The following is a 48273-nucleotide window of genomic DNA, read 5'->3' on the forward strand; positions in this document are numbered from 1 at the left end:
CACGCGCGGCGCGCTGCAGGGCGGTCTCACCCGAGCCGTAGACGACGTCGAGGACCACGGGACGTCGCGTGCCCTCCCACACCTCGGGGAAGGAGCCCAGGCCCGGCACCGACGCTGGCGGCACGGTGCTGACGACGGCGTCGACGTCAGCCGCCGTGGCCCACTCCCCCAGGTGGACGACCTCGACGGCCAGCCCGGCCTCCCGGGCCTGCGCGAGGGTCTCGGAGCGGACCCGGTCGCGCACCATGAACACGACCCGTCCGCCGGGCGCCGACACCGCAGCGATCGCGGCGCGCGCGGTGGCACCCGAACCGACGACGAGCACGCTCGACGGGTCGGTGCACCCGGCGACGCGCAGCGCCATCGTGATGCCGTGGACGTCGGTGTTGTGCGCGATCCAGCCCGGCGACCCGTCGGGGTCGCGGACGAGGGTGTTGGCCGCGCCCGTCACCGCGGCGACCGTCGTCACCCTGGTGGCCGCCCGGAACGCCACCTCCTTGAGGGGCATCGTCAGGGACAGACCGGCCCACGTCGCGTCGAGTCCGGCGAGGGCGGCGGCGAAGCCGGCCTCGTCGACCTCCCGGCGGTCGTAGGACCAGTCGTGCAGGCCCAGCGCCGCATACGCCGCCCGGTGCAGCACGGGCGAGAGCGAGTGCCCGATCGGGCTGCCCCACACCGCGCAGTGCCGGGCGACGTCGCGCCCCTCGTTCAGCACTTGCCCTTGTTGTCGGTGCACCACTTCTGGAACTGCGCCACGTTGCGCTGGTGCTCCTCGTAGGTGGCGGCGAACTTCGTCTCCCCCGTGTCGAGGTCGACCGTCACGAAGTAGAGCCACGGCCCGGCCACGGGTCCGGCGGCGGCCTCGAGGGCGCTCTCTCCCGGGTTGGAGATCGGGCCGGGCGGCAGACCGGTGAAGCGTCGCGTGTTGTAGGGGTTGTCGCTGTCGAGCATCTCCTGCGTGGGGACACCGCGCTTCTTGAAGATGTAGTTGACCGTCGAGTCGAACCCGAGCGACATCTTGGCCGCGAGCCGGTTCTCGACGACGCGGGCGACCTTGGACCGGTCCGCCTGGTTCTTGGCCTCGCCTTCGACGAGGCTCGCCACCGTGACGACGCGCTCCATCCGGTCGGGCGTGATGCCGAGGGCGTCGAGGCGCTTGGTCGACTCCGCGACCATCTGCTTGAGCTGGTCGAGCGCGGTCGCCGTGGGCCCGAACTCGTAGCTCGCCGGGAAGAGGTAGCCCTCGAGGTTGCCCTTGGCCGACGGGGGCAGGCCGAGCTCGTCGACCTTCTTGGCGGCCGCGACGTACTGCGCCACCGGGATGCCCGACGACTTCGACAGCTTGGCGTAGATCTCGCTCGCCCAGAGACCCTCGGGGATGGTGACGCGGGTGATCATACGGTTCTTGGGGTCGACGAGGATCGCGAGGGCGTCGGACGCCTTCATCTGCTTCTTCATCTCGTAGACGCCCGGCTGGATGCCGGCGCTCTTCGGGTCGTTGTTGGCGGCCTCGATGAAGGCCTTGCTCGACTTGACGACGTCCTGGTCGGCCAGGGTCTTGGCGATCGCGCTGCCGCCCGCACCCTGGTCGACGGTCACCCGGATCTCGCCCGTACCCGGGCCCGGGTAGTCGTTGGACTCGAGGAAGCCCTCGACGACCGGCTTGAGGGCCTTGTAGGCGACGGCGACGCCGCCGCCGATGACGGCGAGCGCGAGCACGATCACGACGAGGCGGCGGAAGACCGACGGCTTGCCCTTCGGCGCACCACCTGACGCGCCCTTGCCGGCCCGGCGGTTGCCGCGCTTGCGGGCCGCGAGCTCCTGCTCGCGCAGCTCGCGTCGGCTCATCGGCGGCGCCGCGTGCGTCTCCTCGACGTGCTCGAGGGTCTCTTCGTGGTCGCCGAAGATGGATGACTCGAGATGGTCCTTCATCGACGACGTTCCTTCTTCCGTTTGCCCCCCGGCGTGACGGTCTCCCCGGGCGGCCTGCCCGACAGCGCCTCGGTGTCGAGGGCCGACTGCAGGATGAGCACCGCAGCAGCCTGGTCGACGACGGCCCGTTGCCCCCGACCCGGGACGCCGCTGTCGCGTAGTCTGCGGTGCGCGTCCACGGTGGTCAAGCGTTCATCGACCATCCGCACCTCCACCGTACCCAGACGGGCCGCGAGCCGACCGGCATAGTCGCGCGCGATGCGCGCCGCCTCGCCCTCCTGGCCCGACAGCAGGCGCGGCAGCCCGACGACGACCTCGATCGCCTCGAGCTCCTTCGTCAGGGCCACGATGGCGTCGACGTCGCTGTCGGTCTCGGCATCCCGCGCCAGGGTGCGCACCGGATGGGCGAGCACCCCGGAGGCGTCCGACGCCGCGACGCCGACGCGGGCATTGCCCACGTCGACGCCGACGCGGGCCCCTGGACGGGCGCGGGGATCCGACAAGTCAGTCGCCTCGGTTGCGGAGCTGGTCCTCGACGGAGCCGAGGGCCACCGAGACGCGCGACGCGTCGGTGCCGCCGCCCTGGGCGAGGTCGTCCTTGCCGCCGCCACCGCCGCCGAGCGCCTGCGCGGCGACCTTGACGAAGGCGCCGGCCTTGAGTCCGATCTCGCGGGCGCGTTCGTTCGTCGCAACGATGACGACCGGGCGGCCGGCGGCCACGGAGGCCATCGACACGAGCACGGGACGGTCGTTGCCGAGGCGGCCGCGCACGTCGGTGACGAGCTTGCGCAGGTCGTCGCCGGTGACGCCGTCGCCCGCGTCGTGGCTGACGAACGTGACGCCGGAGATGTCGCGCGCCGACTGGACGAGCCCGGACGCCGCCCCGAGCACCTGGCTCTGACGCACCGCCGCGATCTCCTTCTCGGCGTCGCGCAGCCGGCCGAGGATGGTCGCGATGCGGTCGGGCAGCTCGTCGCGCCGCACTCCGAGCGTGTCGGTCAGCTGGCTGACGATCGTCGCCTCGCGGGCGAGGTGGGAGTACGCGTCGGCACCCACGAGCGCCTCGACGCGCCTCACGCCCGACCCGATCGAGCTCTCGCCGAGCAGCTTGACGACCCCGATCTGGCCGACGCGTGGCGTGTGCGTGCCGACGCACAGCTCACGGGACCACTCGCCGATCGACACGACGCGGACCCGCTCGCCGTACTTCTCGCCGAAGAGCGCCATGGCGCCGAGCTTCTTCGCGGCGTCGATGGCCATGACGTCCGCCGTGACGGGCAGGTCGTCGAGCAGCACGGCGTTGATCCGCGCCTCGATCTCGCCCATGGCCGCGGCGGGGACGGCCTGGAGCGACTTGAAGTCGAAGCGCAGCCGGCCCGGGGAGTTCTCGGAACCCGCCTGCGTGGCCGTGTCGCCGAGCTCGTCGCGCAGCGCCTGGTGGACCATGTGGGTCGCGGTGTGTGCGCGGGAGATCGACCGGCGGCGCACGACGTCGACCTCGGCCTCGGCGTCCTCGCCGACGCCCGCCTCGCCCTCGAGCACCGTCGCGCGGTGCACGACGAGACCGGTGATGGGGCGCTGGACGTCGGTGACCTCGATGAGGGCCCCGCTCGCGAGGCGGATGTGGCCGTGGTCGGCCTGCTGGCCACCGGACTCCGCGTAGAGCGGCGTGCGGTCGAGCACGATCTCGACCTCGTCACCGGGACCGATGCGGTCGACGACGACGCCGTCGCGGATCAGGCCCCGGATACGCGTGTCGGTCTGCGTCTGGTCGTAGCCGGTGAACTCGACGTCGCGGCCGAGGGTGTCGGACAGCTGCCGGTAGACGCTCGTGTCTCCGTGCGCCGACTTCTTGGCCCTGGCGTCGGCCTTCGCGCGGTCCCGCTGCTCGCCCATGAGCCGGCGGAAGCCGGGCTCGTCGACCTGCAGACCCTGCTCCGCGGCCATCTCGAGCGTCAGGTCGATCGGGAAGCCGTACGTGTCGTGCAGCGCGAACGCCTCGGCGCCGCCGAGGGTCGTGGCACCCGAGGACTTGGCCCGCGCCACCGCCGTGTCGAGGATCGTCGTGCCCGAGCTCAGCGTGCGTCGGAAGGCGTCCTCCTCGGCGTACGCGACCTGGCTGATCCGGTGGAAGTCGGTCTCGAGCTCCGGGTAGGAGGTCTTCATCCGCTCCATGCTGACCGGGAGCAGCTGCTCGAGCGTCGGTGCGTCGACGCCGAGCAGACGCATCGAGCGGACCGCGCGCCGCAGGAGGCGGCGCAGCACGTAGCCGCGGCCCTCGTTGCCCGGGGTGACGCCGTCTCCGATGAGCATGAGCGAGCTGCGCACGTGGTCGGCGACGACGCGGAAGCGCACGTCGTCCTCGTGGTCCGAGCCGTAGCGGCGACCGGTCAGGTCCTCCGCCGCCGCGATGACGGGGAAGACCTCGTCGGTCTCGTAGATGTTGTCGACGCCCTGGAGCAGGAAGGCGACGCGCTCGAGGCCCATGCCGGTGTCGATGTTGCGCTTGGGCAGCTCGCCCGCGATGTCGAAGTCCTCCTTCGACCGGACGTTCTCGAGCTCGTACTGCATGAAGACGAGGTTCCAGAACTCGAGGTAGCGGTCGCCCGCCTCCCAGTCGCCGTCGGCGCCGAACTCGCGGCCTCGGTCGAGCAGGATCTCCGAGCAGGGACCGCCGGGACCGGCCACGCCCATGTTCCAGTAGTTGTCCTTGCGCCCGAGGCGCACGATGCGGTCGTCGGACAGGCCCGCGATCTTCTTCCATAGCGAGATCGCCTCGGCGTCCTCGTGGTAGACGGACGCGTAGAGGTCCTTCTCCTCGAAGCCCAGGCCACCCTCGGCCTGGCTGCGCGTGATGAGCTCCCACGCGAGCTCGATGGCGCCTTCCTTGAAGTAGTCGCCGAAGCTGAAGTTGCCGTTCATCTGGAAGAACGTGCCGTGGCGGGTCGTCTTGCCGACCTCCTCGATGTCGAGGGTGCGCACGCACTTCTGCACGCTCGTCGCGCGCGAGAACTGCGGGGTCTCCTGACCGAGGAAGTACGGCTTGAACGGGACCATGCCGGCGTTGACGAACAGCAGGTTCGGGTCCTCGTGCACGAGCGGGGCGCTCGGCACGACGGTGTGGCCGCGGCTGCCGAAGTACGAGAGCCAGCGACGCCTGATCTCAGCGGTTTCCATGATGAGTCCTTGGGGTCGACACGTGTGGTCTGCGGGAGGCCCGTCGCAGGTGGTGACGGGCAGGCGGGGCGGGGTCAGCCCGGCGCCTCACTGGCGCGCGGCTGACCCCCGGGGGGCTCGCCTCGCCGGCTGCAGGCCACCGCACCGGGCGTGCCTCGGTCCCTGGTGGGCCACGTTCATCGTCCTTCGGTCGTCGGCGCACGCTCACGCCGAGGTGGTTCAACCCTAACGGACCGCGTGAGACTCGTCCCACCGCCGTTGACCGGGTATGCCGCTGGGCCGGCTCCCCCGTGCGGGAACCGGCCCAGCGGCATACGTCGTGCGTCCTCGCCCCCGGCACTCAGGCCGAGTGCTCGACCTCGGCGACGAGGTCGGTCTTGACCTCCGGGAAGTGGCAGGCCTGCAGGTGCACGCCGCCCTCGCGGAAGGTGCGCGTCGCCAGGTCGGCCGTGGCCGAGACGAGCGGCGGCTCCTGCTGGGCGCAGATGTCCTGCGCCTTCCAGCAGCGCGTGCGGAAACGGCAGCCGCTCGGCGGGTCGATCGGGCTCGGCACGTCGCCGACCAGGCGGATGCGCTCCTTGGGGGCGATGCCGCGGGCGACGTTGATGTCGGGCGCCGCCGAGAGCAGGGCCTGGGTGTACGGGTGCTCGGGGGCCTCGTAGATCTTCTTCTTGTCGCCGTACTCGACGATCTTGCCGAGGTACATCACCGCGACCTGGTCGCAGAAGTGGCGCACGACGCCGAGGTCGTGGGCGACGAAGATGAACGCGAGGTCGAGCTCGTTGCGCAGCTTGGCGAGCAGGTTCATCACCTGCGCCTGGATCGACACGTCGAGAGCCGAGACCGGCTCGTCGGCGATGATCAGCTTCGGCTCGACCGCGAGGGCGCGGGCGATGCCGATGCGCTGGCGCTGGCCTCCGGAGAACTCCGAGGGGTAGCGGTTGATGTGCTCCGGGTTGAGGCCGACGAGCTGGAGCAGCTCCTGCACGCGGGCCTTCTCCTTGCCCTTGTGCAGGCCGTGCACGCGCAGCGGCGTGCTGAGGATCGCCCCGACCGTCTGCCTCGGGTTCAGCGAGGAGTACGGGTCCTGGAAGATCATCTGCACGTTGCGGCGGATGTCGCGCAGCTCGTGCTCCTTGAGGTGCGTGATGTCACGCCCCTCGAACTCGACGGTGCCGCCGGTGGGCTCGTCGAGCCGCGTCACGAGCCGCGACGTCGTCGACTTGCCGCAGCCGGACTCGCCCACGAGTCCGAGGGTCTGGCCCTCGTTGACCGTGAAGCTGATGCCGTCGACGGCCTTGACCGTCGCCTTGACCATGCGCAGGCCCTGGACCTCGCGGAACGGGAAGTAGCGCTGGAGGTCGGTGACCCTGAGCAGCGTCTTGTCGCTCATCGGACTCCCTCGTCGTTCTGCAGCGTGGCCACGGGGTCGGCCAGGTGGCAGCGGATCTCACGGTTGGACAGGCCCGGCGTCGGCCGCCACTCCGGCAGCACGGTCCAGCAGGCATCCCCCTCGACCTGCGTCTTGAACTCGCAGCGCGGGTGGAAGGAGCAGCCCGACGGCAGGTTGAGCAGGCTGGGCGGCGTGCCCTTGATCGCCTTGAGCTCCTCGAGGTCCTCCGAGTGCGAGGGCAGCGACTGGAGCAGGCCGTAGGTGTACGGGTGCGACGGCTGGGCCAGCACCTCCTTGGCGCTGCCCTTCTCGACGCCACGGCCGGCGTACATCACGAGGATGTCGTCGGCCGTCTCGGCCACGACCGCGAGGTCGTGGGTGATGAGGATGACCGCCGAGCCGAACTCCTTCTGGAGGTCGTTGACGAGGTCGAGGATCTGGGCCTGCACGGTGACGTCGAGCGCGGTCGTCGGCTCGTCGGCGATGAGCAGCTTGGGGTTGTTGACCAGGCCTAGGGCGATCATGGCGCGCTGGCGCATGCCGCCCGAGAACTCGTGCGGGTAGGAGTTGGCGCGACGCTGCGGGTTGGGGATGCCCACGAGGTCGAGCATCTCGACCGCACGCTTGAGGGCGACCTGCTTGCTCACCTTGTTGTGCGCCTGGTAGGCCTCGGCGATCTGCTTGCCCACCTTGTGGAACGGGTGCAGCGAGCTCTGCGGGTCCTGGAAGACCATGGCGGCCTTGGTGCTGCGGATCTTCTGGAAGGTCGAGCTCGGCGCGCCGACGAGCTCGATGCCGTCGAGCTTGATGCTGCCCGTGATCTGGGTGCGCTTGGGGTTGTGCAGTCCGAGCACCGCCATGCTGCTCACGGACTTGCCGGACCCGGACTCGCCGACGATGGCGAGCGTCCGCCCGAGGCGAGCCTGGTAGGTGAGGTTGGAGACGGCCTTGACCACGCCCTCCTCCGTCGGGAAGGCCACCGAGAGGTCGTTGACGTCGAGGACGACGTCGCCGGCGTTGCGGGCCTCTGCGGTCTGGGTCGAGATGGTGTTGACGGTCGTGGTCACGAGAGCCTCACTCTCGGGTCGATGAAGGAGTACGCGATGTCGACGAGGAGGTTCATGACCACGACGACGACGGCTCCGATGAGCACCGTCCCCATGATGACCGGCAGGTCGAAGGACCGGAGCGCGGCCAGGCCGCGGCGGCCGATGCCGTCGACGCCGAAGATCTGTTCCGTGATGAGAGTGCCGGTCAGCAGGGCCGCGATGTCGAGGCCCAGGATCGTGGCGATCGGGCTCATCGCGGCCCGAAAGCCGTGCTTGAACAGCACGGTGCGCTCGTTGATGCCCTTCGACCGGGCGGTGCGGATGTAGTCCATCGACAGCGTCTCGATCATCGAGTTGCGGGTGTAGCGCACATACGACGCGGAGGTGACGAGTCCGAGGATCAACGCGGGGGCGAGCATGCCCATGAAGTAGGGCCCGACTCCCGCGGATATCGAGGAGTACTGCGGAAGGATGTTCCACAGGATGACCGGGTAGAGCGCGACGAGCAGCGCGAGGACGTAGTACGGGATCGAGCCGAGCACCTGCGAGCCGCCGACGAGCCCGCGGTCGGACGCGGAACCGCGGCGCACTGCCGCGAGGATGCCGAACGTCACGCCGACCGTCACGAACACGACTGCGGCCATCAGGGCCAGCACGACGGTGTTCGGGAAGCGGGTGAAGAGCTCCTCGTTGACGGAACGACGCGTCACGAACGAGAAGCCCAGGCACGGGGCGCCGCAGTGCACGGTGTCGCCCGCGTAGACGAAGTCGCGACCGACGAAGAGACCCTTGAAGTAGGTGAGGAACTGCTCGATGAGGGGCTTGTCCAGCCCGATGCTCTTGGTGATGGCCTCGAGCCGTGCGGGGTTGCACTTGGTCTCGGGGCACATGGCCTGGGCCGGGTCGGACGGGCCCGCGAAGAACAGCAGGAACGCCGAGACCAGGGTGGCCATGATGACGCTCAGGGCGAGAGCCGACCGCCTGAGGATGTACGTGAGCACGTTTTGCCTTCCAAACGAGGTGGGCGCCGGTGGTGGGGGCCCGGGAAACCCGGACCCCCACCACGGCTTCAGTTCAGATCTTGCTCCCCTTGCGGGGCGCTGTCACTGACGACTTACTGGTCGAGCCACACGTCAGTGAGGTCCGGCATGCCCTTGTTCGGGTTGTTGTGGACGTTCTTGACCTTCGTGCCGAAGACCGAGTTGCCCTTGTCGTTGTTGTCCGGGATGGCCAGGAGGTAGTTCTCCGTCAGCCACTTGTCCATCTTGCCCCACTCCGGGCCCTGCTCCGTGATGGAGAGGTTCTGGATGCGCTTGATCTCGGCGTCGATCTTGGCGTCGGAGAAGTTACCGAACGTCGTACCACCCTGCGAGAGGGCGATCGTGCCGATGGTGGGCGGGATGATCGAGTCGGCGGACGGCCAGTCGAAGCACCATCCACGCGGCGACTGGAGCATGTTGTACTTGCCCTTGGGGTCGCCGACGATCTTGCGACGCTCGGCTCCGGGGACACCGATGTCCTGAACCTTGAAGCCGGCGGCCTCGAGCTTCTGCTTGCGGACCTGGTTGACCTTCTGCGCGATGTCGTCGTCGTTCGTGTAGTAGTAGATGAGCTCGAACGGCTTGTCGGGGCCGTAGCCGGCCTTGGCGAGCATGTCCTTGGCCATCGTCGGGTTGCCGTCGCCCTGACCGTTCATCTTGACGCCCGGCGCAGCCTCGGCCTCGTAGTCGAGGTGACCGGGGATCTGCGGCGGGATGATCGTGCTGGCCGGCGAGAACGAGTGCGTCGTCTCGCCTCCGGCCTTGTGGATCGAGTCGAAAGGCCACGCCACGGCGATCGCCTTGCGGATCTCGAGCGGGATCTTGCGGGCGTCCATGTTGACCATGAGCACGCAGGAGGACGGGCCCTCCTCGAACTGGGCCTTCTTGTCGCCCTCGATCTGCGGGATGAGCGAGGAGTCGATGGCGTCCCAGTTGAGGCTCGTGGCGTCGTCACCGTTGGAGGCAAGGATGGCCGTCTGCGTCTTGATGGTGTCGACGCCCCACTTGAAGTGGAAGCCGTCGGGGTAGTCGTTGCGTGCCGGGTCGGTGGCCGGGTCCCAGTTGGGGTTGCGCTTGAGGACCAGCTCGGTGCCCGGGGTGTACTTGTCGAACATGTACGGGCCGGTGGCGAGCGGGTGCAGCTGGTAGTCGGCCTTCTTGTCCTTCGCCTCGGGGATCGGCGTGAACTGGTTGAAGGAGACGAAGTAGGGCAGCGTCTCGAAGCGCTTCTCGAGGTGGAAGACGACGGTCTTGTCGTCGGGGGCCTCGACGCCCTTCCAGCTCTTGTCACCCTTGTAGGGGCCCTGGTAGTCGGCGCCACCCTTGAAGAACTCGCGCTGGTACGTCGGGCCGTTGGCCGCGAGGTCGGGGTCGAACGAGCGCTTCGCGGCGAAGACGATGTCGGCAGCCTTGACCGGGGTGCCGTCTTCGTACTTGATGCCGTCCTTGAGCGTGAAGGTCCACGTCAGGCCGTCCTCGGACGCCTTGCCGAGGTCGGTGGCGAGGTCCGGCACCAGCACCTGCTTGCCGTCGCGGCTGACGTAGGTCGTCAGCGCGCGGTGAGTGAGCGAGAAGATGACGGCCGTGTCCTGGTAGAACTGGTCGCTCGGGTCCATGTTGGCGGGCACCGTGGAGTAGGGCACCGTGAGGATGCCGCCCTTCTTGGCACCGGGGATCTCCGGGGCGGGGCCCTTGGCGTTGGGGTCGAGGGCGGCACCCGCCTGGTCGACCGGCGCGTTTCCACCGTTGGTGCCGTTGCCGGCACCGCCGTTGTTGGCGGCAGGCGCGCCGCAGGCCGCGACGAAGCCGAGGGAAGCCGCGGCTCCCACGGTCAGGACTTTGGTCCAGCGCATTGTTGTTTGCTCCCTTTGTGCTTGTCCCGGCGTTTTGCCGAGAACATCTGATGACCGTGACCCGGTGGGGTCAGCGGCGGCTGGTGGGGTCGAAGGCGTCGCGGATCGAGTCGCCGAGCAGGCTCAGGGCGAGGACGAGGAGCGACAGGCCGATGACCGAGGGCCAGAGCCACAGGGGGTACGTGGCGAAGAGGTTCTGCGCGTCGGCGATGGTGCGGCCCCACGACGCGGTGGGCTCGACGAGACCGGCACCGAGGTAGCTCAGCGTCGCCTCGTAGGTGATGTAGGCCGGCACGGCGATCGAGGCGGAGACGATGATCGGGCCGACGAGGTTGGGCAGGATCTCGCGGAAGAGGATCGAGCGGGTCGGCACGCCGATGGCGCGTGCGGCCTGGACGAACTCGCGCTCGCGCAGGCTCTTGACCTCGCCGCGCACGAGTCGCGCCAGCCCCATCCACCCGAAGACGACGAGGATGACGATGAGGACCCAGAAGCGGATCGCGGAGGTCTCCTCGGGCGTGAGGTCGCTGCCGGCCGCGATGCGCTTCTGCATGATCGGGATGATGGCGAGCACGAGCAGCAGGATCGGCAGCGACAGGAAGAAGTCGATGATCCAGGAGATGACCTTGTCGGAGGCGCCACCGAGGTAGCCGCCGACGAGCCCGAGGGTCACGCCGATGATCGTCGAGGCGAACGCCGCGACGAAGCCGATGATGAGCGAGGGGCGCGCGCCGTAGGCCCAGCGGGCGAAGAGGTCACGACCGAGTCGCGGCTCGACGCCGAGCCAGTGGGCCGAGCTGGCCCCGACGGTCGGCAGGCCGTTGAAGTCGACGAGCTCCGTGTGCACCGTGCTCGGGTCGGCCTTGGCCCCGGTGATGGGGTCGACGGCCTCGAGGGAGACGAGGAACGGGGCGAAGATCGCGATGAGGAGGAACAGCAGGATGATGACGGCGCAGACGACCGCGACCTTGTCCCGCTTGAGCCGGGCCCAGGCCACCTGACCGGGAGAACGGCCCGTGCGGACGTCCTGGGTCTCGGGGGCCGTCGTCGAAGCCGTCTCCTCGGATTCCTCGGTCAGCATGGCCGCTGAGGGCTCCGGCATTGCGTTCAACGCGTTGTCTCCATCCTTGTGGGATCACATCCGGCCGGGGTTTCGTCACCCGGACCGCCCTCGGAGGCACACCAGATGATCCGGATGCCACCCCCGCCGGGACGTCGTGAGCCTGCCACACAGTTTCGCGCTGTCCAAGCATCGAGACGTGCATGGATGACAAATCGTTACCGAGCACCACGTCCGGCCACACATTGTTCGTCCACGCCCTGCGGACCCGAAACATTGCCCGACGACGCAGGCGTGAGCGGCCCCTCCGGTCACTCCCCGCGCGTGCGCACCAGACGTCCCGCGAGCCATTCCCAGCGCGTCCGGAGGCGCTCCTCGAACCCGCGGTCCGTGGGCCGGTAGTAGCTGACGGCGTCGTGCAGGTCGTCGGGGAGGTACTGCTGCGCGGCGACCCCGTCGGGCTCGTCGTGCGCGTAGACGTACCCCTTGCCGTGACCGAGCCGCTCGGCGCCCGCGTAGCCGCTCCCCCGCAGGTGCGGGGGGACGGCGCCGCCACGGCCCGCGCGCACGTCCGCGATCGCCTCGTTGATCCCGAGGTATGCCGCGTTGGACTTGGGTGCCATGGCGTTGTGCACGACCGCCTGGGCGAGGATGATCCGCGCCTCGGGCATGCCGATCTGGGCCACCGCGTGCATCGCCGCCACGGCGGTCTGCAGGGCGGTGGGGTCGCCCATGCCGACGTCCTCGCTGGCGGAGATGACGATGCGGCGGGCGATGAAGCGGGGGTCCTCCCCCGCCTCGAGCATCCGCGCGAGGTAGTGCAGGGCGGCGTCGACGTCACTCCCCCGCATCGACTTGATGAGCGCGCTCGCGACGTCGTAGTGCTGGTCGCCGGCGCGGTCGTAGCGGACGGCCGCCTGGGCGACGGCCTGCTCGACGTCGGCCAGGGTGATCCCGACGGGGTCGTCGGACGTCCGGCCCGCGGGCTGGGCGTCGAGCGCGACCCCGGCGGCGGCCTCGAGGGAGGTCAGCGCCCGACGCGCGTCGCCGCCGGCGATCCGCACGAGGTGGTCGGTGGCGTCGGCGGCGAGGGTGTGCGCGCCGTCGAACCCGCGCTCGTCGGTGAGCGCGGCTGCGAGGAGCTCGGCGATCTCACCGTCGGACAGCGACTCGAGCGTGACGAGCACCGACCGCGACAGCAGGGGCGCGATGATGCTGAACGAGGGGTTCTCGGTCGTCGCCGCGACGAGGATGACGGTGCGGTTCTCGACGCCCGGGAGCAGCGCGTCCTGCTGGGCCTTGGTGAAGCGGTGGATCTCGTCGAGGAAGAGCACGGTCTGGCGGGCGTAGAGGTCACGCTCCCGGACGGCCGACTCCATGACCGAGCGGACGTCCTTGACACCGGCCGTGACGGCCGAGAGCTCGACGAAGCGGCGTTCGGCGGCTGTCGCGGCGAGGTGGGCGAGCGTCGTCTTGCCCGTGCCCGGCGGCCCCCAGAGGATCGCCGACAACGGACCCGCGGCCCCGCCGGAGCCCTCGATGAGCCGGCGCAGCGGGCTGCCCGGACGCAGCACCTTCGCCTGGCCCCGGACCTCGTCGAGGGTGCGCGGGCGCATCCGGACGGCGAGCGGGGCGACGCCGGCCGATGCGGGCTGCTCGCCGCGCTCGGCGGCGGAGGCCGCACCGAAGAGGTCCTCCGTGCTGTTCGACATCACTGTGGAAGGCTATCCGCGTGCAGAACCCCTCACCCGCGGGCCCGCCGCGCACCCGGCTGGCCCGTCTCGGCGGACTCATCGCGCGGCACCCGCGCACCTGGGTGGCGGCCTGGGCCGTCATCGCCATCGCGTGCTTCGCCGTCGCGGTCGGTGGCGTGACCGGGGAGTCGCTCTTCGAGCGGCTGCACTCCGGCGCCCCGACCGTCGAGTCCGAGTCCTCCCGGGCCCAGGACGTCATCGCCGAGAGCCAGCCGGCGCTCGAGACCCTGACGATGCAGGTGACCGGCGCCGACCTCACCGATGCGGCGACGGTGCAGGCCGGCGCGTCCGCGACCCGTGAGGTCGCACAGGTCCCGGGTGTCAAGACCGTGCGGTCTCCGCTGCTCGCACCGGGCGGCGTCACCGACCCGTCCGTGGCGCCGTTGCTCAAGGGCGGGACCCCGGCCGCGGGCGGTTTCGTCACCGTCGTCGACTTCGAGCCCGGCCTCGACAAGGCAGCCCAGGACGCGGCCGAGACGCAGGCCGAGACGCGGCTGCTGGCCGTCGCGACGAGCATGGACGCCCAAGGGTCCGTGGGTAGCACGAGCAAGGTCATCGAGGCCATCACGACGACCGTCGAGCGCGACCTGCTCCGGGGCGAGGGCATCGCCCTGCCGCTCACCTTCATCGTCATGTTCTTCGTCTTCGGCGGCTTCGTCGCCGCGGGCATGCCGGTCGTCGGTGCCGTCGTCTCGATCGGCGGGGCCCTGCTCTCGCTCTTCGTCTTCTCCCACGTGGTCGAGCTCGACGCGACGGTCGTCAACATCGTCACCCTGCTCGGCCTCGGCCTCTCCATCGACTACGGCCTCCTGACGGTGAGCCGCTTCCGCGAGGAGCTCGCCCACCGCGAGCACGAGGTGCCGACGCGCGAGGAGGTCGCGCACGCGGCCGAGCGGACCGTGGCGACGGCGGGCCGCACCGTCCTCTTCTCCGGCCTGACCGTGGCGATCGCCCTCGCCGGCCTGCTCGTCTTCGAGGCGTCGATCATGCGCGCCATCGGGGTGGCCGGGGTCAGCGTCGTCCTCGTCGCGATGGTCGTCGCCATCACGCTCGTGCCCGCACTCTGCGTCGTGGGCGCAAAACGCCTGTCCCGCAAGGCCGTCGAGCCGACGTCCGACGTCGGCTTCTTCTCCCGGCTGGCCGTCGGGGTGCAGCGCCGACCCGTGATCGTCATCGTCGGGGTCGTCGTCGTCCTCGTGACGCTGGCGCTGCCCACCTTGTCGATGAAGCTCACCTCGTCGGGCACCGAGCTGCTCCCGAAGGACGCGCCCCAGCGGGTCTTCTTCGAGCTGCTCGACCGGGACTACCCCGCACTCTCCGCCCCGGAGGTGACCGTCGTCGCCCGGACGGCCGACACCGCCGCCGTTACGGCGTGGGCCCAGCAGTTCCGCAGCAGTCCGGGTGTGGAGGCCGTCGTCGTCCGTCCGCTCGGGAGCACCGACCAGCGCGTCGACATCCGCGTCGCCGGGCGTCCGACGTCCGACGAGGCCCAGGACCTCGTGACGACGATCCGCGGGACGAGCGCACCCTTCGTGACGTTGACGACGGGGCAGGCCGCGGGACAGATCGACTTCCTCGACTCGATGTCCGCCCGCGCTCCGTACGCCGTGGCTCTCGTCGTGCTCGGCACGTTCGTCCTGCTCTTCCTCATGACAGGGTCGGTCGTCCTGCCGGTCAAGGCACTGCTGCTCAACGTCATCTCGCTCGGCGCCGCGCTCGGCGTCGTCGTGTGGATCTTCCAGGAGGGCCACCTCGAGGGCCTCCTCGGGTTCACCTCGGTCGGCGCGATCGAGTCGATGGTGCCGTTCCTCGTGCTCGCCTTCGGGTTCGGCCTGTCGATGGACTACGAGGTGTTCCTGCTCTCCCGGATCGTCGAGTTCCACCGGCACGGTGCCGGCAACGACCGCGCGGTCTCGCTCGGCCTCCAGCGAACGGGCCGCATCATCACGTCGGCGGCGCTGCTCATCGTCATCGTCTTCGGCGGCTTCGTCGCCGGCGACATCCTCATCATCAAGGAGATGGGCGTGGCGCTCGTCGCGGCCGTCGCCATCGACGCGACGCTGGTGCGCATGCTGCTCGTCCCCGCGACGATGACGGTGCTCGGCCGATGGAACTGGTGGGCCCCCGGGCCACTGCGCCGCCTCCACGACCGGTTCGGGATCACGGAGTGACCGCCGTCGTCAGCGCGCACGGTCTCGACGACCTGCTTGACGCGACCGGTCGCCACCCCTTCGTCAGGTGGGAGGTCACCGACGACCTGGCCACGACCTGGTGGAGCTCGGCCGACGCCGTCGCCTTCCAGCGCACCCGCAAGGCCGTGCGCCGCACCGTGAACGTCCTCGGTGGCGACGACGGGGTCACGGCGCTGCTCGACCACCTGCCGGAGATCGCGCAGACGGTCTCCCCCGGACGTCGCGCCTTCTCGGTCACCGTGCCGCAGCACCTCGAGCCACGGCTGCGCGAGCGCTACCGCGTCATGGACGGAGGTGACTGGGAGTGGTTCCACACGACCACCGCCCCGGAGGAGCATCCGTCGCACGAGCAGGTGGTCGTCCTCGACGACGTCGCGCGGGGCGACGAGGTGCGCGCGTTCCTCGAGGCGCACTCCCCCACGGCCGACACCGAGCCCGGCGGGGGCGACCGTTGGTTTGCGGTCGAGGACCGCGACGGTGCGCTCCGCGCGGTCGCCGCCTGGGGCACGACGCGTGGCGGGGCGCCGCACCTGTCGTCCGTGGCCGTCGACGCGCGGCTGCGCGGTCAGGGCCTCGGCCGCACCATCGTCGGCGCGGTCACCCGCCTGGCCGTCGCCGAGACAGGTGTCTGCACCCTCGGGATGTACTCGCACAACGCGGTCGCGCGTGGGCTCTACGCGTCCCTCGGCTACGACCGGCTCTGCGCCTGGTCGAGCCGCCCGGTCGTCATCGACCACTGACCGGGCGGCCTCGGCCTCAGGCGAAGTCGGCGGCCACGACCTTCCGGTCGGCCTCCTGTACGAGGACGATCCAGTTGCCCGAGTTGTCGCGGCACACGGCCTCGGTGCCGTAGGGCCGGGCCGACGGAGGCTGGAGGAACTCGACGCCCTTCGCCGTCAGGTCGGCGTAGGTCTTCTCGCAGTCGTCGACCGAGAGGCCGAGCCCGTTGAGGCCGCCGGCGTCGAGGGCCCGCTTCATCGCCGTGACGAGCTCGTCGGAGAAGGGGGGTCCGGGGATCGCGAGGCTGACCTGCAGCTCCGGCTGGCTCGGGTGCACGACGGTGCACCAGCGGTAGCCGTCGCCGAGGGTGATGTCGTCCTTCTCCTCGAACCCGAGGACGTCGACGTAGAAGCGCTTGGACTCGTCGATGTCCTTCACGAAGACGCTGACGATGGAGATGTTGGTGATCATGGGTCCACGCTAGGACGGCCCGGACGGCCCGCGCTTCTCCTGGGTTGCGGAGCCTTCGACGAGACCCCACATGAACATGAGGCAGCCCGGGATGTGCGGCGCACCCGTGGCGGCATACCTCGCCTGGAACTCGCTCGGGCTCTCCCCCACGACGGCCCGGAACCGGCTGCTGAAGGAGCCCAGGCTCGAGAAGCCGACCGCGTGGCACACCTCGGTGACCGTGAGGTTGGTGGCCCGGAGCAGGTCCTGGGCCCGCTCGATGCGCCGACGCGAGACGTACTCGGTTGGTGTCACGCCGTACGTCGTGCGGAAGAGCCGGAGGAAGTGGTACTTCGACAGGCGCGCCTCGGCGGCGAGCGCGTCGAGGTCGAGCGGCTCGGCGTAGTGCCGGTCGGCGTGGTCGCGGGCGCGGCGCAGGTGGACCAGCACGTCATCGGGCGCGCGTCGCTCCGTCGTGGTCACCCGCTCATTCTCGCCCTCCGCGCCTCAGCCGACGGCATCCGTGACGAACGTGCCGTTGACAGCGCGGAGCCGGTGGTCCCAGGACGTCCCGGGCCGGCCGAGGACCTTCTCGCTGAGCGTGGCCCGGGCACTGGTGTCGGCGGTCGCGTGCCGCTGGTCCCGCGGCACCCCGTAGATCCAGCTCGCCTGCCCGTCGTAGGACGAGGTCTCCGACCGGCTCGACAGGCGCGCCGCGCCGCGCGTCAGCGAGTCGTCGCGCGACCACGTGATGGCGATGTCGCCCGTGACGTCGTACGCGCCGGCGATGTCGCCGCGCGGATGGAAGCCGAGGACACCGTCCTTGTCCCAGCGGTGTCCGGTGCGTTCGACGGTCGGGGTCCCGTTCGCGAGCCCGGTCGCCACCACCTGGGTGTCGGTCCACGACGCCGTGAGCGTGTCGTCGGCCTCGTCGTCGGTCCACACGTGCCGCGACGTGTTCTCGAGCCGGCGCGTGACCGTGGTCGTCACCGGCCCGCGCGAGGTGGACAGCGTTCCCGTGACGCGGAGCTGACGTCGCGCGTCGAGATCGACGTGGCCCGCCTGGTCCCCCGCCCCCGACACGGCGCTCTCCACGACGGGGTCGCCTGCGTATGCCGTCCCGGTCGTCCCTGCGACGACGCTGCGGCCCGCGTCGCGCCAGATCCGGAAACGTGGCGAGATCGTCCAGCCGCCCTGACCGGACGGCAAACCCACGACCGAGAGGCGCACGTCGTGCGGTCTGCCGTCGTTGAGGCGGCCCAGGAACGGCGTCAGGTCGTAGCCGAGCGGCGGGATGTCGAAGGCCTTCGGTGACGGGATGGTGTACCAGAGGAACGGGTTGCTCCAGCCTCCGGTGTAGACGACGGGGTACGGCGCCGCGATCCCGGCGAGCTGCCCGTCGATGCGCACGTCGACCTCGCGGTAGGGCAGGCCGTCCGGACACGAGTAGCCCGTGCTCGCGGGGGCGCTCGTGTCCCAGAACTCCTCGCAGCCACCGCCGGAACCGGTCGCGAAGACGTCCGCGAGCAACCGGGTCGAGTTGCGGGGCACGGTCAGCGAGCCGACGAGGTCGGTGCCGTCGCGGGAGGTGTCGGAGAGCGGAAGGACGGCGTCGGACGTCCGGGCCGCCGGGGTGCCGCGTCCCGTGGTGTAGAAGTCGAGCTCGACCGTGACGTGGATGACTCCGGTGTACGTGGAGTCGACGACGTTGCCGATGAAGGCCTGCACCTGCTGCGGGTCCGCGAGCAGCGGCGCGAGGTCGGTGACGTCCTTCTCGACGTGCCAACGGATCCCGTCGACGCTCGGCTCGGGCGTCGAGAGCGTCAGCATGCGCACGCCACCGACGTCGACGTAGCCGATGCGGTCGAACTGCCGCCCGGCCACCGAACCCTCGAGCCGCATGACGACCGTGGACCACGGACCTGCGCACCCGACGGGCGGGGTGTAGGCCCGCGTGTGGACGTCGAAGTCGTCGAACGCGTCGTCGACGACCCGCACGGTGCAGTGACGGGTGGGTGGCACGGCGACGGGTGGCTCCGGGGTGCGCGGGTCGTCCCAGTCGGTGCCGAACTCCGGTGGCGGGGCAGCGGCGGGCGCGGTCGAAGGGACGGCGGCGGGACCGGTCGAGGGCAGGCCAGAGGCCGCGCTCGCGCCCGTCAGGGCGAGGACCGTGCCCAGGAGCACCGCTGTGACGGGACGGCGACGTGGTGTGCGCATGGTTCCGACCGTAGGACCGCTCGGGTCAAGGATGGGCAAAGCGCGTGGCAGGTGACGGCATACGTCAAGAAGGGGTTGTCGTCACCGCGGTGACGACAACCCCTCCATGGAGCGGGTGCTGGAGGTCAGCTCTGCTTCGGGCTGACCTCGGGGGCGCCCTGGGCTGCGGGGGCGGAGGCCGCGGGCTTCGCGTCCACGCCGGCCTCCTTGCGCTGCGCGGACGTGATCGGCGCCGGGGCCGCGGTCAGCGGGTCGTAGCCACCGCCGGACTTCGGGAAGGCGATGACGTCGCGGATCGAGTCGGTGTGCGCGAGCAGCGAGACGATGCGGTCCCAGCCGAAGGCGATGCCGCCGTGCGGCGGGGCACCGAACGCGAATGCCTCCAGGAGGAAGCCGAACTTCTCCTGGGCGTCCTCCTCCGACAGGCCCATGACCGCGAAGACGCGCTCCTGCACGTCGCGGCGATGGATACGGATCGAGCCGCCGCCGATCTCGTTGCCGTTGCAGACGATGTCGTAGGCGTAGGCGAGCGCCGGCCCCGGGTCGGTGTCGAAGGTCTCGAGGAACTCGGGCTTGGGCGAGGTGAAGGCGTGGTGGACGGCCGTCCACGCACCGGCACCGACGGCGACGTCGCCTGAGGCGACGGCGTCGGCGGCCGGCTCGAAGAGCGGGGCGTCGACGACCCAGAGGAAGCTCCACGCGTCCTCGTCGATGAGCTCGCAGCGACGTCCGATCTCGAGTCGGGCGGCACCGAGCAGGGCCCGCGAGGGCTTGGCCGCGCCGGCGGCGAAGAAGATGCAGTCACCCGGCTTCGCGCCGACGTGCGCGGCCAGGCCGCCACGCTCGGCGTCGGTGAGGTTCTTGGCGACCGGGCCACCGAGCTCGCCGTCCTCCTGGACGAGGACGTACGCGAGACCGCGGGCGCCGCGCTGCTTGGCCCACTCCTGCCAGGCGTCGAGCTGCTTGCGCGGCTGGCTCGCACCACCCGGCATGACGACCGCACCGACGTAGTCCGCCTGGAAGACACGGAAGGTCGTGTCGGCGAAGTATCCGGTGCACTCGACGAGCTCGTTGCCGAAGCGCAGGTCGGGCTTGTCGGAGCCGTAGCGGGCCATCGCGTCGGCGTAGGTCATCCGCTGGAACGGGGCGTCGAGCTCGACGCCGATCAGGCGCCAGAGCGCCTTCACGATCGACTCGCCGAGCTCGATGATGTCGTCCTGCTCGACGAAGCTCATCTCGATGTCGAGCTGGGTGAACTCCGGCTGGCGATCGGCGCGGAAGTCCTCGTCGCGGTAGCAGCGCGCGATCTGGTAGTAGCGCTCCATTCCGGCGACCATGAGCAGCTGCTTGAACAGCTGCGGGCTCTGCGGCAGTGCGTACCACGAGCCGGGCGCGAGGCGCGCGGGCACGAGGAAGTCACGGGCACCCTCGGGCGTCGACCGGGTCAGGGTCGGGGTCTCGATCTCGACGAAGTCGCGGGCACCGAGGACGGCGCGCGCTGCGGCGTTGACCTTCGAGCGCAGGCGGATCGCGGCGCCGGCCGAGCTGGCGCCGGGGCGGCGCAGGTCGAGGTAGCGGTGCTTGAGGCGGGCCTCCTCGCCGACCGTGACGCGCTCGTCGATCTGGAACGGCAGCGGCGCAGCCGGGTTGAGCACCTGGAGCTCGCTGACGATGACCTCGATGTCGCCGGTGGGCAGGTCGGGGTTGGCGTTGCCCTCGGGGCGCTCGCGCACCTCGCCGGTGACCTTGACGCAGAACTCGTTGCGCACGTCGTGGGCGCCGCCCTGGGCGAGCACCTCGTCACGCGCGACGACCTGGGCGACGCCCGAGGCGTCACGCAGGTCGAGGAAGGCGACCCCGCCGTGGTCTCGACGCCGCGCCACCCAGCCGGTGAGGGTGACGGTCTGGCCTGCGTGGTCGGCACGGAGAGTGCCGGCCTCGTGAGTGCGGAGCACGGAGGGTCCTTCCGGGACGTGGTTCGGGCGGCACGACGGCCGCCGGGGCTGAGCTGGGAGTGCGCTGGGGCGCCCGCGGCTGGTCGGCCGTGGGCACCGAGGACCAATCCTAGACCGCCTGCGCCTAGGCTCTTCGCCGTGCAGCACTCCCGCAACCGAGACCTCGACGGCGTCCGAGGTCTCGCCATCCTCCTCGTCGTGGCGGCCCACTCCGGGCTGCCGGTGCGCTGGGGCGGCCTGTCGGGCGTGACGCTCTTCTTCGTGCTGTCCGGCTACCTCATCACGAGCCTGCTCGTCCGCGAGTGGGACCGCTGGGGGTCGGTCAGCCTGTGGCGCTTCTGGGGACGACGGGCCCTGCGCCTGCTGCCCGCGCTCGCGCTCCTGATCGTGCTCGCTCCCCTGCTGCTCTGGGCGACGGGCGACGACCGGCTCTCGACCTACCCCACCGCGGCCCTCGCCTCGCTCTTCTACGTCGGCAACTGGGTGCGCATCGGGGGCACCGACCTGGGGGTGCTCAACCACCTGTGGTCGCTCTCGGTCGAGGAGCAGTTCTACGTCGTGTGGCCGGCCGTCTTCATCGCCCTCATGACGTGGCTGCGCAGCCGCGCCCTCGCGGTCGTGCTCAGCCTGGCGGCGCTCGCGACCTTCTACTCCGTGTGGACGAGGGGCAGCGCGATCCGCCTCGACATCTCGACCGAGACGAACGCGTTCGCCCTCCTGCTCGGGGTGGCACTGGCGTTCGCGATCGCCGCGGTGCGCGCGCGTGGCTGGGAGCTGCCGTCGACGAGCCCCCTCGTGCCCTTCGTCGTCCTGGTCGCCGTGTCGGCCTTCCCCGGGCACGGGCTCGAGGTCGACCACCCGCTCTTCCGGCCGCTCGGTGCCGTCTACGCCGTGCTCGGCGTGTGGCTCGTGTATGCCGCCGTGTCGGGTCACTCGCGCGTCGTGGGCTCCCGCGTCATGGTCTTCTTCGGGACGATCAGCTACGCGCTCTACCTGTGGCACCAGACGTTCATCAACAGCAGGCTGCTCGGCGAGCACACGACCCCACGCAACCTCGTGCTCATCGCGGCCGCGGTCCTCGTCTCGTGGCTCTCATGGGTGCTCGTCGAGCGACCCGTGGGCCGGCTGCGCGGTCGGCTGCGTCTCGACCAGCCGTCGCGTCGGCAGCAGGCCTTCGCCGAGACCCGCGACCGGGCCGCGCGGGACCCGCGTCCGGCCGCCCCGACGGCGTAGACCGCCCGCGCGGGAGGGTTCCGGTCCGGCGCCGCCGGTGCGCCGCTACGCCGTCGTCCGAGCCCGGTCTCCCGCGGCTGCGGGCTCCGGGTCCGGCCCCCTGTCCGGTTCTGCTTCCGGTTCTGCGTGCTCGTCGACGTTGCGGGAGTCGGTGAGGCTGAGCGCCCCCCAGGTGGTCACGACTCCCACGAGGACGGCCAGGACGGCATACGTCACCCGTTCACCGTGGAAGAAGGACGAGACGAGCTCGGGGCTCCAGGTGCCTGCCGGCAGGACCGTCGTCACGAGGACGGCCACGAGGGTGCCGACGACCGCGGTGCCGACGCTCGTCCCGACCTCCTGGGCCGTGTCGTTGAGAGCGGTGCCGATCGACGTCCGGTTGGCGGGCATCGCCTCGACGAGCGCCACCGCGCAGATCGTCATGACCGTGCGCAGGCCTACCGTCATGACGACCATGGAGGCAGCGATGGCGGGGTAGCCCCGGTCGACGCCCCACGCGAGGCCCAGGAGCGAGCCCGCGACGAGGGCCGCACCGACGAGGCACGCGATCCGGTGGCCGAAGCGCCGGGCGAGCCATTCCGAGAGCGGAGTGGCGAGGATCATCGTCATGATGAGCGGCAGGTTGGCGAGGCCGGCGCGCACCGGGCTCCAGCCGTAGGCGTACTGGAAGTGCAGGATGAGGCCGAACATGACCCCGGCCATCGCGATCGAGGTCCCGGCCTGTGCCACGGCGGCGCCGCGCACCGTGCCCCGCGAGAAGAGCGAGAGGTCGAGCATCGGTGAGGCGGAACGTCGCTCGTGCCGGACGAACGCGAAGAGGGCGAGGCCGGCACCGAGGACCGCCGCGACCGTGGTGGCCGACACCCAGCCGTGCTCGACGCCGCTCGTCAGGGCGTAGCAGCCGAGGCCGATGGCCGCGATGCTCAGCAGGGCGCCGGCCAGGTCGAGCCGGTCGTCGGTGAGGTCCTCGCGGCGGTCGGCGGGCACCCCGAGCCGGACTCCGACCCACGCGACCAGGGCGATGGGCGCGTTGACGAGGAGCAGCCACTCCCACCGGACGTGGGCGAGCGCCGTGCCGCCGAGGAGGGGGCCGAGGACGAAGCCGGACATCCCGACGATGATCATCACGGTCATGGCCCGCATGCGCAGGGCCTGGTCGTCGAAGAGCCGGAAGACGAGCGAGTTGGTGATCGGAGCCATCGCCGCCGCCGCGATCCCGAGGGCCGCTCGGAGCGCGATGAGCTCGCCGGTCGTGGACACTGCGGCCACTCCGAGGCTGATGACGCCGAAGCCGGCGAGACCCCAGAGGAGCACCCGGCGTCGGCCGAGCCGGTCGGCGGCCGAGCCCGCGGTCAGCAGCAGGCCGCCGAACGTCAGCGAGTAGGCACCGGTGACCCACTGCAGCGCCGTCGTGGCGCCACCGAGGTCGCGGCCGATGGTGGGCAACGCGATGGTCAGGAGGGTGTTGTCCACCATCTCGACGAAGAAGGCGAGGCAGAGGGCGAGCATGGGCACCGAGGCCGCGCGGAGCGAGGCATAGGTCCGAGACGGGCCGGGGATCGTCGTGGTCATGGCACCTCCTGAAGTATCGAACGGCGTTCGACTCTCGAACACAGTTCGATAATATAGAACAGTGTTCGATGTAATGCAAGAACGACGGCACCGGGTGTGGTGGGATGGGGCCATGAGCCCACAGCGCCAGCGCGACGCCAGCCCCCCGAGGGGGCGCCGCCGGGCCTCGCACTCCCTCGACGCCGTGCTCTCGGAGGCGGTCGCCCTGCTCGACACGAGCGGCGAGCAGGCTCTGACGTTCCGGGCCCTGGCGGGCCGGCTCGGTGGGGGCGCCGCGAGCATCTACTGGTACGTCTCGAGCAAGGACGAGCTGCTCGACCGCGCCGCCGACCACGTCCTCGCGGATGTGCTGGCTGCCGTCCAGGACGTGGGGACCGGCGATCCCGTCGACGACCTCCGGACCATGGCCCTCAGGATCTTCGACGCCATCGTCGAGCGGCCCTGGCTGGGCGCGTACTTCATGCGCAACACGGAGGTGCAGCCGAACGCCCTGGCGATCTACGAGCGTCTCGGCGAACAGGTGCTCCGCCTCGACCTCACACCGCGGCAGAGCTTCCACGCGGTCTCCGCGGTCGTCGGCTTCGTCGTCGGCACGGCGGCCGACATGGGCCAGCAGCCCCCGGAGGAGGTCCTCTCCGGAACGCTCGGACGCGACGAGTACCTCGCCAGATATGCCGCGCAGTGGCGTGAGCTCGACCCCGCCACGTTCCCGTTCGTGCACGTCGTCGTCGACGAGTTCGCGGGTCACGACGACGCCGAGCAGTTCCGCGCCGGACTCGACCTCATCCTCGCCGGGCTGCGCCTGCAGGCCGGGACCTGAGCGGTCAGCTCCGAAGGCGGCGGGCGATGTCCCCGCCACGCGGCTCAGACCGGTCGGAGGTCCCGGCCGGCCTCGGTGGCGAGCGCGTCGACCGCCGCGGCGAGCGCGGGCCGGTCGGTCATGGTGCGCCGCCAGACGAGGCTGACCGTCCGTTCGGACACCGGGTCGACGATGGGGACGGCGACGACCCGACCCGGGAGCTGGCCTCGGCCGAGGCGTGGCACGAGGGCGATGGCCTCCCCCTCGGCGACGAGGGCGATGTGGGTGGCGAACTCGAGGGCGACATGGGCGATCCGGGGAGCGCGACCGACGTCGGCATACATCTTCTGCAGCCACTGGTGGCAGATGGAGCCGGGCGCGACGCTGGCCCAGGCCTCGTCGAGCACGTCACCGACCCCGAGGCTGGCACGGGCGCCGAGCGGGTGGTCCTCGTGAACGAGGACGTCGGCGCGGTCCCGTCCGAGGTCTCGCACCTCGAGGTGGTCCGGGATGGCGAGCGGCAGTGGCTCCCAGTTGTGCACGAGGGCGAGGTCGTGCGTGCCGGCGGCCACCGCATCCACCGCGTCCCAGGGGTCGATCTCGTCGGGCCGGAGGACGACGTCGGGTGCGGTCGCGCGAAGGCGGCCGATGGCGCCCACGACGATCCCGCGGTAGGCCGTGGCGAAGGTCGCGAGGCGCACCGTGCCGACCGTCTCACCGCTCGCCCCGTGGAGGCGCGACTCGAGCCGCTCCATGTCGGCCAGCAGGGCCCGGGCCGCGTCCGAGAGGGTCCGGCCCGCCTCGGTGAGCAGCACGCCGCGACCCTGCCGCTCGAGCAGCTGCACCCCGGTCTGGGTCTCGAGGCGCTTGATCTGCTGGGACACCGCGCTCGGGGTGTAGTCGAGGGCGGACGCGGCGGCCCCGACGGAGCCGTGGGCCTCGACAGCCACGAGCGAGCGCAGGGCGACCGGATCGATCATGTAGCGATGCTACATGGTGGGCCTCATGACAGTTTGATGGACGTGAACGGTCTGCAGCCCCGACGATGAGGTCATGCGCCGCCGTGACACCGCCCTCGCCGTGCTCGTCGCCCTCATCTGGGGCACGAACTTCGTCGCCATCCGCACCGGCATCGACTCGGTGCCGCCGTTCCTCTTCCTCGCGGTGCGCTTCGTCGTCGTCTGCATCCCGGCGGTCTTCCTCGTCCGACGGCCGGGGCTGCCGTGGCGCGACCTCGCCCTCATCGGCCTCTTCACGAGTCTCGGCCAGTTCGCACTCATGTACCTCGCTCTGCACCTCGGGATGCCGCCGGGCCTGTCGTCGCTCGTGCTCCAGGCGCAGGTGCTCCTCACCGTCGTCATCGCCGCCGTCTGGCTGCGCGAGCGTCCGTCGACGGCCCAGCGCATCGGTGTCGCCCTGGGAGGAGCCGGACTCCTGACGATCGCGGTCGGTCGTGGGCTCTCAGCCCCGCTGCTCCCCCTCGTCGTGCTCGTGCTGGCCGCCGTGTCCTGGGCCGTGGGCAACGTGCTGACCCGCCGTGCGGGGGCGCTGACGGGTCCGGGCGCCGGGCTCGGGGTGACGGTCTGGTCGGGCCTCGTCGTGCCGGTGCCGGCCCTCGCACTCTCGTTCGCGTTCGAGGGACCGGAGGCCATCGGGGAGGCCCTGGGTCACCTGCAGTGGCAGGCCGTCGCCTCGACCGCCTACACCGCCTACCTCTCCTCCCTCGTCGGCTACGGGATCTGGAACACGCTGCTCAGCCGGCACCCCGTCGCGAAGGTGACGCCGTTCGCGATGCTCGTGCCGGTGTTCGGCATGGCCGCCGCGGCGGTCGCGTTCGACGAGAGGCCCAACGTCCTCGAGCTGGCCGGCGGGCTCGTGCTGCTCGCCGGCGTCGCCGTGGCGGTCACCCGGCGACGTGGCGGGGTGGCGGTGGCATCGCCGGCCGTGCCCGCCGACGGGTCACCCGTGCTCGCCGTCGACATAGAGCCAGCGACCGGCCCGACGGGCGAAGCGGCTGACCTCGTGCAGCTCGCCCCGACGCCCGGCACCCGCTGAGGACTCCGACCACCGGGCGACGAACTCGACGACACCGTCCTCGTCGTCGGTCCCGCCGCGCTCGCTCCGCAGCACCGTCAGGCCGGTCCAGCGCGTCGCCGCGTCGAGGTCGACCCGCTCGGGCCGGGTCCGTGGGTGCCAGCTGCGCACGAGGTACGCCTCGTCCCCCACGGCGAACGCCGTGTAGCGCGAGCGCATGAGCTCCTCCGCGGTGGCGGCCGGACGGTCGCCCGCGTGGAGCGGACCGCAGCAGGCGGCATACGCCTGCTGCTGCGGGCCGCCACCGCACGGGCACCGCGCCGAGGCAGCCGGCCCGAAGGCCCCGCTCACGAGCGCTGGACGCGCTGGGCCTCGCGGGCGGGCCAGGGCGCGTCGTGCGGTCGCAACGTCGACCACCCACGGCCTCGGGACAGCCCAGCGGAGAGCAGCCCGACGAGCGTGGCCGAGTTGCTGATGCGTCCGTCGAGCGCCGCGTCGACGGCGTCGTCGAGCGAGACCCAGAGCGGTCGGATCCCGAGCTCCTCGGCGGTGCGCTGGTGGGCGTCGGCCGCGGCGACCTCGTGCAGGCCCCGAGCGAGGAAGATCCGCACCGTCTCGGGGAACGCCCCCGGCGACGTGACGTCGTCGGCGAGCACGTGCCAATCGTCGGCCGTCAGGTCGACCTCCTCGGCCAGCTCACGCGCGGCGGCCTCCCACGGCGGCTCGCCGTCGACGTCGAGCAAGCCGGCGGGGAGCTCCCACACGTGGCCGCCACTCGCGTGGCGGTACTGCCGGATGAGGAGCACGTGCGAGACCCCGTCGAGCTCGCGCAGGGCGAGCACGGCGACGGCGCCGGGGTGCGTCACGAAGTCACGGGTGACGACTCCCCCGGCGCCGAGGTCGACGCGTTCGCGCACGACGTCGAAGATGATCCCCTCGAAGGGGGTCGTCGTCTCGACCACCGGCTCGGCGGTCCACTCCTCGACGAGGTCGGCTGCGGTGCCCCGCGGCGCGTCCAGGCTCACCCGCGGCTCAGTCGGCGTCCGGGACGGCACCCGACGCGGAGACGGACGCGAGCTCGTCGCGCCCGGCACGCTCGTCGGCGTCCCGATCGGCCTGGCCGGCGTCGACCGCGGCACGGTGACGCTCGACCTCCACGAGACGCTCGCTGCGCTGGCGCTGCAGTGCGGCCCCGACCAGCCCTGCGAAGAGCGGGTGCGCGCGGTTGGGACGCGACAGGAACTCCGGGTGCGCCTGCGTCGACACGTAGTACGGGTGCACCTCGCGGGGGAGCTCGACGAACTCGACGAGCGTGCCGTCGGGCGAGGTGCCGGAGAAGACGAGACCCGCCTTCTCGAGGTCGGCCCGGTAGGAGTTGTTGACCTCGTAGCGGTGGCGGTGGCGCTCCTTGACCTCGGCCTCGCCGTAGGCCTCGCGGATGACGCTGCCCTCCTTGAGCGCAGCCGGGTAGAGCCCGAGGCGCATCGTGCCGCCGAGGTCGCCGGCGCCCTCGACGAACGCCTTCTGCTCCTCCATCGTGGCGATGACGGGGTGGTCGGTCTCGGGGTCGAACTCGGTCGAGCTCGCGTCCTGGTTGCCGAGGACGGCGCGGGCGTACTCGATGACCATGCACTGCAGGCCGAGGCAGATGCCGAGCGTCGGCACCTGCTTCTCGCGGGCCCACGTCAGCGCACCGAGCTTGCCCTCGATGCCGCGTACGCCGAAGCCGCCGGGCACGAGGACTGCGTCGACGCCCCCGAGCGCCTTCTGGGCCCCGGCCGGGGTCTGGCACTCGTCGCTGGCGACCCAGCGGATGTTGACCTTGGCGTCGTGGTGGAAACCGCCGGCACGCAGCGCCTCGGTGACCGAGAGGTACGCGTCGGGCAGGTCGATGTACTTGCCGACGAGCGCGATCTCGATGTCGTGCTCCGGGTCGTGGACCCGCTGGAGCAGCTCGTCCCACTCGGTCCAGTCGACGTCGCGGAAGTTGAGCCCGAGCCGGCGGATGACGTAGGCGTCGAGGCCCTCGCGGTGCAGCACCTTGGGGATGTCGTAGATGCTCGGGGCGTCGACTGCCGCGGCCACCGCGGTCACGTCGACGTCGCACATGAGCGAGATCTTGCGCTTGATCGGGTCGGGGATCTCGCGGTCGGCTCGCAGCACGAGGCCGTCGGGCTGGATGCCGACCTGGCGCAGGGCGGCCACGGAGTGCTGGGTCGGCTTCGTCTTCAGCTCGCCGCTCGGCGCGAGGTAGGGCACCAGCGAGACGTGCAGGAAGAAGCTGTGGTCGCGGCCGATGAGGTGGCGCACCTGGCGGGCCGCCTCGAGAAAGGGCAGCGACTCGATGTCACCGACCGTGCCGCCGATCTCGGTGATGATGACGTCCGGGGCGTCCGGACCTCCGGTGGCGAGCGCGCGCATCCGGGCGACGATCTCGTTGGTGATGTGCGGGATGACCTGGACCGTGTCGCCGAGGTACTCGCCGCGGCGCTCCTTGGCGATGACGTTGTTGTAGACCTGCCCGGTCGTCACGTTGGCGCTGCCGACGAGGTTGACGTCGAGGAAGCGCTCGTAGTGGCCGATGTCCAGATCGGTCTCGGCTCCGTCGTCGGTCACGAAGACCTCGCCGTGCTGGAACGGGTTCATCGTCCCGGGATCGACGTTGATGTAGGGGTCGAGCTTCTGCATCGTGACCCGCAGGCCCCGCGATCTGAGAAGTCGTCCGAGGCTCGAGGCGGTGAGCCCCTTGCCGAGAGAGGAGGCGACGCCCCCGGTCACAAAGATGTGCTTCGTCGTATCCACCACGGGCTTTGAGTCTACGTCACTCCGCGGGGGTCCGTGACGTAGCGTTCCACCCACCGGCGCGTCTCGTCGTCGGGAGTGGGCCATCCGGCCGCCAGCACGCGGGCGGCGGCACCGTCGCGGAGCCTGGCCGCCGGGTCGCTGAGCAGGTGGTCCACTCGGTCCGCCACTGCGGCCGGGTCACCTACGGCGACAAGCGAACCCGCGTCCCCCACGAGGTCGGGTAGGCCGCCGGTCCTAGTCACCACGACGGGCAGCCCCGCTGCCATGGCTTCCTGGACAACGAGCGCCCGAGCTTCCCAGCGACTGGTGAGGACGAAGACGTCGGCGGCGCGGAACCACTCGGGCACATCGGTGCGGGCCCCCACGAACCGGACCTGCGCCGCGGCGACGTCGCCCTCCCCCTGCGGTATGCCGTCCGCCTCCTCCTCGAGGCGGGCGCGGAGCCGCGCGTCGCCGTCGCCGACGACGACCCACGTCGCGGCGGCGTGCGACAGTCGCGCGGCCTGCACGAGGGTCGGGAGGTCCTTCTGGGGTGCGATGCGCGACACCGTGAGCACGACGGGACGATCGGTGGCGATGCCCGCCGCGGCAAGGAAGGCGGCCCGCTCGGTGGCGTCGAGGGCAGGTCGACCCCGGAGGTCGGCGACCGCGGCGGACGGCACGTGGGCCAGCTCGGTGCATCGGGCCCCCAGTCGATCGGCGAGCTCGACGAGGTCGGCGCTCGCACCTGTCACGAGGTCGGCCCGGCGCAGGGACCAGCTGAGCAGACGGCGGGCGACCGATGCCCTGGCGCGTGCGCTCGCGGACGGACCGGCCGGTGGGAGGTCGTTGTGGAGGGAGACCACGAGCCGCGGGCGTGGCCGGGCCCGGCTGACGGCCACGGCAGCGACAACGGCAGCCTGGTGCCCGTGTGCGTGCACGACGTCGACGGTGCACGCGAGGCGCATGATGCGGTGCCAGTCCACGAGACCGCGAGGAGCGCGCACCCCGCTGTGGACCGGCCACAGCCGGAGGGCGTCGGTCCAGCCGAAGGTGCGCGCCGTCGAGTCGGCCGTCACGACCTCGACCTCATGACCCTGCTCGCGCAGGCCGGTCACGAGGGCGTCGACGTGCGCGCCGACTCCCCCGGCCGCCCGGCCGAGCACCATGAGCACCTTCATCGCGTCTCCGAGGGGCCGGTGGCGTCGGACGTGCGGGCCGGGTCCACGACGCTCGGCGAACCGACGCTCGGCGAACCGGCGGTCGAGGAAGCGGGTCGTCGCCGACGCAGGCGGGTGAGCACCGACCGGTCTACGAGCAGGACGACGACCACGAGGGCCGCCGTGGCGGCCAGCGCGACGGCCACGGCCTGGACGGCGGCGGCCAGGAGTGCATCGGGGGTCCACAGACCACCGAGCCACCACCCGAGGACTGCCGCCGCCGCAGCTCCGGCGATCCCGGCGGCGACCGGGCGCACCGGGACGGCCAGCGCCGCGCCGCCCCAGCTCCGCGCGACGAGGACCGCGAGCGCGACCGCCCCGGCCACGAGCCCCACGCTCGTGCCGAGGGTCAGGGCGCGCACGGTGGCGTCAGGTCCGGCGTCGCCCTCGAGAGCCACGAGGGGCACGAAGGTCGTCGTGAGCCAGGCCACGGCGACCACCGCGCCGGCGACCCGCGCGCGGCCGCGGACGTACGACGCCCGGGTCAGCAGTCCGATCGCGCAGAGCCCGACGATGCCGGGAGCCACGAGCGCCAGGGCGTCGGGGATGGCCGACAGGGCCTCGGCGCCCGTCCGGTCCGCTCGTCCCGCGTCGAGCAGTGCGAAGAAGGCGCCGACCGGTCGGGCGACGGCCACGAGCAGCCCCCCGGCCAGCAGGCCGGCGAGAAGAGTCGCGAGCCAGGTGCGACGCAGCACGTCCACGGCCGCCGGGCCCGGCGCAGAGCCCGGCGCAGGGCCCGGCGCGGGAGTCACGGTCCCGGCCCGCGGTGTCGCGTCCCGGCCGGCCTCCGCACTGCCCGCCAGCGTCGGGAACGCCGCTGTTGCGAGCGGGACGGCGAGGACGGCATACGGCAGCAGCGAGACAGCCTGGACGTAGGTGTAGACGTTGAGCGTCCCGGGGCCGCCCCGGTCGTTGGCGAGACGGATGAAGACGAGGGTCGCCAGCTGCTGTCCGGCGACGGCGAGCAGCCCCGCCACGGCGAGTCGCCGGACCCTGGCGGCGACGCCGTGGGGGAAGCGGGTCGTCAGGCGGAGGTCGATGCCGGCGCGACGCACCGGGACGAGGAGCGGCAGGGACAGGGCCACGACCCCGAGGGTCGTGCCGACGGCGAGCACCGTGGTCGCCGATGTCGGCACCTGCGGGATCACCGCCGCCGGGTCGGCGGCGAGGGCGGCGTACGCGACGTAGGTCGCGATCACGACAAGGCTCGACATGAGCGGGGCCAGGGCCGCCGCGACGAAGCGGTGGTGCGACTGGAGCAGCCCGCCGAGCACGATGCCGACGCCGTAGAGCGGGATCTGGATCGCGAAGACCCGCAGCAGGTCGGTGCCGAGACCCACCGCACCGGGACAGGACCCTCCGGCTCCGAGCAGAGCGCGCGCGATCGGCTCGGCGGCGAGGGCGACGAGCAGCCCGAGCGGCACGAGGACGACGAGCACCCACGTCAGCAGGGCGGAGGCCGTGTGGTCGGCCTCGGCCTTGTCCCCGCGGGCCAGCGCGCCCGCGACGAGGGGCACGGCGACTGCGGCGAGCACTCCCCCGGCCGCGATCTCGAAGAGCACGTTCGGCACGGCGTTGACCGACTGGTAGACGCTGCCGACACACGTCGCGCCGACCGAGTGCGAGAAGACGAACCATCGGCCGAAACCGACGACACGAGCGACGAGCGTGATGACCGCGATGGTCCCGGCCGCGGCGAACAGCCCACGGCGAGAGGCATGCCCGTTCACGGGGGCCCGGTCACTCATCGGGGCTCCCGGCCCCACTCGTCGAGCCCGCGCAGGACCGGGTGGGCCTCGATGACGCGGGTGAAGCTGACACGCTCAGAGGCAAGCGTCAGCGCAGCCAGGCCGGCGAGCGCCACCGCCCGACCGAGGAGCCCGGTGCGCTCGACGAGCGCGAGACCTACGAGTGCCCCGGCGGCGTTGGCGCCCGTGTCACCGAGCATCGACGTCGCGCGGAGGTCGTCGCGGACGACGCCGAGCGAGGCGCCGACCGCGGCCGCTGCCGGCGCACTGCCGACGAGCGGGAGCCCGGCCGCGGCGGTGACCTTCAGGGCTCGTCCGGGACGCAGGTCGAAGAGGTTGACGGCGTTGGCGGCGCCTGCGACGACGGCGCCACCGACGAGGGTGGCGAGCGCCCCGGGACGGGTCGGTCGCCCCACGTCGGCGAGCGCGGCACCCAGCAGCCCGGTGACGCCGAGTCCGACGATCTTGACCGTGCCCGTGGTGACCTCACCACGCGTGAGCGCCCCCAGGTGACCCTTGAGGCCCTTGTCCGACGCACCTCCGGCGAGGTCGTCGAGCGCCCCGAGAGCACCGGCGGCGACGGCGACGGCTAGGGCCGACGAGGCCGACGAGGCCGACGAGGCCGACGAGGCCGACGAGGCGCCGATCGATGGGGCGGTCGCACCGCGGGACAGGCGTGAGGCCACGGCGCCGGCGGCGATGCCGGCCACGGCGCCGCCGACCCAGGCGGGACCCTCGAGGAGGGTGACGCGACGGCCGGCGTGGTTGGTGCGCTCCCATGGTTCGCGGAGGGCAGGCGCCAATCGCCGGGACAGCCGCAGCACCGCCCACGACCCCGCTGCCGACCCGACGAGGGCAGCGAGGGACGACACGCCGGACGGGCTCGTGCGACGCCTCGACGTCACGGAAGCACCCGGGGGACGGTGGCCGTGGCTCCCGTGGCGACGCCGTAGTGGCCGACCCGCTCGTCGAGGACGTTCTCGATGGCGAGGACCACGATGGCAGGCCCGTCGCCGGCCCGGGCATGGTCGACGGTGGCGACGATCTCGGCGGTCTCGGACTTCTCGCGCACGGCTTGGACGGCGTTGGACGTCACGGGCTGGCCCGCCGCTGCGACCGTCTCACCACCGGCGACGACGGTGGCGCGGGTCGAGCCGGCGAACGATGTGACCAGGGCTCTGACGGCGTCGGAGCGGGCGGTCACCGCCGACTCGGTGCCCGCGTAGTCGGCGGACACGACGATGGCAAGGTCGGCCGGCGCGAGGTCGGCCACCGAGCTGTCGACGAGGCCTGCGTCGACCAGCACCTTGAGAGCGGCCGAGCGCTGCGGTGAGCTGCCGGTGTTGCCCGTCGAGACCGTGAGATCGGTGAGCACCTGCACGAGCAGGACGTCGCCCGACGCGCTCGTGTCGATCCCGAGCGCCGACGCGGCCTCCTTGGCGGCCTGGACACGGTCGGCCGACTGGCTGGGGTCGAACCAGTCGGGGCTGAGCGTGACCGTCCCGGTCAGGGCGGAGCCGCTCTGCGTCACGACGCCCTCGAGGTTCGTCGTCATCGTGCCGTCGGCGGACGGCAGCACGACGACGACCGCGCGGTGACCGGACAGCCGGGCCTTCACGACCCGCTGCTGCACGGCGGTCGCGTACTCGTCCGACGCGTCGACGATCTTCTCGCTCGTCGTCAGCTTCTCGTTGAGGGACTGCTTCTCGGTGCGCAGGGCTGCGACCTGGTCGCTCAGCTGGTTGCCGAGGTTGGCCTGCAGGGGGCCGGCCCCGAGCACGATGCCCACCGCGAGCGCGAGGAACACCGAGATGATCGAGACGAGGTGATAGCGGAAGTCGATCACGAGAGGATCCCAACGACGGCAGTCCAGAGGTCGTCCCAGCGGGCCGCGAGGACCTGCAGCCACGCCTGCCCCGCCGGTGTGGACGCGAGGGCTGCGAAGAAGGCGAGCACACCTGCGAGGAGCATCGTCACGAGCAGTCGACCCGGGATGCGGGCGCGGTAGAGCTGGCTGACGCCCTTGGCGTCGACGAGCTTGCCGCCGACGCGCAGCCGGGTCAGGAACGTCGAGGCCTGCCCGTCGCGACCCTTGTCGAGGAACTCGACGAGGGTGACGTGGGTGCCGACGGCGACGATGAGCTCAGCACCGGAGTCGTCGGCGAGGAGCATCGCGACGTCCTCGCTCGTGCCGGCGGCCGGGAAGACGACCGGCGTGATCCCGAGCGCCTCGACGCGCGCGAGACCCGGGGCGCGCCCGTCGCGGTAGGCATGCACGACGATCTCGGCGCCGCACCGCAGCGCCTTGTCCGAGACGGAGTCCATGTCACCGACGATGAGGTCGGGCTGGTGGCCGGACTCGAGGATCGCGTCGGCGCCGCCGTCGACGCCGATGAGGATCGGGCGGAACTCGCGGATGTAGGGACGCAGGGTCTCGAGGTCCTCGCGGTAGTGGTAGCCGCGTACGACGATGAGGCAGTGCCGCCCGTCCAGCTCGGTGGTGATCGGTGGCACGCCGATGCCGTCGAGGAGCAGGTCGCGCTCCTTGCGGATGTACTCCATCGTGTTCGTCGCGAAGGCCTCGATCTGCACGGCGAGCCCGGCCCGCGCCTCGTGCATCTGCGCCTTCACCGCATCGGCGTCGAGCAGCGTGCCGGTGGCGACCCGCGACTCACCCGACCACAGGGCACTGCCGTCGAGGCGGACCGGCTGGCCCTCGGCGAGCGTCATGACCTCGGGACCGGCGGCGTCGAGCACGGGGATGCCGGCCTCGACGAGGATCTGCGGGCCGAGGTTCGGGTAGCGGCCACTGATCGAGGCGCTTGCGTTGACGACCGCCGCGGGGCGGACGCTCACGAGGGCGTCGGCGCTGACCTTGTCGAGGTCCGCATGGTCGATGACCGCGATGTCGCCCGGTTGCAGCCGCTTCGTCAGGGCCTTGGTCCGCCGGTCGACGCGTGCGGTGCCGACCACGCCCGGACCGGTGTCTCGGGCATGCGAACGGCGGCGGATGGAGAGGGCCATGATGGCCTCAATCGTGCCACGTCGGTGGATCGGCGCCCCCATCGGTCCGAGCCGCGGCGCGGCACGCGGCAGGAGTCTCGGGATGGGCCTCGACCGTCTCTCGGGACGCCCATGCGATCAGGCGCGCGCGCCGCTGCGGGCGACCGGACGCGCACCCACCCGGGCGCCGCTGGTCTGCTCGAGCAGGTCGCCGGCGTGGGCCAGACCGGCCTCGGAGTCGGGGTCACCGCCCATCATCCGCGAGAGCTCCCGCAGCCGGGCGTCGCCGTCGACCACGGAGACGCTGCTCGAGGTGATGCGGCCGTCGTCGGACTTGTGCACGACGAGGTGCCGGTCGGCGAACGCCGCCACCTGCGCGAGGTGGGTGACGACGATGACCTGGGCGTGCTCGGCCAGTGCCGCCAGACGTGCACCCACGTCGAGGGCTGCCCGACCGCCGACGCCGGCATCGACCTCGTCGAAGACGAACGTGGGTGGTCCGCTCGCGGCCTCGCCCGAGGCGCTGCGCGAGCCGACGACCTCGAGGGCGAGCATGACGCGCGAGAGCTCACCGCCGGAGGCGGCACGGGACACGCTGCGCGGCGTCGCACCGGGGTTGGCGGCGAGCAGGATCTCGACGTCGTCGATGCCGTGTCGGGCCAGCCGCACGCGGTCACCGTCGGGCAGCACGACGCCCTCGGGGTCGGTGCGACGACGCAGCTCGACCTGGACGACGGCCTTGCCCATCGCCAGGTGCGAGAGCTCCTCGGAGACGCGGGTGCCGAAGTCGTCACCGGCGGCGCGGCGAGCCTCCGACAGCGCGACGGCGGCCTCGACGACGGACGCCTCGAGCTCGGCCACCTCGGCGCCGAGCCGCTCGACCCGGTCGTCGGCCGTCACGAGCTCGTCGAGGCGAGCAGCCCCGCGACCCGACCACTCGAGCACCTCGTCGACGGTCTCGCCGTACTTGCGGGTGAGGACACCGAGCGCCGCCCGCCGCTCCTGCACGTAGCCCAGGCGCTGCGGGTCGAGGTCGACGTCCTCGAGGTATGACGTGAGGTCGGCCGAGAGGTCCGTGACGAGCGTGCCCACCTCGTGCAGGCGCTCGTCGAGGCCGGCGAGGGCCTGGTCGTGGGCCGTGGCGGGCCCGAGCGCACCCCGGGCCGACCCGATCAGGTCACGCACGTTGGGGGCCGGCTCGGCGGCATACTCGTCACCGCTGAGGTCAGCGAGGGCCTGGGCTGCAGCCAGACGAAGCGTGTCGGCGTGGGCGAGGCGCTCGTCCTCGGCGCGCAGCGCCACGTCCTCGCCGGGCTGGGGGTCGACGGCCTCGATCTCCTCGAGGGAGGCGGTGAGCGAGTCGATCTCACGGGCGCGCTCACGTGCTTCCGACACGAGGCGCTCGTGCTCACGGGCGGACTCGCGCCAGCGGTCGTAGAGCTCGCCGACGCGGTCGCGGAGCGCCGTGAGGTCAGGTCCGCCGAAGTCGTCGAGGACCACCCGGTGCGCGTCGCCCTGCTTGAGGCGCCACTGGTCGGCCTGGCCGTGGACGGCCACGAGCATCTGCCCGAGCTCGGCGAGCACGGCGACCGGGGCGGTGCGCCCGCCGACGTGGGCGCGCGACCGTCCGGCCGCGGCGATGGTGCGGGCGATGACGAGCTCGCCGTCCTCGTGGTCGGCGCCCGCCTCGTCGGCCCGGACGAGGGCCGGATGGTCCAGGGGCAGCTGCACGACGCCCTCGACGAGCGCCGAGGAGGAGCCGGTGCGCACGAGCCCGGAGTCGGCGCGCTCACCGAGCAACAGGCCGAGACCGGAGACGACCATGGTCTTGCCGGCGCCGGTCTCACCGGTGAGGACGTTGAGCCCGGGGCTCAGGTCGAGGACGGCGTCGTCGATGACGCCGACACCCCGGATCCTCATCTGGCTGAACACGGGTCCACCTTAGGGCCGGGCACCCGCACCGCCGTCGACGTCGTCCACGGGTGTCGTGGTGTCGCCGTTGCCGTTGCCACGCCACCCGGCGACCGACAGGTTGAACTTGGCGACGAGGCGGTCGGTGAACGGCGCGCTCGTCAGACGGGCGAGGCGAAGCGGACGCAACCCGCGGCGTACCTCGATGCGCGCGCCCGGCGGGAGGTCGACATGGCGCCGGCCGTCGCACCACATGACGCCCGCCCCCTCGGTCGCGGCCTTGATCTCGACGGCGAGGTGGGTGTCGGGACCCAGCACGAGCGGGCGGGCGAAGAGTGCGTGCGCTGCGCTGGGGACGAGGAGCATCGCCTCGACCTGCGGCCACACGACCGGCCCACCGGCCGAGAAGGCGTATGCCGTCGAGCCCGTCGGCGTGGAGACGATGACGCCGTCACAGCCCCAGCTCGACAGCGGGCGACCGTCGACCTCGACGGTGACCTCGAGCATCCGCTCGCGTGCCGCCTTCTCGACGCTGACCTCGTTGAGGGCCCAGCTGCTGGCGATGAGGTCACCGTGCAGCTTGGCGTCGACGTGGAGCGTCATGCGCTCCTCGACGGCGTAGTCGTTGCTCGCGATGTGCTCGACCGTGGCGTCGAGGTCGTCGCGCTCGGCCTCCGCGAGGAAGCCGACGTGGCCCAGGTTGACGCCGAGCAGGGGGACGTCGACGCTGCGGGCGAACTCGGCGCCGCGCAGGATCGTGCCGTCGCCGCCGAGCACCACGACGAGGTCGCACCCCTCGGCGACCTGCTCCTCGGCGGACGCGATGTGCACGCGTGCGCTGTCCTTGAGGTCGAGGGCCTCCGCCTCGTCGGCCTGGAGGGACACGTCGATGCCGAGGTGCGTGAGGCGCTCGACGACGCCCTTGGCGACCGTCAGCGCCTCGGGGCGCCTCGGGTGGGCCACGAGCAGGATCCGGCGCGTCACGGGGCTCCTTCCAGGTCGACGGCCTCCAGCATGTCATCCAACGCCGTCACGGAGGCGCCCGGGACCGGTCTCGGAGCGAGCCAGAAGAGGAACTCCCGGTTGCCGTCGCCCCCGGCGATCGGGCTGGCGCTCGCGCCGTGCAGGTGCAGGTCCAGGTCGGCCGCGACCTGCGCCACGTCCCGCAGCACACGCCGGCGTTCGTGCGGCGACGTCACGACCCCCGTGCGGCTCAGCCGCTCACGGCCCACCTCGAACTGCGGCTTGACCAGGACGACCAGGTCACCCTCGTCGGTCACGAGGGGGCGCATGGCGGGCAGCGCGATGGCGAGCGAGATGAAGCTGAGGTCGGACACGACGAGGTCGAATCGCCCTCCGAGCGCCGCGGCGTCCACGTCACGGATGTTGGTGCCGGGCAGGTCGCGGACCCTGGGGTCAGCACCGATCGTCGCGACGAGCTGGTCGTGGCCGACGTCGAGAGCCGTGACGTGCGCAGCACCCCGCTCGAGCAGGACCTGCGTGAATCCCCCCGTGCTCGCACCGACGTCGAGGCACCGTCGGCCCTCGACCGGGACGGGCCACGTGTCCAGGGCGTGGAGCAGCTTGAGGGCCGCGCGCCCCACCCACCGGTCAGGCTCACGAGTCAGCTCGATCGTCGTCGAGTCGCCGACGGGCACGGCGGGCTTGCTTGCCGGTCTGCCGTCGACGAGCACCACGCCGGCCATGACGAGCTCGCGCGCCTGGGTGCGCGACCGGGCCAGTCCGCGGGCGACGAGCTCGACGTCGAGACGACGCGTCACGCCCCACCCAGGCCGCCGAGGCGGCTCTGCAGGCTGCGGTGGGCGTGCTCGCCCGACTCGATGCGTTCCGCGAACGAGCCGGCCTGGGACTCGGCCAGGCGCATCATCGCCTCGTCGACGGCCTGGTCCCCCGTCACCGGCGGCGTCGGCACGTCAGGTGTCGTGTCGAGCGGGGCGTACGGCACCTCGGCGGCTGCCCCGTCGTCCTCGACGTCCTCGTCACGGTTCCGGTGGTCCGTGACGTCGTCGTGGGCCTCGTTCTGGGTCTCGTCGGTGTCGTCGTCCGCGAGGTCGCTCGCGCCGTCGTCGTCCGTCACGTCGGCGTCGCTCACATCGTCGGACTCGTCGGGCTCGTCGGACCAGTCGTCGAGCGTGCCGTCGAGGTCGCCGCTCCCGTCCGTGCTCGTGTCGGTCTCCGAGTCCATCGGATCGAGCTCCTCGGCGACCTGGAGCGGTTCGCCGGACCCGAGGTCGTCGCGTCGAGCGTCACTGTCGCCGAACATGTGCTGCCTCCGTGCCGAGTCGTGTGGTTCGCTGCGGTCACGCTACCGGGTCGGAGCCGCCGGATCGTCGAGCAGGCGGTCGAGGGCCCCGGCCTCGCGGCGCAGCTGCTCGCGCGGGACCCCGTCGTCACGAAGCGTCAGCAACGCCGCCAGCCCGGCGCGTACGACCTCGATGGGGGCCGCGCTCCCCCGCTCGACGCGCAGCGTCCCGTCGGTGCGTGTCACCTGCGCCGCGCCGCATCGCCAGGCTCCTCCCTCTGGCACCGGGGCGGCGTACGGCTGGAGGAGCTGGGCGAGCGAGGAGACGACATACGTCGGCGACGAACCGCTCACCACGAGGTCCGACGGCCGGTCGACACCGGTGAGGACCCACGCCGAGTCGAGACCCGAGGCCTCCGCTCCGACGATGTCGGTGGCGATCCGGTCCCCGACGGCGAGCGTCCTGTCCGCCCGGCTGCCGAGGCGGTCGAGGGCCAGGTCGTAGAGCGGCGGGTGCGGCTTCCCGACGACGTCCGGGCGCCGCCGGAGCGCGGCGGCGAGCAGGTCGATGTACGCGCCGTTCCCCGGGGACTGGCCCCACGGCAGTGGCAGGGTGGCGTCGTCGTTCGTCGCGACCCAGGGCAGACCTGTGGTCAGGAGCCGGGCCGCCGTCTCGAAGTCCCGCACTCGCAGCTCCTCGCCGAAGCCCTGCAGCACGGCCGCGACGACGTCGTGCCCGAGGCGGCCGTCCGTCTCGTCGAGGCTGACGGGGGTGAGGCCGGCATCCCTCAGGGCCTCCACGACACCCTCACCGCCGAGGGCGAGCACGGCAGCGCCCGCCTCCAGCTCGTGGGCGAGCCGGGCAGCGCCGGCCTGGGCGCTCGACACGACGTCGGACGCGGTTGCCGGTGCGCCCAGACTCGCGACCTGCGCGGCCACCTCGCTCGGCACGCGCGAGGCGTTGTTCGTCGCGTAGACGACCTTGATCCCGCGAGTCACCATGTCCCGCAGTGCGTCCGGCGCCCCGGGCACGGCATCCGCCCCGCGGTACACGACACCGTCGAGGTCGCACACCACCCCGTCGTAGCCCGCGATCAGTGGCTCCGCCGATGTCTCCGTGTGCATGCGACCTCCTGCGCGAGACCCTACGACGACTCGTCGTCTGCGACACGGACCGTCCGGAACGCAGAACGGGCCCGACCGTGGAGGTCGGGCCCGTTCTCGCTGAGGACCTCAGCGCTCGTCAGCGTCCTCGTCGTCAGCGTCCTCGTCGTCAGCGTCCTTGTCGTCGTCCTCGTCGTCGTCCTCGTCGTCAGCGTCCTCGCCATCGTCGTCAAAGGACTCGATCGGGTAGCCGTCCTCGTCCTCGTCGCCGAGCAGGTCGGTGACGTCGACGCCGTCGAGCTCCTCGAGCCGCTCCGCGGCATCCGTCGCCAGCTCGTGGTCGGCGTCCGCAGCCCTGGCGAACCAGTCACGTGCCACCTCGAGATCGCCGGCGGCGAGCTTGGCGTCCGCATAGGCGTAGAAGAGCCGTGCGGCAGAGGGTCGGTTCGGGTTGATCCGCTTCACGAGATCACTGAGGCCCGCGACGGCGGCGTCGAGCTGACCGAGGTCCCGGCGGATCCCGGAGACGACGATCGCCAGCTCGACGCGGTCGTCGATGGCCAGGTTGCCCGCCTCGTCGGACTGCGCCAGCTCCAGCGCCTTGTCGTGGCGTCCCAGGGCTCGCTCGCAGTCGACCATGAGCGGGAGCAGGTGGCTCGACCCGGAAAGGCGTCGGACCGTGCGGAACTCCCCCAGAGCCCGAGCCCAGTCGCCGAGGCGGTACGCGACCAGCCCCAGGGATTCTCGGGCGGCAGGAACACGACCAGCACGGCGCACGGCCGTCTCGGCGTGGGCCAGGGCTGCCTCGGGCTCGACGTCGAGCAGCTCGGCGACCATGACCAGGTGCTGGGCGACGCCCTCGGCGTTCTCCTTGGACAGGGTGCGCAGCTGGTTCTTGACCCCGCGGTCGACCTCGTGGCCGGTGACGCCCTCGCGAATGGCCGGTTCGGGCTTCCGCGGGGACTTCGGAGTCAGGCGGGGGCCACCCCTCCGGTCATCGTCCTGAGGACGGCCGGCGCCACCGCGAGCACGGTCGTCCGAACGGTAGCCGCTGCGGTCGCTGCCGCCACTGGAGCGTCGGTCATCGGAGCGGTACCCGCCCCGGTCGCTGCTGCCGCTGGAGCGTCGGTCGTCGGAGCGGTACCCGCCCCGGTCACTGCCGCCGCTGGAGCGTCGGTCGTCCGAGCGGTACCCACCCCGGTCGCTGCCGCCGCCACCGGAGGGACGGTACCCACCCCGGTCGCTGCCGCCGCCACTGGAGCGTCGGTCATCCGAGCGATACCCGCCCCGGTCACTGCTGCCGCCGCTGGAGCGACGGTCATCAGAGCGGTACCCACCGCGGTCGCTGCTGCCGCCGCTGGAGCGACGGTCATCAGAGCGGTACCCACCSCGGTCGCTGCCGCCGCCACCGGAGGGACGGTACCCACCCCGGTCGCTGCCGCCGCCACCGGAGGGACGGTACCCACCCCGGTCGCTGCCGCCGCCACYGGAGCGACGGTCATCCGAGCGATACCCGCCCCGGTCAGTGCTGCCGCCGCTGGAGCGACGGTCATCCGAGCGGTACCCACCGCGGTCGCTGCTGCCGCCGCTGGAGCGACGGTCATCAGAGCGGTACCCACCGCGGTCGCTGCTGCCGCCGCTGGATCGTCGGTCGTCGGAGCGGTACCCGCCTCGGTCGTCGCGCCCGGCGCCGGAGGGACGGTACCCACCCCGGTCGCTGCTGCCGCCACTGGAGCGACGGTCATCAGAGCGGTACCCACCGCGGTCGCTGCTGCCGCCGGAGGGACGGTAGCCGCCGCGGTCGTCGCGACGCGGTCCGGAGGAACGAGGCGCGCCCGAGCTGCGGCCGGCGCCGCTGCCGCGCGCGGGGCCTCGCGCTCCGCCGTCGCGGTCGCGTCGGTCGCCTCGGCTGTCGTTGCCGTCCTGGTCACTCATGTCATGCATCCTTCCGCGCCGACCGCGGTCGGCGCCACCTCTGGTGTCGTCGAGCACAAAAAGAAAGAGCGCCCCAGTCGGACCAATGAAGTTCCGTCTGGGGCGCTCTGACAAAGTGTGTCCGGCTGCGTCCTACTCTCCCACACCGTCACCAGTGCAGTACCATCGGCGCTGAAGGGCTTAGCTTCCGGGTTCGGAATGGAGCCGGGCGNAAAGTGTGTCCGGCTGCGTCCTACTCTCCCACACCGTCACCAGTGCAGTACCATCGGCGCTGAAGGGCTTAGCTTCCGGGTTCGGAATGGAGCCGGGCGTTTCCCCTTCGCTATGACAGCCGAAACTCTATGGAGATATCAAATTCGTGGTCATGCAGCCTGTGGCCCAGGGCTATCATGGTTGCATGTTCCCGTTTGTATCTCGGGAACTGCACAGTGGACGCGTAGCATCTTTGTGAGTCAAGTTATCGGCTTATTAGTACCGGTCAGCTCCACACATTGCTGTGCTTCCACATCCGGCCTATCAACCCAGTAGTCTAGCTGGGAGCCTCTCGCCCTTGCGGGCCTGGAAACCTCATCTTGAAACGTGCTTCCCGCTTAGATGCTTTCAGCGGTTATCACTTCCGAACGTAGCTAATCAGCGGTGCTCTTGGCAGAACAACTGACACACCAGAGGTTCGTCCATCCCGGTCCTCTCGTACTAGGGACAGCCTTTCTCAAGTTTCCTACGCGCACAGCGGATAGGGACCGAACTGTCTCACGACGTTCTAAACCCAGCTCGCGTACCGCTTTAATGGGCGAACAGCCCAACCCTTGGGACCTACTCCAGCCCCAGGATGCGACGAGCCGACATCGAGGTGCCAAACCATGCCGTCGATATGGACTCTTGGGCAAGATCAGCCTGTTATCCCCGGGGTACCTTTTATCCGTTGAGCGACGGCGCTTCCACAAGCCACCGCCGGATCACTAGTCCCGACTTTCGTCCCTGCTCGACATGTCTGTCTCACAGTCAAGCTCCCTTGTGCACTTACACTCGAAACCTGATTACCAACCAGGCTGAGGGAACCTTTGGGCGCCTCCGTTACCTTTTAGGAGGCAACCGCCCCAGTTAAACTACCCACCAGGCACTGTCCCTGATCCGGATCACGGACCGAGGTTAGATATCCAGAACGACCAGAGTGGTATTTCAACGTTGACTCCACCATCACTGACGTGACGGTTTCATAGTCTCCCACCTATCCTACACAAGCCGTACCGAACACCAATACCAAGCTGTAGTAAAGGTCCCGGGGTCTTTCCGTCCTGCTGCGCGTAACGAGCATCTTTACTCGTAGTGCAATTTCGCCGAGTTCGTGGTTGAGACAGTGGAGAAGTCGTTACGCCATTCGTGCAGGTCGGAACTTACCCGACAAGGAATTTCGCTACCTTAGGATGGTTATAGTTACCACCGCCGTTTACTGGCGCTTAAGTTCTCAGCTTCGCCGTGAGGCTAACCGGTCCCCTTAACGTTCCAGCACCGGGCAGGCGTCAGTCCGTATACATCGTCTTGCGACTTGGCACGGACCTGTGTTTTTAGTAAACAGTCGCTTCTCCCTGGTCTCTGCGGCCGATCACGCTCGGACAGCAAGTGTCGTCACGATCAGGGCCCCCCTTCTCCCGAAGTTACGGGGGTATTTTGCCGAATTCCTTAACCACGATTCACTCGATCGCCTTGGTATTCTCTACCTAACCACCTGAGTCGGTTTGGGGTACGGGCGGCTCGAACCTCGCTAGAAGTTTTTCTCGGCAGCATAGGATCACCCTCTTCCCGCATTCGCGGTCACTATCAGGTCTCAGGCTTCATGCGATCCGGATTTGCCTGGATCGCGCCCTACACCCTTGGACGTGGACAACCATCGCCACGCGGAGGCTACCTTCCTGCGTCACTCCATCGCTTGACTACTACCAGATCGGGTCGTGCGCTCCACACACCCGATGGACCCGAAGGTCCGGTGGGCGTGCTTCAGGCACTTAGCATCACTGGGTTCATCATGGGCGGTTCTTCGCCGGTTCCGGAATATCAACCGGATGTCCATCGACTACGCCTGTCGGCCTCGCCTTAGGTCCCGACTTACCCAGGGCAGATTAGCTTGACCCTGGAACCCTTGGTTATTCGGCGGACGGGTTTCTCGCCCGTCATTCGCTACTCATGCCTGCATTCTCACTCGTGTGGCCTCCACGGCTGGTTCACACCGCCGCTTCCCTGGCCACACGACGCTCCCCTACCCATCAACACGCCTGGACACCGAACCCGCAGGTGTCGGTGCCGAGCAGTATGTCAATGCCACAGCTTCGGTGGTGTGCTTGAGCCCCGCTACATTGTCGGCGCGGAATCACTTGACCAGTGAGCTATTACGCACTCTTTAAAGGGTGGCTGCTTCTAAGCCAACCTCCTGGTTGTCACAGCAACTCCACATCCTTTCCCACTTAGCACACGCTTAGGGACCTTAGCTGGTGATCTGGGCTGTTTCCCTCTCGACTACGGAGCTTATCCCCCGCAGTCTCACTGCCACGCTCTCACTTACCGGCATTCGGAGTTTGGCTAACGTCAGTAACCTGGTGAGGCCCATTAGCTATCCAGTAGCTCTACCTCCGGTAAGAAACACGTGACGCTGCACCTAAATGCATTTCGGGGAGAACCAGCTATCACGGAGTTTGATTGGCCTTTCACCCCTACCCACAGCTCATCCCCTCAGTTTTCAACCTAAGTGGGTTCGGTCCTCCACGCAGTCTTACCTGCGCTTCAACCTGGCCATGGGTAGATCACTCCGCTTCGGGTCTAGACCCAGCGACTCAAACGCCCTATTCGGACTCGCTTTCGCTACGGCTTCCCCACACGGGTTAACCTCGCCACTGAGCACTAACTCGCAGGCTCATTCTTCAAAAGGCACGCTGTCACCCCACACGCCCAACGGCGGGAGGCTCCAACGGATTGTAGGCACACGGTTTCAGGATCTATTTCACTCCCCTCCCGGGGTACTTTTCACCTTTCCCTCACGGTACTTGTCCGCTATCGGTCACCAGGGAATATTTAGGCTTAGCAGGTGGTCCTGCCAGATTCACACGGGATTTCTCGGGCCCCGTGCTACTTGGGAAATCCACCGGGAGTCCACACCATTTCGTCTACGGGGGTCGCACCCTCTATGCCGAGCCATTCAATGCTCTTCGACTATGACGCAGATTTCTTACTCCCTACCGGCTTGTCAGAACCAGTTGGCGGGTCCCACGACCCCGAACGTGCAACGCCTGACAGCTATCACACACGCCCGGTTTAGCCTCATCCGCTTTCGCTCGCCACTACTCACGGAATCACATGTTGTTTTCTCTTCCTGTGGGTACTGAGATGTTTCACTTCCCCACGTTCCCTCCACACACCCTATATATTCAGGTGCGGGTGACTGGACTTGCCTCCAGCCGGGTTTCCCCATTCGGAAATCCTCGGATCACAGTCTGGTTATCGACTACCCGAGGCTTATCGCAGATTCCTACGTCCTTCTTCGGTTCCTGGTGCCAAGGCATCCACCGTGTGCCCTTAAAAACTTGGCCACAAAGATGCTCGCGTCCACTGTGAAGTTCTCAAAATACAACCGGCACCCCACACCCAACCCAGACCAGCTGAGCTATCGGCGGGGCCCACGACCAGAAGAAACCAGCCGGCACACACCAGACACCCGGAACAAACCGGGCCTAGCATGCGTCGTCCGATCCTTCAGGACCCAACAACGTGTCAGGCACCCACCCGACCACCACCACGTTCCACTGCTGAAACCAGCAAGTACTTGTGTGCGACGACCAGGAGAGCGCCAAATAATCGATGTTCCACCCTTGAGCACCCCCCACCAGACATTCGCCGGTGGCGAGGCCACTGCGCCACAGACCATGACGGCCGAGGCGAGTTGCTCCTTAGAAAGGAGGTGATCCAGCCGCACCTTCCGGTACGGCTACCTTGTTACGACTTAGTCCCAATCGCCAGTCCCACCTTCGACGGCTCCCCCCACAAGGGTTGGGCCACCGGCTTCGGGTGTTACCGACTTTCGTGACTTGACGGGCGGTGTGTACAAGGCCCGGGAACGTATTCACCGCAGCGTTGCTGATCTGCGATTACTAGCGACTCCGACTTCATGGGGTCGAGTTGCAGACCCCAATCCGAACTGAGACCGGTTTTTTGGGATTCGCTCCACCTCGCGGTTTCGCAGCCCTTTGTACCGGCCATTGTAGCATGCGTGAAGCCCAAGACATAAGGGGCATGATGATTTGACGTCATCCCCACCTTCCTCCGAGTTGACCCCGGCAGTCTCCTATGAGTCCCCACCATGACGTGCTGGCAACATAGAACGAGGGTTGCGCTCGTTGCGGGACTTAACCCAACATCTCACGACACGAGCTGACGACAACCATGCACCACCTGTACACCAGTCCGAAGACGCACCCATCTCTGAGTGATTCCGGTGTATGTCAAGCCTTGGTAAGGTTCTTCGCGTTGCATCGAATTAATCCGCATGCTCCGCCGCTTGTGCGGGCCCCCGTCAATTCCTTTGAGTTTTAGCCTTGCGGCCGTACTCCCCAGGCGGGGAACTTAATGCGTTAGCTGCGGCACGGATCTCGTGGAATGAGACCCACACCTAGTTCCCAACGTTTACGGCATGGACTACCAGGGTATCTAATCCTGTTCGCTCCCCATGCTTTCGCTTCTCAGTGTCAGTAATGGCCCAGAGACCTGCCTTCGCCATCGGTGTTCCTCCTGATATCTGCGCATTCCACCGCTACACCAGGAATTCCAGTCTCCCCTACCACACTCTAGTCTGCCCGTACCCACTGCAAGTCCGAGGTTGAGCCTCGGATTTTCACAGCAGACGCGACAAACCACCTACAAGCTCTTTACGCCCAATAATTCCGGACAACGCTCGCACCCTACGTATTACCGCGGCTGCTGGCACGTAGTTAGCCGGTGCTTCTTCTGCAGGTACCGTCACTTTCGCTTCTTCCCTGCTGAAAGAGGTTTACAACCCGAAGGCCGTCATCCCTCACGCGGCGTCGCTGCATCAGGCTTTCGCCCATTGTGCAATATTCCCCACTGCTGCCTCCCGTAGGAGTCTGGGCCGTGTCTCAGTCCCAGTGTGGCCGGTCGCCCTCTCAGGCCGGCTACCCGTCGTCGCCTTGGTGAGCCACTACCTCACCAACAAGCTGATAGGCCGCGAGTCCATCCCAGACCGAAAAACTTTCCACACCATACCCATGCGGATTGGTGTCATATCCGGTATTAGCTCCGGTTTCCCGGGGTTATCCCAGAGTCTGGGGCAGGTTACTCACGTGTTACTCACCCGTTCGCCACTGATCAGACCAAGCAAGCTTGATCATCACCGTTCGACTTGCATGTGTTAAGCACGCCGCCAGCGTTCGTCCTGAGCCAGGATCAAACTCTCCGTTGATGTTCAAACACCCACCCCCGAAACGAGAGCGAGCAAACTTTGAACCCATGAAGGGCTCGAAAACCTGACTGAAGTCGAACAACCAGCTCAAAAAGCTAGAAGTTCAATTCAACCAAAGGATAATTCGCCAGAAACCAGACCGTCACCACGCCACTAGAGGACGAAGATCAACCGGCCAGGCCCCTCGACGAGGTAATTGGCATCGATTTTTGACACGCTGTTGAGTTCTCAAGAATCGGACACACACCATCAACCAGCTCAACGAGCCAGCCTCCGGGGCAACCCTTCAAACTTACCCGCCTCAAGCTTGGGAGTCAAACCCGCGAACCGCCCTTCAGGACGACCAGGCCCAACCCGCTTGGAATCAGCGGCACTACCCCCAAAGCCTACCGGATCAACCAGAGTGCTTCGGAC

The 48273-nt window shown here is 70.0% G+C and carries 35 protein-coding genes and 3 rRNA genes (1 of these 38 only partly in view); 5 read left to right on the forward strand and 33 right to left on the reverse strand.

The window, feature by feature from the left end; translation table 11 throughout:
• The 10 genes from ASD90_RS13965 to ASD90_RS14010 form a co-directional block, all read right to left on the reverse strand.
• Nucleotides 1-715, reverse strand: partial view of a shikimate dehydrogenase gene (locus ASD90_RS13965; RefSeq protein WP_056757502.1) — the 5' portion only. Its footprint begins 149 nt before the window's first position; 715 of the gene's 864 nt are visible here — the first part of the coding sequence; its start codon is at nucleotides 713-715; the stop codon falls past the left edge of the window.
• Complete coding sequence (gene mltG / locus ASD90_RS13970; RefSeq protein WP_056757505.1) at nucleotides 709-1932, reverse strand: endolytic transglycosylase MltG; 1224 nt, start codon at nucleotides 1930-1932, stop codon at nucleotides 709-711. The genes ASD90_RS13965 and mltG overlap by 7 nt, the downstream gene beginning before the upstream one ends.
• Nucleotides 1929-2435 carry a Holliday junction resolvase RuvX gene (gene ruvX / locus ASD90_RS13975; protein WP_056757508.1) on the reverse strand — a complete coding sequence of 169 codons (507 nt, stop codon included), beginning with the start codon at nucleotides 2433-2435 and terminating at the stop codon, nucleotides 1929-1931. The genes mltG and ruvX overlap by 4 nt, the downstream gene beginning before the upstream one ends.
• A gap of 1 nt (nucleotide 2436) precedes the next feature.
• Nucleotides 2437-5109, reverse strand: coding sequence for an alanine--tRNA ligase (alaS, locus tag ASD90_RS13980; RefSeq protein ID WP_056757511.1), 2673 nt, complete (start codon nucleotides 5107-5109; stop codon nucleotides 2437-2439).
• 340 nt (nucleotides 5110-5449) lie between these two features.
• Nucleotides 5450-6502, reverse strand: a complete 1053-nt coding sequence (locus ASD90_RS13985) for an ABC transporter ATP-binding protein (protein WP_056757515.1) — start codon at nucleotides 6500-6502, stop codon at nucleotides 5450-5452.
• A complete protein-coding gene (locus ASD90_RS13990) occupies nucleotides 6499-7569 on the reverse strand; it encodes an ABC transporter ATP-binding protein (protein WP_056757518.1) in 1071 nt (356 codons plus the stop codon). The genes ASD90_RS13985 and ASD90_RS13990 overlap by 4 nt, the downstream gene beginning before the upstream one ends.
• Complete coding sequence (locus tag ASD90_RS13995; RefSeq protein ID WP_056757522.1) at nucleotides 7566-8552, reverse strand: ABC transporter permease; 987 nt, start codon at nucleotides 8550-8552, stop codon at nucleotides 7566-7568. Before ASD90_RS13995 ends, ASD90_RS13990 begins: the two co-directional genes overlap by 4 nt.
• A 113-nt stretch (nucleotides 8553-8665) precedes the next feature.
• Entirely contained in the window at nucleotides 8666-10444 is a 1779-nt protein-coding gene (locus ASD90_RS14000) for an ABC transporter substrate-binding protein (protein ID WP_056757524.1), read from the reverse strand.
• A gap of 70 nt (nucleotides 10445-10514) precedes the next feature.
• Nucleotides 10515-11546, reverse strand: coding sequence for an ABC transporter permease (locus ASD90_RS14005; RefSeq protein ID WP_056757526.1), 1032 nt, complete (start codon nucleotides 11544-11546; stop codon nucleotides 10515-10517).
• Between the two features lie 269 nt (nucleotides 11547-11815).
• Nucleotides 11816-13216 carry a replication-associated recombination protein A gene (locus ASD90_RS14010; RefSeq protein ID WP_056757529.1) on the reverse strand — a complete coding sequence of 467 codons (1401 nt, stop codon included), beginning with the start codon at nucleotides 13214-13216 and terminating at the stop codon, nucleotides 11816-11818.
• 20 nt (nucleotides 13217-13236) lie between these two features.
• Between ASD90_RS14010 and ASD90_RS14015 the strand changes: the two genes are divergently transcribed.
• Nucleotides 13237-15429, forward strand: a complete 2193-nt coding sequence (locus tag ASD90_RS14015; RefSeq protein ID WP_056757531.1) for an MMPL family transporter — start codon at nucleotides 13237-13239, stop codon at nucleotides 15427-15429.
• Complete coding sequence (locus ASD90_RS14020; protein ID WP_056757534.1) at nucleotides 15426-16190, forward strand: GNAT family N-acetyltransferase; 765 nt, start codon at nucleotides 15426-15428, stop codon at nucleotides 16188-16190. The genes ASD90_RS14015 and ASD90_RS14020 overlap by 4 nt, the downstream gene beginning before the upstream one ends.
• 16 nt (nucleotides 16191-16206) lie before the next feature.
• Here the strand turns inward: ASD90_RS14020 and ASD90_RS14025 are convergent, their stop codons facing one another.
• The 4 genes from ASD90_RS14025 to aspS form a co-directional block, all read right to left on the reverse strand.
• On the reverse strand, nucleotides 16207-16641 hold the full coding sequence (locus ASD90_RS14025) for a VOC family protein (RefSeq protein WP_056757539.1): 435 nt from the start codon (nucleotides 16639-16641) through the stop codon (nucleotides 16207-16209).
• Nucleotides 16642-16650: 9 nt separating this feature from the next.
• On the reverse strand, nucleotides 16651-17103 hold the full coding sequence (locus tag ASD90_RS14030) for a helix-turn-helix domain-containing protein (protein ID WP_056757542.1): 453 nt from the start codon (nucleotides 17101-17103) through the stop codon (nucleotides 16651-16653).
• 24 nt (nucleotides 17104-17127) lie between these two features.
• Nucleotides 17128-18837: a peptide-N4-asparagine amidase gene (locus ASD90_RS14035; RefSeq protein ID WP_082588726.1), complete on the reverse strand. Its 1710-nt coding sequence runs from the start codon at nucleotides 18835-18837 to the stop codon at nucleotides 17128-17130.
• A 125-nt stretch (nucleotides 18838-18962) separates the two neighbouring features.
• Nucleotides 18963-20792 carry an aspartate--tRNA ligase gene (gene aspS / locus ASD90_RS14040; RefSeq protein WP_056757547.1) on the reverse strand — a complete coding sequence of 610 codons (1830 nt, stop codon included), beginning with the start codon at nucleotides 20790-20792 and terminating at the stop codon, nucleotides 18963-18965.
• Between the two features lie 138 nt (nucleotides 20793-20930).
• Between aspS and ASD90_RS14045 the strand changes: the two genes are divergently transcribed.
• Nucleotides 20931-22025: an acyltransferase gene (locus ASD90_RS14045; RefSeq protein ID WP_056757549.1), complete on the forward strand. Its 1095-nt coding sequence runs from the start codon at nucleotides 20931-20933 to the stop codon at nucleotides 22023-22025.
• 45 nt (nucleotides 22026-22070) lie between these two features.
• Here ASD90_RS14045 and ASD90_RS14050 read toward each other — a convergent pair whose 3' ends face one another.
• Complete coding sequence (locus ASD90_RS14050; protein ID WP_056757552.1) at nucleotides 22071-23597, reverse strand: MFS transporter; 1527 nt, start codon at nucleotides 23595-23597, stop codon at nucleotides 22071-22073.
• Between the two features lie 112 nt (nucleotides 23598-23709).
• Here ASD90_RS14050 and ASD90_RS14055 point away from each other — a divergent pair, with 112 nt between their 5' ends.
• Nucleotides 23710-24417 (forward strand): TetR/AcrR family transcriptional regulator, encoded by a 708-nt coding sequence (locus tag ASD90_RS14055; RefSeq protein WP_082588727.1) that lies wholly within the window; start codon nucleotides 23710-23712, stop codon nucleotides 24415-24417.
• Nucleotides 24418-24461: 44 nt separating this feature from the next.
• On the opposite strand, the gene ASD90_RS14060 is transcribed toward ASD90_RS14055, so the two are convergent.
• A complete protein-coding gene (locus ASD90_RS14060) occupies nucleotides 24462-25376 on the reverse strand; it encodes a LysR family transcriptional regulator (protein ID WP_056757555.1) in 915 nt (304 codons plus the stop codon).
• 73 nt (nucleotides 25377-25449) lie between these two features.
• On the opposite strand from ASD90_RS14060, the gene ASD90_RS14065 reads away from it, so the two are divergent.
• Nucleotides 25450-26451 (forward strand): EamA family transporter, encoded by a 1002-nt coding sequence (locus ASD90_RS14065; RefSeq protein WP_056757559.1) that lies wholly within the window; start codon nucleotides 25450-25452, stop codon nucleotides 26449-26451.
• Here ASD90_RS14065 and ASD90_RS14070 read toward each other — a convergent pair.
• From ASD90_RS14070 to ASD90_RS14150, 17 genes are all read right to left on the reverse strand, one after another.
• Complete coding sequence (locus tag ASD90_RS14070; protein WP_056757562.1) at nucleotides 26356-26781, reverse strand: YchJ family protein; 426 nt, start codon at nucleotides 26779-26781, stop codon at nucleotides 26356-26358. The two genes, ASD90_RS14065 and ASD90_RS14070, sit on opposite strands and share 96 nt — an antisense overlap.
• Entirely contained in the window at nucleotides 26778-27455 is a 678-nt protein-coding gene (locus ASD90_RS14075; protein WP_056757763.1) for an NUDIX hydrolase, read from the reverse strand. The genes ASD90_RS14070 and ASD90_RS14075 overlap by 4 nt, the downstream gene beginning before the upstream one ends.
• A gap of 7 nt (nucleotides 27456-27462) precedes the next feature.
• On the reverse strand, nucleotides 27463-29235 hold the full coding sequence (locus ASD90_RS14080) for a CTP synthase (RefSeq protein ID WP_082588728.1): 1773 nt from the start codon (nucleotides 29233-29235) through the stop codon (nucleotides 27463-27465).
• Nucleotides 29236-29246: 11 nt separating this feature from the next.
• The gene (locus ASD90_RS14085) at nucleotides 29247-30395 is read right to left on the reverse strand and encodes a glycosyltransferase family 4 protein (RefSeq protein ID WP_235506646.1); all 1149 of its coding nucleotides are present in this window, start codon (nucleotides 30393-30395) and stop codon (nucleotides 29247-29249) included.
• Nucleotides 30392-32182, reverse strand: a complete 1791-nt coding sequence (gene murJ, locus ASD90_RS14090) for a murein biosynthesis integral membrane protein MurJ (RefSeq protein WP_235506648.1) — start codon at nucleotides 32180-32182, stop codon at nucleotides 30392-30394. The genes ASD90_RS14085 and murJ overlap by 4 nt, the downstream gene beginning before the upstream one ends.
• The gene (locus tag ASD90_RS14095) at nucleotides 32179-33087 is read right to left on the reverse strand and encodes a hypothetical protein (protein ID WP_082588730.1); all 909 of its coding nucleotides are present in this window, start codon (nucleotides 33085-33087) and stop codon (nucleotides 32179-32181) included. Before ASD90_RS14095 ends, murJ begins: the two co-directional genes overlap by 4 nt.
• Nucleotides 33084-34028 (reverse strand): copper transporter, encoded by a 945-nt coding sequence (locus ASD90_RS14100; RefSeq protein ID WP_056757571.1) that lies wholly within the window; start codon nucleotides 34026-34028, stop codon nucleotides 33084-33086. Before ASD90_RS14100 ends, ASD90_RS14095 begins: the two co-directional genes overlap by 4 nt.
• Nucleotides 34025-35206: a putative cytokinetic ring protein SteA gene (gene steA / locus ASD90_RS14105; protein ID WP_056757573.1), complete on the reverse strand. Its 1182-nt coding sequence runs from the start codon at nucleotides 35204-35206 to the stop codon at nucleotides 34025-34027. Before steA ends, ASD90_RS14100 begins: the two co-directional genes overlap by 4 nt.
• Nucleotides 35207-35323: 117 nt before the next feature.
• Nucleotides 35324-37117 carry a DNA repair protein RecN gene (gene recN, locus ASD90_RS14110; RefSeq protein ID WP_082588731.1) on the reverse strand — a complete coding sequence of 598 codons (1794 nt, stop codon included), beginning with the start codon at nucleotides 37115-37117 and terminating at the stop codon, nucleotides 35324-35326.
• A 9-nt stretch (nucleotides 37118-37126) separates the two neighbouring features.
• Nucleotides 37127-38080, reverse strand: a complete 954-nt coding sequence (locus ASD90_RS14115; RefSeq protein WP_056757576.1) for an NAD kinase — start codon at nucleotides 38078-38080, stop codon at nucleotides 37127-37129.
• Complete coding sequence (locus tag ASD90_RS14120; RefSeq protein WP_056757579.1) at nucleotides 38077-38877, reverse strand: TlyA family RNA methyltransferase; 801 nt, start codon at nucleotides 38875-38877, stop codon at nucleotides 38077-38079. The genes ASD90_RS14115 and ASD90_RS14120 overlap by 4 nt, the downstream gene beginning before the upstream one ends.
• A complete protein-coding gene (locus ASD90_RS14125) occupies nucleotides 38874-39380 on the reverse strand; it encodes a hypothetical protein (protein ID WP_056757583.1) in 507 nt (168 codons plus the stop codon). Before ASD90_RS14125 ends, ASD90_RS14120 begins: the two co-directional genes overlap by 4 nt.
• A gap of 42 nt (nucleotides 39381-39422) precedes the next feature.
• Nucleotides 39423-40484 (reverse strand): HAD-IIA family hydrolase, encoded by a 1062-nt coding sequence (locus tag ASD90_RS14130; RefSeq protein WP_056757586.1) that lies wholly within the window; start codon nucleotides 40482-40484, stop codon nucleotides 39423-39425.
• Nucleotides 40485-40592: 108 nt separating this feature from the next.
• Nucleotides 40593-41300 carry a lipopolysaccharide assembly protein LapB gene (locus ASD90_RS23585; protein ID WP_157623180.1) on the reverse strand — a complete coding sequence of 236 codons (708 nt, stop codon included), beginning with the start codon at nucleotides 41298-41300 and terminating at the stop codon, nucleotides 40593-40595.
• Nucleotides 41301-42617: 1317 nt separating this feature from the next.
• Nucleotides 42618-42734: ribosomal RNA gene (rrf, locus tag ASD90_RS14140) — 5S ribosomal RNA — on the reverse strand.
• 112 nt (nucleotides 42735-42846) lie between these two features.
• A 23S ribosomal RNA gene (locus tag ASD90_RS14145) occupies nucleotides 42847-45976 on the reverse strand.
• A 361-nt stretch (nucleotides 45977-46337) separates the two neighbouring features.
• Nucleotides 46338-47859 (reverse strand): 16S ribosomal RNA (locus ASD90_RS14150).
• The 16S, 23S and 5S rRNA genes sit together here, the layout of an rRNA operon.
• Nucleotides 47860-48273: the final 414 nt, after the last annotated feature.

The sequence above is a fragment of the Terrabacter sp. Root181 genome (assembly GCF_001428505.1).
In the GTDB taxonomy this organism is placed as follows: domain Bacteria; phylum Actinomycetota; class Actinomycetes; order Actinomycetales; family Dermatophilaceae; genus Terrabacter.

What these genes read in the sequence shown, in the direction of transcription:
- ASD90_RS14025 (WP_056757539.1), bottom strand. Translation starts at nt 16,641, where the DNA reads ATGATCACCAACATCTCCATCGTCAGCGTCTTCGTGAAGGACATCGAC.
- ASD90_RS14035 (WP_082588726.1), bottom strand. Translation starts at nt 18,837, where the DNA reads ATGCGCACACCACGTCGCCGTCCCGTCACAGCGGTGCTCCTGGGCACG.
- ASD90_RS23585 (WP_157623180.1), bottom strand. Translation starts at nt 41,300, where the DNA reads ATGGTCGCCGAGCTGCTCGACGTCGAGCCCGAGGCAGCCCTGGCCCAC.
- ASD90_RS14130 (WP_056757586.1), bottom strand. Translation starts at nt 40,484, where the DNA reads ATGCACACGGAGACATCGGCGGAGCCACTGATCGCGGGCTACGACGGG.
- mltG (WP_056757505.1), bottom strand. Translation starts at nt 1,932, where the DNA reads ATGAAGGACCATCTCGAGTCATCCATCTTCGGCGACCACGAAGAGACC.
- ASD90_RS14050 (WP_056757552.1), bottom strand. Translation starts at nt 23,597, where the DNA reads ATGACCACGACGATCCCCGGCCCGTCTCGGACCTATGCCTCGCTCCGC.
- ASD90_RS14005 (WP_056757526.1), bottom strand. Translation starts at nt 11,546, where the DNA reads ATGCCGGAGCCCTCAGCGGCCATGCTGACCGAGGAATCCGAGGAGACG.
- ASD90_RS14125 (WP_056757583.1), bottom strand. Translation starts at nt 39,380, where the DNA reads ATGTTCGGCGACAGTGACGCTCGACGCGACGACCTCGGGTCCGGCGAA.
- ASD90_RS14000 (WP_056757524.1), bottom strand. Translation starts at nt 10,444, where the DNA reads ATGCGCTGGACCAAAGTCCTGACCGTGGGAGCCGCGGCTTCCCTCGGC.
- steA (WP_056757573.1), bottom strand. Translation starts at nt 35,206, where the DNA reads ATGGCCCTCTCCATCCGCCGCCGTTCGCATGCCCGAGACACCGGTCCG.
- murJ (WP_235506648.1), bottom strand. Translation starts at nt 32,182, where the DNA reads ATGAGTGACCGGGCCCCCGTGAACGGGCATGCCTCTCGCCGTGGGCTG.
- ASD90_RS13985 (WP_056757515.1), bottom strand. Translation starts at nt 6,502, where the DNA reads ATGAGCGACAAGACGCTGCTCAGGGTCACCGACCTCCAGCGCTACTTC.
- ASD90_RS14010 (WP_056757529.1), bottom strand. Translation starts at nt 13,216, where the DNA reads ATGTCGAACAGCACGGAGGACCTCTTCGGTGCGGCCTCCGCCGCCGAG.
- ASD90_RS14055 (WP_082588727.1), top strand. Translation starts at nt 23,710, where the DNA reads ATGAGCCCACAGCGCCAGCGCGACGCCAGCCCCCCGAGGGGGCGCCGC.
- alaS (WP_056757511.1), bottom strand. Translation starts at nt 5,109, where the DNA reads ATGGAAACCGCTGAGATCAGGCGTCGCTGGCTCTCGTACTTCGGCAGC.
- ASD90_RS14085 (WP_235506646.1), bottom strand. Translation starts at nt 30,395, where the DNA reads ATGAAGGTGCTCATGGTGCTCGGCCGGGCGGCCGGGGGAGTCGGCGCG.
- ASD90_RS14060 (WP_056757555.1), bottom strand. Translation starts at nt 25,376, where the DNA reads ATGATCGATCCGGTCGCCCTGCGCTCGCTCGTGGCTGTCGAGGCCCAC.
- ASD90_RS14065 (WP_056757559.1), top strand. Translation starts at nt 25,450, where the DNA reads ATGCGCCGCCGTGACACCGCCCTCGCCGTGCTCGTCGCCCTCATCTGG.